This window comes from Rahnella sp. PCH160 (genome assembly GCF_047784855.1).
Classification (GTDB): Bacteria; Pseudomonadota; Gammaproteobacteria; order Enterobacterales; family Enterobacteriaceae; genus Rahnella.
On the sequence record NZ_JBLOGT010000002.1, the window covers coordinates 339620 to 396150 of the forward strand.

55 protein-coding genes and 2 pseudogenes (2 of these 57 running past the window's edge) are annotated in these 56531 nt (G+C 52.2%); 24 read left to right on the forward strand and 33 right to left on the reverse strand.

Going from position 1 to position 56531, the window contains the following annotated elements; translation table 11 throughout:
* The 5 genes from ACM5QY_RS24445 to ACM5QY_RS24465 all read right to left on the reverse strand — a co-directional run.
* Positions 1-330: the start of an ABC transporter ATP-binding protein gene (locus ACM5QY_RS24445; protein ID WP_416123242.1), read on the reverse strand. The gene continues 1260 nt to the left of window position 1, outside the view; 330 of the gene's 1590 nt are visible here — the first part of the coding sequence; it begins with the start codon at positions 328-330; its stop codon lies beyond the left edge, outside the window.
* Entirely contained in the window at positions 327-1142 is an 816-nt protein-coding gene (locus tag ACM5QY_RS24450; RefSeq protein ID WP_416123243.1) for an ABC transporter permease, read from the reverse strand. Before ACM5QY_RS24450 ends, ACM5QY_RS24445 begins: the two co-directional genes overlap by 4 nt.
* Positions 1143-1161: 19 nt before the next feature.
* The gene (locus ACM5QY_RS24455; protein WP_416123422.1) at positions 1162-2100 is read right to left on the reverse strand and encodes an ABC transporter permease; all 939 of its coding nucleotides are present in this window, start codon (positions 2098-2100) and stop codon (positions 1162-1164) included.
* A 105-nt stretch (positions 2101-2205) separates the two neighbouring features.
* Positions 2206-3747 carry an ABC transporter substrate-binding protein gene (locus ACM5QY_RS24460; RefSeq protein WP_416123423.1) on the reverse strand — a complete coding sequence of 514 codons (1542 nt, stop codon included), beginning with the start codon at positions 3745-3747 and terminating at the stop codon, positions 2206-2208.
* Between the two features lie 72 nt (positions 3748-3819).
* Entirely contained in the window at positions 3820-4722 is a 903-nt protein-coding gene (locus ACM5QY_RS24465; protein WP_416123244.1) for a homocysteine S-methyltransferase family protein, read from the reverse strand.
* A gap of 329 nt (positions 4723-5051) precedes the next feature.
* Here ACM5QY_RS24465 and ACM5QY_RS24470 point away from each other — a divergent pair.
* The 3 genes and pseudogenes from ACM5QY_RS24470 to ACM5QY_RS24480 all read left to right on the forward strand — a co-directional run.
* Positions 5052-5609, forward strand: a pseudogene (locus tag ACM5QY_RS24470) (TonB-dependent receptor plug domain-containing protein); the annotation flags it as partial.
* A gap of 23 nt (positions 5610-5632) precedes the next feature.
* A pseudogene (locus ACM5QY_RS24475) lies at positions 5633-5881 on the forward strand (transposase); the annotation flags it as partial.
* A gap of 233 nt (positions 5882-6114) precedes the next feature.
* Complete coding sequence (locus ACM5QY_RS24480; RefSeq protein WP_416123424.1) at positions 6115-6855, forward strand: SDR family oxidoreductase; 741 nt, start codon at positions 6115-6117, stop codon at positions 6853-6855.
* 97 nt (positions 6856-6952) lie between these two features.
* On the opposite strand, the gene ACM5QY_RS24485 is transcribed toward ACM5QY_RS24480, so the two are convergent.
* From ACM5QY_RS24485 to ACM5QY_RS24500, 4 genes are all read right to left on the reverse strand, one after another.
* Positions 6953-8191 carry an IS110 family RNA-guided transposase gene (locus ACM5QY_RS24485; protein WP_416121892.1) on the reverse strand — a complete coding sequence of 413 codons (1239 nt, stop codon included), beginning with the start codon at positions 8189-8191 and terminating at the stop codon, positions 6953-6955.
* A 387-nt stretch (positions 8192-8578) separates the two neighbouring features.
* A complete protein-coding gene (locus ACM5QY_RS24490) occupies positions 8579-9367 on the reverse strand; it encodes an enhanced serine sensitivity protein SseB C-terminal domain-containing protein (protein WP_416123245.1) in 789 nt (262 codons plus the stop codon).
* A 522-nt stretch (positions 9368-9889) separates the two neighbouring features.
* Entirely contained in the window at positions 9890-10369 is a 480-nt protein-coding gene (locus tag ACM5QY_RS24495) for a POTRA domain-containing protein (protein ID WP_416123246.1), read from the reverse strand.
* Between the two features lie 290 nt (positions 10370-10659).
* Positions 10660-11499 carry a MetQ/NlpA family ABC transporter substrate-binding protein gene (locus ACM5QY_RS24500; RefSeq protein ID WP_416123247.1) on the reverse strand — a complete coding sequence of 280 codons (840 nt, stop codon included), beginning with the start codon at positions 11497-11499 and terminating at the stop codon, positions 10660-10662.
* A gap of 374 nt (positions 11500-11873) precedes the next feature.
* Here ACM5QY_RS24500 and vgrG point away from each other — a divergent pair, with 374 nt between their 5' ends.
* Positions 11874-12503 (forward strand): type VI secretion system tip protein VgrG, encoded by a 630-nt coding sequence (gene vgrG, locus ACM5QY_RS24505; protein ID WP_416123248.1) that lies wholly within the window; start codon positions 11874-11876, stop codon positions 12501-12503.
* A 454-nt stretch (positions 12504-12957) separates the two neighbouring features.
* Here vgrG and lldD read toward each other — a convergent pair whose 3' ends face one another.
* Positions 12958-14106, reverse strand: a complete 1149-nt coding sequence (lldD, locus tag ACM5QY_RS24510; protein ID WP_416123249.1) for an FMN-dependent L-lactate dehydrogenase LldD — start codon at positions 14104-14106, stop codon at positions 12958-12960.
* 191 nt (positions 14107-14297) lie between these two features.
* On the opposite strand from lldD, the gene ACM5QY_RS24515 reads away from it, so the two are divergent.
* The 4 genes from ACM5QY_RS24515 (at position 14298) to ACM5QY_RS24530 (ending at position 17583) form a co-directional block, all read left to right on the forward strand.
* Complete coding sequence (locus ACM5QY_RS24515) at positions 14298-15002, forward strand: SDR family oxidoreductase (protein WP_416123250.1); 705 nt, start codon at positions 14298-14300, stop codon at positions 15000-15002.
* Positions 15003-15138: 136 nt separating this feature from the next.
* On the forward strand, positions 15139-16464 hold the full coding sequence (gene hutW / locus ACM5QY_RS24520) for a heme anaerobic degradation radical SAM methyltransferase ChuW/HutW (protein WP_416123251.1): 1326 nt from the start codon (positions 15139-15141) through the stop codon (positions 16462-16464).
* Entirely contained in the window at positions 16442-16963 is a 522-nt protein-coding gene (gene hutX / locus ACM5QY_RS24525) for a heme utilization cystosolic carrier protein HutX (protein WP_416123252.1), read from the forward strand. Before hutW ends, hutX begins: the two co-directional genes overlap by 23 nt.
* Entirely contained in the window at positions 16960-17583 is a 624-nt protein-coding gene (locus ACM5QY_RS24530) for an NAD(P)-binding oxidoreductase (RefSeq protein ID WP_416123253.1), read from the forward strand. The genes hutX and ACM5QY_RS24530 overlap by 4 nt, the downstream gene beginning before the upstream one ends.
* Before the next feature lie 34 nt (positions 17584-17617).
* On the opposite strand, the gene ACM5QY_RS24535 is transcribed toward ACM5QY_RS24530, so the two are convergent.
* Both ACM5QY_RS24535 and ACM5QY_RS24540 read right to left on the reverse strand, forming a co-directional pair.
* Positions 17618-17800, reverse strand: coding sequence for a hypothetical protein (locus ACM5QY_RS24535; RefSeq protein ID WP_416123254.1), 183 nt, complete (start codon positions 17798-17800; stop codon positions 17618-17620).
* 12 nt (positions 17801-17812) lie between these two features.
* Positions 17813-18958 (reverse strand): HEAT repeat domain-containing protein, encoded by a 1146-nt coding sequence (locus ACM5QY_RS24540; protein ID WP_416123255.1) that lies wholly within the window; start codon positions 18956-18958, stop codon positions 17813-17815.
* 280 nt (positions 18959-19238) lie between these two features.
* On the opposite strand from ACM5QY_RS24540, the gene ACM5QY_RS24545 reads away from it, so the two are divergent.
* A complete protein-coding gene (locus ACM5QY_RS24545; protein WP_416123256.1) occupies positions 19239-19460 on the forward strand; it encodes a YdgH/BhsA/McbA-like domain containing protein in 222 nt (73 codons plus the stop codon).
* Between the two features lie 78 nt (positions 19461-19538).
* Here ACM5QY_RS24545 and ACM5QY_RS24550 read toward each other — a convergent pair whose 3' ends face one another.
* The 7 genes from ACM5QY_RS24550 to ACM5QY_RS24580 form a co-directional block, all read right to left on the reverse strand.
* Positions 19539-19859, reverse strand: coding sequence for a DMT family transporter (locus ACM5QY_RS24550; RefSeq protein WP_416123257.1), 321 nt, complete (start codon positions 19857-19859; stop codon positions 19539-19541).
* Between the two features lie 117 nt (positions 19860-19976).
* A complete protein-coding gene (locus ACM5QY_RS24555) occupies positions 19977-20831 on the reverse strand; it encodes a LysR family transcriptional regulator (protein WP_416123258.1) in 855 nt (284 codons plus the stop codon).
* Between the two features lie 83 nt (positions 20832-20914).
* Complete coding sequence (locus ACM5QY_RS24560) at positions 20915-21628, reverse strand: DUF554 domain-containing protein (protein WP_416123259.1); 714 nt, start codon at positions 21626-21628, stop codon at positions 20915-20917.
* Positions 21629-21685: 57 nt separating this feature from the next.
* Entirely contained in the window at positions 21686-22252 is a 567-nt protein-coding gene (locus tag ACM5QY_RS24565) for a UbiX family flavin prenyltransferase (protein ID WP_416123260.1), read from the reverse strand.
* A 32-nt stretch (positions 22253-22284) separates the two neighbouring features.
* Positions 22285-23781, reverse strand: coding sequence for a UbiD family decarboxylase (locus ACM5QY_RS24570; protein WP_416123261.1), 1497 nt, complete (start codon positions 23779-23781; stop codon positions 22285-22287).
* 232 nt (positions 23782-24013) lie between these two features.
* The gene (locus tag ACM5QY_RS24575) at positions 24014-25480 is read right to left on the reverse strand and encodes a sensor histidine kinase (RefSeq protein ID WP_416123262.1); all 1467 of its coding nucleotides are present in this window, start codon (positions 25478-25480) and stop codon (positions 24014-24016) included.
* 3 nt (positions 25481-25483) lie between these two features.
* On the reverse strand, positions 25484-26206 hold the full coding sequence (locus tag ACM5QY_RS24580; protein ID WP_416123263.1) for a response regulator transcription factor: 723 nt from the start codon (positions 26204-26206) through the stop codon (positions 25484-25486).
* A 154-nt stretch (positions 26207-26360) separates the two neighbouring features.
* Here ACM5QY_RS24580 and ACM5QY_RS24585 point away from each other — a divergent pair, with 154 nt between their 5' ends.
* From ACM5QY_RS24585 to ACM5QY_RS24595, 3 genes are read left to right on the forward strand one after another with little or no spacing between them, the layout of a single operon-like run.
* The gene (locus ACM5QY_RS24585; RefSeq protein ID WP_416123264.1) at positions 26361-26987 is read left to right on the forward strand and encodes a cytochrome b/b6 domain-containing protein; all 627 of its coding nucleotides are present in this window, start codon (positions 26361-26363) and stop codon (positions 26985-26987) included.
* Positions 26988-26996: 9 nt separating this feature from the next.
* The gene (locus ACM5QY_RS24590; RefSeq protein ID WP_416123265.1) at positions 26997-27800 is read left to right on the forward strand and encodes a molybdopterin-dependent oxidoreductase; all 804 of its coding nucleotides are present in this window, start codon (positions 26997-26999) and stop codon (positions 27798-27800) included.
* Between the two features lie 50 nt (positions 27801-27850).
* Positions 27851-28102 carry a pentapeptide MXKDX repeat protein gene (locus ACM5QY_RS24595; RefSeq protein ID WP_416123266.1) on the forward strand — a complete coding sequence of 84 codons (252 nt, stop codon included), beginning with the start codon at positions 27851-27853 and terminating at the stop codon, positions 28100-28102.
* A 79-nt stretch (positions 28103-28181) separates the two neighbouring features.
* Here the strand turns inward: ACM5QY_RS24595 and ACM5QY_RS24600 are convergent, their stop codons facing one another.
* Positions 28182-28739 (reverse strand): YagU family protein, encoded by a 558-nt coding sequence (locus tag ACM5QY_RS24600; protein ID WP_416123267.1) that lies wholly within the window; start codon positions 28737-28739, stop codon positions 28182-28184.
* A 227-nt stretch (positions 28740-28966) separates the two neighbouring features.
* Between ACM5QY_RS24600 and ACM5QY_RS24605 the strand changes: the two genes are divergently transcribed.
* A complete protein-coding gene (locus ACM5QY_RS24605; RefSeq protein WP_416123268.1) occupies positions 28967-29557 on the forward strand; it encodes a LuxR family transcriptional regulator in 591 nt (196 codons plus the stop codon).
* Positions 29558-29597: 40 nt separating this feature from the next.
* Here ACM5QY_RS24605 and ACM5QY_RS24610 read toward each other — a convergent pair whose 3' ends face one another.
* From ACM5QY_RS24610 to ACM5QY_RS24625, 4 genes are all read right to left on the reverse strand, one after another.
* Positions 29598-30761, reverse strand: a complete 1164-nt coding sequence (locus tag ACM5QY_RS24610; protein ID WP_416123269.1) for a CfaE/CblD family pilus tip adhesin — start codon at positions 30759-30761, stop codon at positions 29598-29600.
* A gap of 9 nt (positions 30762-30770) precedes the next feature.
* Entirely contained in the window at positions 30771-33515 is a 2745-nt protein-coding gene (locus ACM5QY_RS24615; RefSeq protein WP_416123270.1) for a TcfC E-set like domain-containing protein, read from the reverse strand.
* 74 nt (positions 33516-33589) lie between these two features.
* The gene (locus ACM5QY_RS24620; protein WP_416123271.1) at positions 33590-34090 is read right to left on the reverse strand and encodes a CS1 type fimbrial major subunit; all 501 of its coding nucleotides are present in this window, start codon (positions 34088-34090) and stop codon (positions 33590-33592) included.
* Positions 34091-34178: 88 nt separating this feature from the next.
* Complete coding sequence (locus tag ACM5QY_RS24625) at positions 34179-34991, reverse strand: fimbrial protein (RefSeq protein WP_416123272.1); 813 nt, start codon at positions 34989-34991, stop codon at positions 34179-34181.
* 499 nt (positions 34992-35490) lie between these two features.
* Between ACM5QY_RS24625 and ACM5QY_RS24630 the strand changes: the two genes are divergently transcribed.
* From ACM5QY_RS24630 to ACM5QY_RS24640, 3 genes are all read left to right on the forward strand, one after another.
* Complete coding sequence (locus ACM5QY_RS24630; RefSeq protein ID WP_416123273.1) at positions 35491-36357, forward strand: hypothetical protein; 867 nt, start codon at positions 35491-35493, stop codon at positions 36355-36357.
* A 215-nt stretch (positions 36358-36572) separates the two neighbouring features.
* The gene (locus ACM5QY_RS24635) at positions 36573-37823 is read left to right on the forward strand and encodes an MFS transporter (protein WP_416123274.1); all 1251 of its coding nucleotides are present in this window, start codon (positions 36573-36575) and stop codon (positions 37821-37823) included.
* A complete protein-coding gene (locus ACM5QY_RS24640; protein WP_416123275.1) occupies positions 37820-39259 on the forward strand; it encodes a glycoside hydrolase family 32 protein in 1440 nt (479 codons plus the stop codon). The genes ACM5QY_RS24635 and ACM5QY_RS24640 overlap by 4 nt, the downstream gene beginning before the upstream one ends.
* A 28-nt stretch (positions 39260-39287) precedes the next feature.
* Here the strand turns inward: ACM5QY_RS24640 and ACM5QY_RS24645 are convergent, their stop codons facing one another.
* Positions 39288-40283 carry a LacI family DNA-binding transcriptional regulator gene (locus ACM5QY_RS24645; protein ID WP_416123425.1) on the reverse strand — a complete coding sequence of 332 codons (996 nt, stop codon included), beginning with the start codon at positions 40281-40283 and terminating at the stop codon, positions 39288-39290.
* 211 nt (positions 40284-40494) lie between these two features.
* Between ACM5QY_RS24645 and ACM5QY_RS24650 the strand changes: the two genes are divergently transcribed.
* A complete protein-coding gene (locus ACM5QY_RS24650; protein WP_416123276.1) occupies positions 40495-41148 on the forward strand; it encodes a DUF421 domain-containing protein in 654 nt (217 codons plus the stop codon).
* Between the two features lie 163 nt (positions 41149-41311).
* Here the strand turns inward: ACM5QY_RS24650 and ACM5QY_RS24655 are convergent, their stop codons facing one another.
* Positions 41312-41701, reverse strand: a complete 390-nt coding sequence (locus ACM5QY_RS24655) for a hypothetical protein (RefSeq protein ID WP_416123277.1) — start codon at positions 41699-41701, stop codon at positions 41312-41314.
* A 158-nt stretch (positions 41702-41859) separates the two neighbouring features.
* Between ACM5QY_RS24655 and ACM5QY_RS24660 the strand changes: the two genes are divergently transcribed.
* From ACM5QY_RS24660 to ACM5QY_RS24670, 3 genes are all read left to right on the forward strand, one after another.
* Positions 41860-42114, forward strand: coding sequence for a ParD-like family protein (locus tag ACM5QY_RS24660; protein WP_104925134.1), 255 nt, complete (start codon positions 41860-41862; stop codon positions 42112-42114).
* Positions 42107-42907: a type I methionyl aminopeptidase gene (map, locus tag ACM5QY_RS24665; protein WP_416123278.1), complete on the forward strand. Its 801-nt coding sequence runs from the start codon at positions 42107-42109 to the stop codon at positions 42905-42907. The genes ACM5QY_RS24660 and map overlap by 8 nt, the downstream gene beginning before the upstream one ends.
* 104 nt (positions 42908-43011) lie before the next feature.
* Positions 43012-44364 carry a glycoside hydrolase family 10-like protein gene (locus ACM5QY_RS24670; RefSeq protein WP_416123279.1) on the forward strand — a complete coding sequence of 451 codons (1353 nt, stop codon included), beginning with the start codon at positions 43012-43014 and terminating at the stop codon, positions 44362-44364.
* Positions 44365-44441: 77 nt separating this feature from the next.
* On the opposite strand, the gene ACM5QY_RS24675 is transcribed toward ACM5QY_RS24670, so the two are convergent.
* The 4 genes from ACM5QY_RS24675 to ACM5QY_RS24690 form a co-directional block, all read right to left on the reverse strand.
* The gene (locus ACM5QY_RS24675) at positions 44442-44987 is read right to left on the reverse strand and encodes a PadR family transcriptional regulator (RefSeq protein ID WP_416123280.1); all 546 of its coding nucleotides are present in this window, start codon (positions 44985-44987) and stop codon (positions 44442-44444) included.
* Between the two features lie 107 nt (positions 44988-45094).
* Positions 45095-46825, reverse strand: a complete 1731-nt coding sequence (locus tag ACM5QY_RS24680) for a tannase/feruloyl esterase family alpha/beta hydrolase (RefSeq protein WP_416123281.1) — start codon at positions 46823-46825, stop codon at positions 45095-45097.
* Positions 46826-47063: 238 nt separating this feature from the next.
* A complete protein-coding gene (locus tag ACM5QY_RS24685; RefSeq protein WP_416123282.1) occupies positions 47064-47876 on the reverse strand; it encodes a siderophore-interacting protein in 813 nt (270 codons plus the stop codon).
* Positions 47877-48050: 174 nt separating this feature from the next.
* Positions 48051-48662: a TetR/AcrR family transcriptional regulator gene (locus ACM5QY_RS24690; RefSeq protein WP_416123283.1), complete on the reverse strand. Its 612-nt coding sequence runs from the start codon at positions 48660-48662 to the stop codon at positions 48051-48053.
* 372 nt (positions 48663-49034) lie between these two features.
* Between ACM5QY_RS24690 and ACM5QY_RS24695 the strand changes: the two genes are divergently transcribed.
* A complete protein-coding gene (locus ACM5QY_RS24695) occupies positions 49035-51455 on the forward strand; it encodes a TonB-dependent receptor domain-containing protein (RefSeq protein WP_416123284.1) in 2421 nt (806 codons plus the stop codon).
* Between the two features lie 197 nt (positions 51456-51652).
* Positions 51653-52030 carry a hypothetical protein gene (locus ACM5QY_RS24700; protein ID WP_416123285.1) on the forward strand — a complete coding sequence of 126 codons (378 nt, stop codon included), beginning with the start codon at positions 51653-51655 and terminating at the stop codon, positions 52028-52030.
* Between the two features lie 67 nt (positions 52031-52097).
* Here ACM5QY_RS24700 and ACM5QY_RS24705 read toward each other — a convergent pair whose 3' ends face one another.
* The 3 genes from ACM5QY_RS24705 to ACM5QY_RS24715 form a co-directional block, all read right to left on the reverse strand.
* Positions 52098-52880 carry an ABC transporter ATP-binding protein gene (locus ACM5QY_RS24705; RefSeq protein WP_416123286.1) on the reverse strand — a complete coding sequence of 261 codons (783 nt, stop codon included), beginning with the start codon at positions 52878-52880 and terminating at the stop codon, positions 52098-52100.
* Complete coding sequence (locus tag ACM5QY_RS24710) at positions 52877-53929, reverse strand: FecCD family ABC transporter permease (RefSeq protein ID WP_416123287.1); 1053 nt, start codon at positions 53927-53929, stop codon at positions 52877-52879. The genes ACM5QY_RS24705 and ACM5QY_RS24710 overlap by 4 nt, the downstream gene beginning before the upstream one ends.
* Before the next feature lie 72 nt (positions 53930-54001).
* Positions 54002-55120, reverse strand: coding sequence for an ABC transporter substrate-binding protein (locus tag ACM5QY_RS24715; RefSeq protein WP_416123288.1), 1119 nt, complete (start codon positions 55118-55120; stop codon positions 54002-54004).
* Positions 55121-55379: 259 nt separating this feature from the next.
* Between ACM5QY_RS24715 and ACM5QY_RS24720 the strand changes: the two genes are divergently transcribed.
* Positions 55380-56042 (forward strand): DUF3313 domain-containing protein, encoded by a 663-nt coding sequence (locus ACM5QY_RS24720; protein WP_416123289.1) that lies wholly within the window; start codon positions 55380-55382, stop codon positions 56040-56042.
* A 25-nt stretch (positions 56043-56067) separates the two neighbouring features.
* A protein-coding gene (locus ACM5QY_RS24725) for a paraquat-inducible protein A (RefSeq protein ID WP_416123290.1) crosses the window boundary here: on the forward strand, positions 56068-56531 show its 5' portion. Its footprint extends 154 nt past the window's final position; only the first 464 of its 618 coding nucleotides appear in the window; it begins with the start codon at positions 56068-56070; its stop codon lies beyond the right edge, outside the window.

Below are 56531 nucleotides of genomic sequence, written 5' to 3' on the forward strand. Positions count from 1 at the left end.
GCCCAGCGTCATCGCCGGGTTAAATGCCGCACCGGCTGACTGCGCCACGTAGGCAATATGGCGCCCTCGGATCTGGCGTAAACGCCGGTCAGAGAGCGACGTGAGGTCCTGCCCGTTAAAGACAATACTGCCGGAATGAATGCGCATTCCCTGACGGCAATGGCCGAGAATTGCCAGCCCGATGGTGGATTTCCCCGCGCCGGACTCGCCAATCAGCCCCAGCACTTCGCCGCGTTTGACGGTAAAAGAAATGTCATCGACCAGCGTTCGCGGGTTTTTACCGGCGGACACCACGCGCAAATTTTCTGTTTTGAGTAATACATCGCTCATGATTTTTTCCCCCAGACGCGGGTCGAACCGCTCATCAGCCAGTCGGCGACGGCGTTCACCGCCAGCGCCAGCACGGCAATCGCGCCACCGGGGATCAGTGCCGCCCAGACGCCAAACAGAATGCCGTCTTTATTGTCCCGCGCCAGTCCGCCCCAGTCGGCGGTCGGTGGCTGAACACCCAGGCCGAGGAACGACAGCGCCGACAAGAAGAGCAAGATGAAAATGAAACGCAGGCCAAATTCGGCAATCAGCGTCTGTAAGGCATTAGGCAAAATCACCCGCCAGAGGATCCAGCCAAGGCTTTCGCCGCGCAGACGCGCCACATCGACAAATTCCATCACGCCGATATCCGTCGCCAGCGATCTCGCCACGCGCAGCACGCGGGTGGATTCAAGCAGCCCGAGAACCAGCGTCAGGGTCAGCAAGGTTTTCGGCAGAACGGCCAGCACGATCAGCGCCAGAATCAGCGTCGGGATCGCCATCACGATATCGTTGCAGCGGGAAATCACCTGATCCAGCCAGCCGCCGCGTAATCCGGCGATAAAGCCCAGCGTGCAGCCGACCGAAAAGGCCACCAGCGCCGCCAGCGCGGTGACGCCCAGCGAAACACGGGTGCCCCAGATGAGACGCGAAAGCAGATCACGTCCGAGATTATCCGTCCCCAGCAGCGCATTCGGCCCCGGCAGATCCCACGACATCCCCAGCGTTTTATCCGGTGCGTGCGGCGCGAGCCACGGCGCAAAAATCGCGATAAGTATAAAGAGACTCAGCACCAGCAGGCCGAGTATCGAGGCAGGTTTTAAGCCAGGCATTGCAGCAGTTCCTAAAAATTTAGCGGTTATGGCGTAAACGCGGATTGGCGACCAGCGCCATCACGTCTGCCAGCAAATTCAGCAGGATATAAATCCCGGCCAGCAACAGCGCGCAATCCTGCATGACCGGAATATCGCGTTTGCTGATGCTGTCGACCATGTACTGCCCCAGCCCCGGATAGACAAATACGTTCTCGACAATCACCACGCCGACCATCAGATACGCCAGATTGATCGCCACGACGTTGATAATCGGGCCGATGGCGTTCGGCAAAACGTGACGCCACAAAATGCGCGAAGGCGACAGCCCTTTCAGCAGCGCGGTATCGACATACGCGGAGCTTTGCGCAGCAATTAACGCGGCGCGGGTCATGCTGCTCATGTGCCCGAGGATCGCCAGCACCAGCGTCGCGCACGGCAGGGAAATCGCAGAAAGTTTGGCGGCCAGCGGCATGTCCGGTGAAATACTGCTGTTACTTGGTGCCCAGGCCAGCGTAATGGCGAAAATCAGGATCAGCAGATAACCGGAGAAAAATTCCGGCAGCGCAACAGTGGCGCGGGTGATGGCATTCAGGAAAGTATCGATAACACTGCCGTGATAACGCACGGAAATAAACCCGATGATTAGCGCCAGCGGAACCGCGATGGCGGCAGTGCATCCCGCCAGAAACAGCGTATTGCCAAGCCGCGTAAAAAGCGGGCCGCTGATGGCTTCGCGGGTGGAAAAACTGGTGCCGAAATCGCCGTGCAGCACGCCCAACAGCCAGCTCAGATAACGGCTGACCGCCGGTTTATCCAGCCCGAGTTGTAAGTTCAGCTCGCGGATGGCGTCCGGCGTCGCGCTCTGGCCAAGGATCGCCGTCGCGGCGTTGCCCGGCAGTAACTGCACACCGGCAAAAATCAGCACGGAAACCGCCAGCACCACCAGCACGCCATAAAACAGGCGCACCAGCACCATGCGCAAAAGCGAGCCGTCCGGTGAAACACGGTTCAGCGAAAAACGGCCCGCAGGCCGTTGTGTTGTTTTTACAGAAGGAAGTTCTGACATTATTCTCTTACCGGCTCAGCTTTCGATCCAGATTTTCTCTGCCGCACGGTTACCGCTCAGCGGCATACCCGGCACGGAGGTGAACCCTTTAATTTTGGAAGAGCAGCCGTCGAGCGCGTCGGCGTACAGCGGAATGACTTCGCTGCCCTGATCAACCAGCATCACCTGAATATCGTGATAAATCTGCTTACGGCGCGCTTCATCCGGCTCGCCCCGCGCGGCTTTTACCATCGCGTCGAAGGCCGGAACGTGCCACGCCGATTCATTCCACGAAGACTGGCTGGTAAACACCAGAGAGAGCAGCGCATCGGCAGTCGGACGGTTCGCCCAGTTAGACGATACAAACGCTTTTTTCTGCCAGATATCATTCCAGAAGGCGTCGTCCGGCACGCGAACCACGTTGAGGTTGATCCCGGCTTTCGCCGCGGATTGCTGATAAAGCTGACCGGCATCGACCGCGCCAGGGAAACCGGCGTCCGCGACATTAAGCGTCAGCGGGCCGCTGAACCCGGATTTTTTCCAGTGGAACTGCGCTTTTTCCGGGTCATACGGACGCTGCGGAATGTCTTTAGCAAAGTAACGGTTCGACGGGAAGATCGGATTATCGTTGGCGACGGTGCCGTATCCGCCCAGCACGGTGTCGATAATTTGCTGACGGTCGATGGCATATTTCAGCGCCAGACGGCCATCAACGTTATCGAACGGTGCCAGATTCGACAGCCCCGGGAAGGTGTAAATCATGCTGTCTTTCGCACGCACCAGTTTCAGGTTCGGCATACGTTCGATACGGCTGACAATGCGCGGATTCACGCGGTTAATCAGGTGCGCGGATCCACTGACCAGCGCCGCCACGCGCGCTGTAGAGTCGTTCATCGCCAGCGTTTCGACGGAATCCACGTGCCCGCGTTCGCTGTTCCAGTAGTTCGGATTGCGTTTGGTCAGCGTGGTCACGCCAGGCTGGAATTTCTCCAGAATGAACGCGCCTGTGCCGATGCCTTTGTCGAAGTTTTCGTTTTCGGCGGTGATCGCAAAATGCACCGCGCTCAGCAGCCAGACGAATTCCACGTCCGGTGCCGTCAGTTTGACGGTCACTTCGTGTTCGCCGGTCGCTTCAAGTGAACTGACGGTGTCCAGATATCCTTTGACCGGCGACGTGGATTTTTCGCCACGGTGGTGATTCAGGGAATACACCACGTCTTTCGCGCCCAGCGAGCGGCCATCGTGGAACTGCACCCCCTGACGGATTTTCAGCACCCAGGTTTTGCTGCCATCGGCAGATGACCAGGATTCCGCCAGCGATGGCGCAAGCCCGGCGCTTTCGTCGATTTCCACCAGGTTATTGAAGACCTGAGAGCCGACGAAATACATGTAGGTTTCAAACCAGAATGCCGGATCCAGACGGTCGGTGCTGGAGGCGTTATCGACGCCCACCACTAAATGTCCGCCTTTTTTCGGCTTTTCCGCTTCAGCGGCAAATGCGTTACCCAGCCACAAAGAATGCGTGGCAGCAGCGATGGAAAGTGCCCCCGCACTTTTAATAAACGAACGACGATCAATCATGTTTTTCCCCTGTCACTGAGGCGATGACGCCCCTAAATTCAGTCCGTCCAGCGGCTGATGTTTTTGATTTTATTGGCTGAATGCTTTTTTCAATGCCGCGATGTGTTCCGGCCCGATACCGCAGCAGCCGCCAACCATCGTTGCGCCCTGCGCCACCCAGTCTTCGGCGAATTGCCGATATCCGGCAGGATCGGTGTCCTGACGCATTTTGCTTAACCCCTCATTAGCACCGCGTTTGTTATCCGCAGGCTCAAAAGCGTTGGCATAAACGCCGATATCGAGAGAAGTGTTTGCGGCGCGGGCTGCATTAACGGCAGCCGCCATCACTTCCGGGCGGCTACAGTTGAACAAAATCGCACTGGCGGATAAGCGTTGCACAGCGTCAACCGCCTGTTCAATGGATTCGCCGGAGCGCAGTAGCGCCTGACCATGATCGTTAAGCTGATCTTGTAATGTAAAAGAGAACCACAGCGGACGCGGGTCATCGCCCAGGACATCCGTCAGGACTTCACGCACTGCTTCCACCTCGGCAACGGAACTTTGCGTTTCAGCCAGCCAGTAATCCACGGTGTCTTTGAGATTTTCCACCAGCACTGTCAGCAGCTTTTTCGCCGCAACCGGTTCGAATAAATCCGGGCGATATGAGCCCAAAACCGGCGGCAGAGAGCCTGCCACTTTCACCGGCCTTTTTGCCGCATCCGCCGCTTCCCGCGCCAGTTTTCCGGAAAGCGCAATCAGCGCTGCGCCCTGCTCCGCAAATAGGGTTTCACCCACATGGAAAGGCACGACGGCGTAGCTGTTGGTGGTGATCACGTCGGAACCGGCCGTGATGAAAGCATCGTGCGCCCTGCGGACAAATTCCGGTGCCTGGATCAGCGCCAGCGCCGACCATTCGGGCTGACGAAACGGTGCGCCCATCCGGGCCAGTTCACGGCCCATTCCGCCATCGAGGATTTTAATGTTACTGATCATTGTGTCGCCGCCTCGCTTTTTTCTTATCTGAATCAAACAGTAATTCAGCAGGTGAATGACACTCTACAAAACGAACGTTTAGATGTCTAGATTTCTTAATGGCTAAAAAAGAGAAAAGCAAACTCGCTATGACAGAATGGTAATAATTATTTACACAGTTAAACTCAATACGTATTATTCTCATTCGCTTTATTAACCAAGCCTACTCTTCATCATTCCGGCCTTCTTTACGGGGGACCCCGGAGGGCCTTGCTGAGTGTTTTATCGCGTCATGAATAACAAAAAGCCGTGGCTAAAAAATATAAAATAATCTTTCGGAGATTAATAAAATGTTATCCGTTTCAGGGAAAAAGTCAGTTAAATCAGACATCAGGAATCATAATTTAGGACAGAAACTTTCACTTTCTGTTATTGCCGTTTTTATTTCATCTTCTTTGCATTCTGCTTATGCCGCCGAAAACACGGCGAATAAGCCCGATGATACCGTCGTGGTTACCGGCCAAAATAACGCCGCGAATACTGACACTGCCGCCACCGATTACAGCGTGCCGGTCACCACTGCGGGCACCAAAATGGCGCTTACCACGCGCGACATTCCGCAGTCTGTCAGTATCATCAGCAAGCAGCGTATGCAGGATCAGCAGTTGCAATCACTCGGTGATGTGCTGAAAAACACCACCGGGATTCAGGAAAGCGTCTCGGATCTTGACCGTCGTACCTATTACGCCCGTGGCTTTTTAATCGATAACTACATGGTCGATGGCATTCCAACCACCTTCGACCCGCGATGGGATCTGGGTGATTCCCAGTCCGACACCGCGCTTTTCGAACGCATCGAAGTCGTCCGCGGCGCAACCGGCCTGATGACCGGCCCCGCTGACCCTACGACTATTCGCTGAGACTCAGGCCCAGCAGAGACTCAGGAAAAATGCGAGGTAAACGAACCACGTTTGGTGGTAGGGCCGGTGTCCGGGCAACGCTTTACATGGCGGCTCTTGTGGCCACCCAGTTTAATCCCGCCATTAAAATATTCTATCAACGTCTGCTTGCGGCTGGAAAACCTAAAAAACTGGCACTCGTAGCCTGCATGCGCAAACTCGTCACTATTATAAATACTATGATCCGTAAGGGGGAAAAATGGGATGCCTGGTTCCAATAAAAAATAACCTATTGAATTTCATTATTTTACATAAGGTACAATATCAGTATGACTGTAAGTGTGCCTGACGAGTCACTATTGAATAATGAAGGAGTGAAGTTAATAAAGTCTCATATGTGCCAGATTCGGACGTTAAAGCAGTAAGATCATAGTTTCCTGTTGAAACAGATGACGGCTGATGTTTATTTTACGTAAGGTATTGGATGATTTTAAAGCCAAATGAGGGGATAAAGGTGAGCAGATTTGAGGGAAAACGCATACTGATTACTGGCGGTACCAGCGGTATGGGGTTGGCCGGTGCTCAACGGATTGTCAGAGAAGGCGGTCATGTAGCCATTACAGGGCTCAATGAAGAAAGGCTGGAACGCGCCCGCAGCCTATTGCCTGAAACATCGCTTATTCTGAAAAGCGATGCTGCAAGCGAAGCAGACATAACTGCACTGCAGACAGCAATAAGCGGCTGGGGCTCGCTTGATGGGTTATGGCTTAATGCTGGCTTCGCAGAGGTAGGCTCTCTGGAGTCTGTAACGGCAGATGCGTTTAACCACATGATGAATGCTAATGTCCGTGGCCCGATGCTGCAGCTGGCAGTACTGTCCGATTTACTAAACCAATACGCATCTGTTCTTGTCACCTCGTCTTCTTCTGTTTATGAAGGTGCGGCAATGACCAGCCTTTATGCAGCAACGAAAGGCGCCGTTGTCGCTATGGTTAAAAGCTGGGCGTCTGCCTTGGCTGAACGCGGCATTCGCGCCAATACACTGGTACCGGGTCCGATTGAAACGAACTTCAGACATTTTATGCCTGAAGAGTCTCGTCAGCAGTTCGAGGATTTTGTGGTAAGCCAGGTTCCTTTGGGCCGAGTCGGAACAGCTGAAGAAGCCGCTGCAGTTGCACTTTTCCTCCTTTCCGATGATGCATCCTACGTGACCGGCAGTCAGTATGCTGTTGATGGCGGACTGGTTCATAACTGATTATTAATCAGTATCCAGAAAAGTTATCAGTCTTAGATAATCCGCAGTTTTCTTAATTAAATGTCCGCTTCACGCCCTGAGACATTCGACAAGCTTTTTATGGCTTCAGTAAGGGCGAGTGTCGCGCTTCGAGAGCCAGCAAATATTTTGCTTCGTCGTACTGGGTTCTGGTCTTCCAGCAGCGGTAAATGATCCTTATCCATTTGAAGGCAAGAGCCCGGATTGCAGACTGGTGAGATTTTCCTTTTTCTCGCAGTCCCTGATAATAAAGTCTGGCCCAGTATGATGAGTTAATCGTCTTCGCAGCCCATTCGACAAAGGTCTGCCTGACGAACTTGGCACATTGCCATCGCCAGTGAACCCATGATTTCTGGCCACTTCGTTCGGTCACCGGTGAAATACCTGCATAGTTTTGAATTTCTTCAGCGCTGTTAAACCGGTCACGGTTATCACCAAGTGCAGCAAGCATCCGTGGGCCCATACACGGCCCCATGCCCGGAAGTGATTTGAACAGCCCCGCATCTGGCAATGTGTCAAACAGCGTTTCGATTCGTTCGTCATAGGTTTTGATGATTTCACTCACGACTTTAATTTGTGTCGCCAGTGCTGTTGCCATCAAAGCATTAGCCTCTATAACACTCGGGTCTGTCGTCAATGGGATCGCATTATCAATACTCGCAACACGTTGCTCGGTAAGGGCCATTGCGCGGCCACCTCTGGCATTCAGAAAATTTCGGGTCGTGTCGCGCCTGGCTCGTTTCAGTTGTTGCAGACTGGGCCACCGGATAATCAACTCACACAAAAGTAAGCTACCCCGATGTGAGAACCACTCCAGTGGCTGAGGATAATACTGTTTAAGCGTGTTGATGAGGCGATTCACAAAGCGGCGTTTGTCTTCAACCAACTGACGACGTTGCTCAACCAGTTGCTGAAGTAAGCGAATATCCGCATTGTCGGGTTCAATAGCTTTTATCTTTTGGGGATAACGCAGCATTAACTCTAATGCCAGCTCTGCATCCTGCGGGTCATCTTTAGCGCCGCTGGGCGAGAAGGCTTGACGGTAACGAGCCAGGGACAAAGCGTGGACGGGGAAAACGGTGATAAAGGGATATTTTTGAAGAGCATATACCACGGGGCCCTTCTTCAGCTCGAGAGCTATGGCGATTCTGCCTTTTACTTTCTGGTGTAACTCAGTAAGCCAGGCATCAAGCGCTTCTGCTGTATGTTCAATCACATCGAATACGCGTTCACCGTTTTTAAACTGAACACAGACATCGTGTTTTTTATCCGCCCAGTCCAGACCAACGTGCGCAGCAAATTGATTAGTCACAGTCATCACCAACTCCTTTTTATCGGGGATTGGTATGCATTCCACGCTCTTCGAAAGAAATATAGCCAGCAGTTTATCTGCATGCCCTGAGTATTCGTTAGCGAACGTGGAGCACCTACTGGCTCGAAAGAAAAGCGGCGATCATCACGTGATTCTCGCTCAATACTCGTAACCAGCAAGCGCATACCCTGAATCACTTAATAGTGTAATTCTCAGGGTGCGAATGACTATATCTCGCTCAACGCGCACCATTCACGCGTGCATGTCTGCTTCGTGCCAGAAGCGGAAGTTGCTAAATCAGTCTATGTTAATAAACGGGGAACTAGTCAGAACGGCGAAATGATAACCCAAATCACCATTGCGACAGGAAGGACCATTCTGGCGCGCCTGGCGTTAACGCTCAAACATGGCCAGCAGCCTTTGCTTAATACTGCGGACATAAAACGGTTTAAACTGCGTGGTGATATGCGATTCCAGCCCGCCACTGTTCTGACCCAGGCGGAGCAAATCCACCGGTTGCCCGTCCGGCGACGCATCCCCTGCCACTAGGCCTGCACCTCGCATCACCTTTTCCACTTCCCCGGTCAGGTCCACGGCCACCAGGTAGTGAGGCCTTTCATCGACCGCGGGGTCGTGCATCAGCGCCAAGTAAGCGCGCCTGACACCCGGGTATTTTGCAAAAAAGGCAGAGAGCTCTATCAGCATCCTGTCCGGCATCACCGCCGGCTCACCGAGGAATACCTTTGTTTTTTCCTCCACCACCCGGGACTGTGGCAATCGGCTGGTGCCTTCCGCCAGCAGCGATTCGATTTCCTCCGGCACAAACTCCTTGCCGTAGTCGGACCGGGGATTCAGGAGCACCCCTTGCCCTTGCGTCATTTCGAAAAAATCTCCCGCCGGCAGTTTAAGGTATTTGCTTTCGACCTCGATGGCACGCTGCAGGGCAACAAGAGAGCTGAACACCGGGATAACTGTTGTGCCGTCCGGCTTTTCCCAGTGATGTATTGATATATGATCTCCCGCTTTCAGATCGACATGGTCATCAACGGCTTCCCCACCGGAAGTTCCGAGGACATACAGCGATGAGGCCATCAGTGTCCGGTAAAACTCCGGCCGTTCTGCCGGATGGTCGGCCGCCCGTTGCAGGGCGGTTTCTAGTCTTGTTTCCTGTTCATCAGACATTCAGCTGTTACCTTCCGGAAGTGACGCGTAAACGGCAAAAATCTTCTGCAGGTGGACTGTGTTAACAAAAACGTATTTCTGATGCATTTCTACTTCCCGGGCAGATAACCACTTGTAAGATTGAACAATAGACCAAAATAACTGAGATCTAAATAGTGTATCGCTACGACTTAGCTAGTCATTTAGCCGCGATCAACTTCAGCTTCTCGCTCATAGCTGACTGTCAAAGTTTGAACTCACCAATAATCTTGGTCTCATAGCCACGCACAAGACAGTTGCTTGTTAACGCACATTGGATAGCTAAAGGATCGTTATCGCATATAGTTTTAGCCTCATTCATTGAACCATCAAGATTCAACACAGCCCTAAAATTCCCTCTTTTATCAAAAGCTTCAATATGATCCTTATGTTGTCCATCTAAGTATAACTGATCGCCTTTTTTGATATAATCACCGATATTGTCCGTCGACTGATAAACACTTTGACCCTGATATTGCTGGCCCGTTTTCTGAGCACGGCTTTTTATGTCACTTCCAAAACCCGGCTGGTTGTGCCGGAGGACAAATCCTGTTCGGTCAGAAACGCACGACTGGTGATAAAACCCTGCCCGATGTACCAGTCTGAAACCTGCTTCACGAGCGCATTAATCTGACCGTTACCGAGACATTTTTGCAGATAAGGTTGAATCAGTTTTTGCTGCTCGCCGGTCGGCAGATAGTCTGCGCCAAGAAGCGTGATGGAATGCATATCAAAACAGGGGCCGCCGGGCTGTGGTGATATCTGCGGCGCGGACGTGAGTGGCGTGCTGCGCTCCAGCTCCTGACGCTGTTGCTGGTTCTGCTGAAGAATCTGCCGCTGTTGTTGTTCGATACTGTCGCGGTCGGCGGGACTGAGCGAGGCGGCGTATGTCGCAACGGAAACCAATAAGGGCAGCGCCGCTAAAAGGGCGACATTCCGGCATCTGAAGCGCTGAAAATGTGTAACGAGTCTTATGATTTCCATATCCGTGCGTTTGTCCTGATCAGCCCAGTTTCCTTGCCCGCCTCAAAAACCCGGCGTCAGAAAAGACTGTGGCTTTGAATTATGATTGAACATTCAACTCGTACCGGCACAGGGGGTGTTCTCCTTTAGCGGTTTTTGGCATACAAGTGTTTCAAAATGTATATTCAGGAATAACGGTGAAATATTAATAAATATGGTGAGTAAGGATATCAGAAGGGATTAACAAAAAGGCTAAACCAGAAATCAGCCTCAGGATTTGCGCTGAGGCTGTCTTTCTGTTGATGGACTGATTAACTCTTCGCAGCCGCCACCGGTAACACCGATCCCTTAAACTTCTCTTTGATGAACTCCGCAACTTGCGGCGATTCCAGATCCTTCGCCAGTTGCTTAATCCGCGGGTCGTTTTTGAGTTTTTCGGTCGTCACCAGAATATTCGCGTAAGGATTCCCCTGCGCTTTCTCAAGCCCCAGTGCGTCTTTCGCCGGGCTCAGCCCAGCTTCCAGCGCGAAGTTACCGTTAATTACCGCCAGATCGACATCCGGTAAAGAACGCGGAATTTGCGGAGATTCCACTTCCAGAATCTTCAGGTTTTTCGGGTTGGTGGCGATATCACGCGGCGTGGCCTGATTTTTCGCCGGGTCGGTGAAGCCTGCTTTGAGCGTAATCAGCCCCTGACTTTGCAGTAAATACAGCGCGCGGCTGAGATTGGTTTCATTATTTGGCACAGCAACGGTGCCGTTTTGCGGCACTTCCGCGTAGCTTTTGTGGCGGCTGGAATACACGCCCAGCGGCTCGATATGCACCGTCGCGGCAACTTCGAATTTTTCATGCAGCGCTTTTTCCTGTGACAGTAAATACGGCACATGCTGGAAATAGTTGGCGTCTACGTCACCGTGCGCCAGTAATTCATTCGGATTCACCCCGCTCGGAATTTCGATCACTTTGAGATTCAGGCTCGGGTCGATTTTCTGCACATACGCCAGAATCTCCGCGTGAGGCACCGGATCGGCCTGCACGCGTAACGGCTCTGCCGCCCAGGCGGACAAAGAGGAAAGCAATGCTGCAACAGCCGTCAGACGACCGGCAATAGAAAGCGATTTAGAAACCGGCAAAGCAATATTTTTCAGCATAGACATTCCCTAAAATTAACTTTTTTAATTGGAGTGATGGCGCCCCGCGGATTAACCCGGACAAATCTATGCTGACATATTTACAGGCCGTGGCTTATACGCATTTCTCCCATGGATATCTGGAAAATTGAGATGTGAGTTAATTAATAAATAGGAAAAAAAGTCCACTAAGCGCTTTCGTTAATTGCCATGAGAATTATTTAACTATTTTCACTTTTGTGACCGGGTTAACAGAGCGCATTCATTTTTCAGTATAATTTCCTGCCCCTTGAAATGTATCCAATTGATTATTAACGTATTTATTTGAATGATGTTTCATTGAAATAACGACATTCTGATAAAAAATTCCACCGGCACGTTAAGGGACTTACAGTATGGCGATTAATGGAACCCGTTTTACCTTCGCCTCAGGTGAACTGCCAGAAGACACCTTTGTCGTGGTTGATTTTGATCTCACTCAGTCGCTATCAACCCTGTTTTGTCTGAAAGTCACATTAGCGAGCAGTGAACCTGCTATTGGATTCGAAAACCTGCTCGATGAAACGGCAACATTGACCATCTGGCAAGGCGAAGAAGTACAACGACGTGTTCGTGGCATAGTGACACTTTGCGAACAAGGGGATACCGGTAAACATCAGACGCTCTATCATCTCAACGTGTTTCCTGAGTTTTGGCGCAGTGGTCAACGACAAAACTGTCGTAGCTTCCAGAATCAGGATATCGCGTCCATTTTCGATACCCTCCTCAGGGAAATGGGTATTACGACTTACGAAATGCGCTGCCGTTCCCCGCATCCGATTAGGGAATTCTGTGTTCAGTTTATGGAAACTGATTTTGCGTTTATTTCACGGCTTGCGGCCGAAGAAGGAATTTGCTTCTTCGAAGATGAATATATTGACAGCAATACGCAGAATTTAGTCTTTGCAGACCACTGTTTGTCCATGAGCTCAATCGGCGCGACCCCCTATAACCCCAATAGAATTTTCGCCAATATTTATGGGTGAAGATTCCGCAGCAAGATAAACCTGTTTTGATGCGCTTCAAAGGCCCGAGAATTATATGGCTACTGTTAGCCGTATTTACGCCAAGACGATGCAGTGTTTTTATCAGTCCGATGAGCAAAATCATCACAAATTATGATGGAACTCGTCAGGAGGAAAGTGACTACTAAGTCTTGAAAGTGGCTCATCAACTTGGTTTTCTGGTAAAGATATTGATGATAGTGTCAGAGCTATTTTTCCTAACTCTGCAAGTTGCAAGATTGATTTAATTCGTTGAAATAATAATAAACAAACCTATTCTTCATAAAATTAAAAAATCTGACAGGATGATTTTTATTTCGAATAAATAATCAGGAACGAATGAAATAACGGGGATTAACAATATTCACATATGCTTAGCACTAAATAAAAAACAGCGACACCTCACCGAAATTATCGCTGTCTTTCCAGCATCAAATCACCGCACACTTCGCCCATAGACCAGCGATTCGGCGCTGATTTCTGAAATGGATTTTGCACCGGTCAGCGTCATGGCGACGCGCATTTCTTTTTCGATCAGAGTCAGCAGATTGATGACACCCGCCTCGCCTGCCGCGGCCAGTGCGTAGACGAAGGCGCGGCCGAGCAACACGCTGTCGGCGCCGAGCGCGATCATGCGGACCACGTCCAGGCCGGTGCGGATGCCGGAATCGGCAAGAATGGTGATGTCGCCTTTCACGGCATCGGCAATCGCGGGCAGCGCGTGCGCGGTGGAAAGTACGCCGTCGAGCTGGCGGCCGCCGTGGTTCGATACCACGATGCCGTCTGCGCCAAACCGCACGGCGTCTTTGGCGTCTTCCCGGTCCAGAATGCCTTTGATGATCATCGGGCCTTTCCAGAATTCACGGATCCACTCCAGATCTTTCCACGAGATCGACGGGTCAAAGTTGGTACCCAGCCAGCCGATGTAATCTTCCAGCCCGGTCGGTTTACCGAGATAGGCAGATACGTTGCCGAGGTCATGCGGTTTGCCGTTGATGCCGACGTCCCACGCCCATTGCGGATGCAAAACGGCCTGCAACATGCGGCGCGCAGCAGCATTGGGGCCGCTCATGCCGGAATGGGCGTCCCGATAACGTGCGCCGGGCACCGGCATATCGACGGTAAAGACCAGCGTTTTCACGCCTGCCGCCTGCGCGCGTTCCAGCGCGTTACGCATGAATCCGCGATCTTTTAAGACGTAAAGCTGAAACCACATCGGGCGGTCGATGGCCGGTGCGACTTCTTCTATCGGGCAAACAGAAACAGTGGAAAGCGTGAACGGGATACCTTTTTTGGCTGCCGCGCGCGCCGCCTGAACTTCGCCGCGACGGGCATACATACCGGTCAGGCCGACGGGTGCCAGCACCACCGGCATCGCCAGTTTTTCGCCAAACAGTTGTGTCTCTAGGCTGAGATCGGACATGTTTTTGAGAATGCGCTGACGCAGTGCGATATCGGCCAGGTCAGAAGTGTTACGGCGCAGGGTGTGTTCGTTGTACGCGCCGCCGTCGATGTAGTGAAACAGGAATGGCGGCAGTTTACTTTTTGCCGCCGCGCGGTAGTCCGTTGATGCAGAAATGATCATCTGGTTATTCTCGTTATCGTTGTCTTGCGCTCTCTGGCGCTGTAGGGGTGAAAAAATTGTAGTTCAAAACAGACTGGTCAATAGAAAACAATGACGGTCTTTCTCGTTTTCGATAAAAGCTAAGCCAATTAAGTGCCTCGATCACACATCTGCAGGATGCTAGTCTGAATAAAAACCATAAGGAAAACATCATGAGTTCACTCCCTGTCGCCATTGTCACCGGCGGAACCAGCGGTATCGGGCTGGCCATTGTTCACAATCTGGCACGCGACCATCTGGTTTATGCGCTTGGCCGCAATAAAGACAGTCTGATTGCACTGCGGCTGATTGAAAATGTGGAAGCAGTTGAAATCGATTTGCTGGATTTCAGCGCCGTTGAGCAGTTTGTTCGTGAGTTGCCGGTGATTGATGTGCTGGTGCATTCTGCGGCGGTTTCCAAACCGCTGCGCCTTGAGCAGGCAACGCCCGAGGACTGGCAAAAACAGTTTTCTATTAACGTGTTTGCACCGGCCGAATTCACCCGTCAGGCATTACCGGCGCTGAGAAAACAGGAAGGTCAGATCGTATTTATCGGCTCGGGGTCGGGCACTAAAGCGGAAGGCGGAAATACGGTGTATTGCGCCTCAAAGTTCGCACTGAGCGCCCTCGCCCATGCGTTACGCCAGGAAGAAACAGAGCAAGGTGTGCGCGTTTCCACGGTTGCGCCGGGGCCAACGGACACGCCGATGAACCGCAAAACGCGTGAAAGTCAGGGCAATTTTGATGCGATAGATCCGCGTGAATACAGTACGCCAGAATCTGTGGCCACCGCTGTGCGTCTGGTGGTCAGCGCCAGCGACGATACGCAGATTACGGATATCGCGGTAAGACCGCGCCGGGATAAAGCCAGGCGGTAATCTGATTTTCTTGGCAAAACCCTCACAAATCTTAACTTGATACAGATCATCGAATGCGCGGGTAGTGTTTGATCGAATGATAATCATTATCGTTTAATGAGCGATAATGATTGTTTCTTCAGGAGAAGAAGACCCCATGAGCTTAGACCTCACGCGCTTTTATGCTGCCGACCAGGGCCTGCCGTTTCCGGACCGCTGGGCAGTGATGCCCTGGCGGCCTCAGCAACCCGTCCCTCCGCAAGAGATTCCTGCACAATGGCAGGCGCTTTGCCAGAAAACGCTGCCTGCGAACAAACGTCTGGTCTATTTGCATATTCCTTTTTGCGCGACGCACTGCAAATTTTGCGGGTTCTACCAGAACAAGCTGGAAGCGGAAGCCACCGAACAATATTGCGATTACCTGATCCGCGAAATCGAACAGGAAGCCAGCTCGACGCTGCACCAGTCCGCACCGATCCACGCTGTGTATTTCGGTGGCGGCACGCCAACGGCGCTCAGCGCACGCCAGCTACACCGGATTATTGTGACGCTGCGCCGCAGTTTGCCGCTGGCACCAGATTGCGAAATCACGGTAGAAGGCCGCATTCTGAATTTCGATGACGAGCGAATTGATGCCTGTCTGGACGCCGGTGCTAACCGGTTTTCCGTCGGTATTCAGACGTTCGACACGCGTATCCGTCAGCGCATGGGCCGCCGCGCCGATCGCGATGAAGCCATTAATTTCCTGCGTAAACTGGGCGAACGCGACCGAGCCGCCGTCGTTTGTGACCTGATGTTTGGTTTGCCGGAACAGACCCGCGCGTCGTGGCAGGAAGATTTACAGATTGTCCGGGATTTGCCGCTCGACGGCGTCGATCTGTACGCGCTGAATTTGCTGCCGTCCACGCCGCTGGGCAAAGCCGTCGAGAACAATCGCGTGACCCTGCCCGATGTCAGCATGCGCCGCGATTTCTATCTGGAAGGCGAAGCGTTCCTGGCGCGCGACGGCTGGCATCAAATCAGCAACAGCCACTGGGCGCGCACTACCCGCGAACGTAACCTCTATAATCTGCTGATCAAAAAGGGCGCGGACTGTCTGGCGTTCGGCAGCGGCGCAGGCGGCAATCTTGGTGGCCAGTCTTACATGACGATGCGCAGCCTGGACGCTTATTATCAGCAGCTCGATGCCGGGCAAAAACCGATCATGATGATGACCGCCGCCACTGCCGGTGAACACCGCTGGCGGCTGGATTTACAAGGCGGCATCGAAGCCGGACGCTATGATCTGAGCCGCATCGTCGAGGACCCGCTCCCGATTGAACCGTTGCTGCAACAGTGGCAAGCGTGCGGCCTGATGCACAGCAACGGCCCGCGTTTTAACCTCACTCCCGCCGGACGTTTCTGGGCCAGCAATATGCTGCAGGCCCTGCAAATTCTGGTTCCTCAACTGACCTTACGGAATGACAACCATGCACACGGATAACCTGCAAAAACTGACCGACTTTCTCTCCACCCGGCCTGACGGCACCGTCGAGGATATCGCCCGCGAATATGACGTAACGCCGCTGACGGTGATCCGGCATTTACCCGAAAGCCACCTGTTTTCCGGCAGTCAGTTCGACGCGGTATGGACCAACATCACGGAATGGGGCGAGGTCACAACACTGGTGAATAATGAGGATCTGATCCTCGAATTCCACGGCACGTTGCCCACCGGCACGCATCGTCATGGCTATTTCAACCTGCGTGGAAAACAGGGAATGAGCGGGCATATCCGCGCGACGAACTGCCAGCATATCGCGCTGGTCGAACGGCCATTTATGGGAATGAGCACAGCAAGTGTCTGGTTTTTAAACGCATCCGGTTATGCGATGCTCAAGGTTTTCGTCGGGCGTGACAGCCATCGCCAGCTTCTGACTGAGCAGTTGCACGCATTTCGCGCCCTTCCCACCCTTCTGGCTGAGAGAGAGAACTATCCTTGAATACTTTGCTGATTTTTGGCGCTGGCAGCGGCGTCGGCGCTGAACTTGTCGCCCTTAGCGCGCAGGAGCGCCCGGTTGTGGCACTTATCCGTAATCCTGAGCAGGCGGAAGATCTCCGTGCGGCAGGCGTCACCGTGATTTCGGGCGACGCGCTGAATCCGGAAGATGTGTTGCAGGCCTGCCAGATGGCCGGCGCGGACGCACAAATTGTGTCGACGCTGGGCGGAAAATTCTCCGACTACACGGCTAACCGTCTGATTGTTGATACCGCTGAAAAAACCGGCATACGCCAGATGTTGCTGGTGACGTCCATCGGCTGCGGCAACAGCTGGCCGACCTTATCCGACCGCGCAAAACAGGCGTTCGGACAGGCGGTACGTGAGAAATCCCTGGCCGAAAGCTGGCTGCAAACCAGCACGCTGGCGTGGTGTATTCTGCGACCGGGCGGTCTGGTAAACGGTGAAGCCACCGGTAAGGCGCATCTTATCCAAACCGAAGCACACGGCCGAGTCCGCCGCGCCGACGTTGCCCTGCACATCCGCCAGTTGCTGACCTCCGGCGCAGGCTGGGGCGAAGTGTACGCGTTGTGCGATGCCTCGCTGGAAGGCGAAAGGTTTTAACAAAATGCCCCGAAAAAGGGGCATCTGTTATTTATTACGCCAGTATTTGCAGGACGTAAGGCCGGTCTCGCAGCGCGATATCAGGATATTGTCTGAGTAACGCCAGCAACTCATTTTTCTGCTCGCGGGAAGGCTCGTGATACGCGTGAGTCAAATCCCGCGACCAGTCGCTCAGCGCCTGACGCAGTAACGCCGCATCCGCGCTATTCGCATTCATCAGCAAAAATTGCTACCTGTCCCACCGGTTAAGCCGGGCAGCCAGCGAGAAATACAGTTGCTGATGTTTTACTGAAGGCGCAACCGCCTGATTCTGCTGAATCTCGCTCAACCGGATATACAGTTTCATCTTCACAAAGTGGCGGCAGGCAAATATCGCCACCGGATATGCCGGATGCGCCATCGCCTCAAGCAACACCTCGCGGGCATTTTCCTGCAAACCGTGAACCGTAATTTGCAGCGCCGTTTTGCATAACGACGTATTGGGGCTTTTCAGGCAATCCGCCGCCAGCGCCAGGACATTTTCGTATTTCTGCTCGTCCAGCCCTAAGAGCGCGATGCGCCGCCGGGATAATTTCTGGTTTTCATCGCTGAATATTGAAAGATAGTGCGCAATAACCGGCTGCCCGCGCGCAATCAGTAATTTCGCCGCACGTTTTCGTACCACTTCATTTCTGTCGCACAGTAACTCAAGCAACAACGAAACCGGTACGTCTCTGCCCTCATCAGTAACGTGACTCAGCGCCGCCTGTCTGACCGGCGCGTAGCGATCCTTTAACAGCGTAAGCAGCCATTCCTGCGTGACCGATTCAGGCTGTGCCAGTAATGCACGCGCAGCGACCAGCCTGACGGTCGCATTCTTATGCCTGCGCGTACTTTCAAAAATAAAATCCACCGCCAGCAGCTGATGTTCCAGTAAAAGCGCCAGCGCGTGCCGTGCCACGTCTCTTTTCGGCGAAACTAATCCGCTCATCAACGCCGCGCAGTGTTCCGTACGGGCGAGAAAGCTGACAATCTCATCGACCAGTAAAGCGTGGTTATCGCGCCAGGTGTTGAGCAAGGCATAGAAATCCGGCAAACAGGCCACAAGCCATCCGGCGCTTTCGGGAGTCATAAACTGCCGGATGCTTTGACGGGCGGCATCGCGCACCTGACTGGCCCAGTCATTCACCCGCTTAATGATTGAAGGCAGCGCTTCGCCCTCTTTCATCAGCCCCAGACACAAAACCGCACGCTGGCGGATATGGCCGTTGTAATGACGCGTCAGGCACTCCAGCCTTTTTCGCGGATCCGTTTCGTTTGAATAGCTGTAATCCCGGTTCTGAGGATCAGCCATCATCACTTCGAGCTGCCTGCGCAGATAATATTCCGTCGCCATGAATGACCTCCCTTGGGGAACTGCGGTTCCCTGCTCATTTATATACGTCCGTCGCTTTTAAAAAAGTATGCCAGAACACGGCATGTGATAGCGGTAAATGGCGGGCCGGTTGAAAGCGAATCCTCCGAAAAGGGAAAATCCGATGGCGCAGAAAATCATTCAAATATTTTGACCTTTATCAGCAAATCCCTCCGTTATTCATCCGAACCCAGCGGCGCTATTCTTCTTCTCATCGAAGGCAGCCGCCTTCACCCAACAGACACTGAGAAGGAATGACATCATGAAAACCATCAAAACTTTCGTTATCGCAGCAGCACTCGCCACTGTATCTTTTGGTAGCTTCGCCGCGCAAATCGGTACTGTATCAGCGTCCGACAACACACTGGACGGTCTGGAATCCACCTTCGCCGCTAAAGCCGCTGCCGCCGGTGCAACCTCTTATAAAATCATCGAAGCCGGTGGTCAGAACCGCATTCACGGTACTGCTGTATTGTACAAATGATTTGCTGAATTTTTAGATTTAAGAACAAAAGCCGCTCCTGTTACAGAGCGGCTTTGTTGTATCTGGAGTTTTACCCCGTCACTCTTTCGTTGCCACTTTCAGCAGAATGAGGCCCGCGAAAATCAGCAAAACAGCGATCACCCGCAGCGGATTAATGCTTTCGCCGAACATCGTGACGCCCAGAATGAATGCGCCGATAGCGCCGATGCCGACCCAGACGGTGTACGACGTGCCAAGCGGCAGGGTTTTCATGGCGATCGCCAGTAATACGACGCTGAGCAGCATGAAAAATACCGTGATCAGGCTGGGAATGAGGCGGGTGAATCCGTGGGATTCTTTCATTGCGGTCGACCAGACAACTTCGAAAATTCCGGCTAAAAAAAGATAAAGCCAGGCCATAACACATCCTCAGGAATAACAGTCAGGGTCGTCCCTGAATAATCAGGCTGAGTCTCTGGTCGTCCAGTCAGCGTGTGAAGGCTGATTATAGTGCACCTCACCTTCCCATGACAAAAATCACTCCCCCGGCAAAAAGGAGTCTTTTTCGGTATGCAGCGTAATGATCGCCGGGCGGAAAAGCCGCTCTTTTTGCTCGATTTTAAATGCCCGGAAATGTTTGCTTTCGCCGACTTCCGATTCCGGCATCAGCGCCGCGCCCGCCAGGCCGTCACGGAACATTTCGATCACCAGCCTCGGCTCGGACACTTTCATAATTACGTTCACATCTTTCACCTCTTCATACAAACGGTTGAGCAGCACTTCATACGTGCCCTCGCCGCCCATACGGTGGAGCATGATCAGTGGCAAGCCGGATAAATCAGAGAAAGTCAGCGTGCGCTCCGGCAGGTTTTCGGCCAGCCCGGTGGAAACGACGGCAACCAGTTTGATCGGCTCAAACTCACGGACATAGAAAGAGCGGATATCAGCGGGCGTCTGAATCATCGCCATATCCAGCGCTTTGTTCATCACCAGTTCTTCCAGATACGTGGATTCAGACACCAGAAGGTTCGGATCCCAGTCAGGATTTTTGCGGTAAAGATCGAGAAATACCGTATTGAAATAGCGCAGATAAAGATAGGAAACGCCGATGTGAACCGTACGCTTTTTTTGCGAGGCGATATCCACCGCCTGCCGCGTGATACTGTTGACCTGGCTGAGAATTTCACTGGATTTGCGGTAAAGAAAACGTCCGGCCTCGGTGAGAATCATCTGTTTAGTGGTGCGGATGAACAGGGGCGAACCGATTTCTTCTTCGAGTTCGTGCAGGCGTTTACCGAGCGGAGGCTGTGCGATATTCAGCACCTTCGCGGCTTTGCTGATGGAACCTTGTTCAGCGATGGTGCAGAAGTAACGCATTCTTTTCAGATCCATCTTTCCCTTCTTTTTAGTCCGGCGGTGTCACGCTCAGTATACAAAAAGCCACTTCGCAATGAAGTGGCTTTGTCTGTTATTGATCAGTGAATGAAGAGGCTCCAGTAGTGCGAAATGGGCATCACCAGAATTAACGCCGGTAATAAATTTCCTACCGCAATAGATTTGATTCCACTGATACGGAAACCGGCGGCGAGCATAATAAAGCCCCCTGCTGCCGTGAAATCCCCCATCATTTCTGCATTCGTCAGCGGGAGAATGAACACCGCCGCCGAGGCGATAAGAAACTGCACAATCCACTGTGGAATAAAAATCAGCGCCACCGCATAACCCAGCACTGTGGCAAAAATAGCCGCCGTGAACAGATCCATAATCGCTTTAACAAACAGGATATTCGGATCATGCGTCATGCCTTCGGTCATCGCGCCGATAATACCGGTGCCGCTGGCACAGAACAGGACAATAATCGCGACAAACTTTTCCGTAAAGACGCTCTGATCCATGCCGGTATCAGGGGCAAAACGCGAGGCAATCCCGCGCGCCATATTGCCCAGACGCGCAATATAACGCTCCAGATAAAACAGTTCACCAATGGCCGCGCCGAGGATCACCGAGAGAATCACCACCGGCATGCTGTGCATTTTCACCAGCAGCACGACACCCAGCGCCATCGAGCATAAACCAAAAGTCTGGGGCAGCGAGGTTCTCAGTCGCTCTGGCATTTTGACGCCAAGATAGCCCCCTAACAGGCCGCCAAGGATAATGGCGCCGCTGTTAACAATAGGTCCAATTAACATTTCTACTCCGAAAATTTGAGAGGCTGTTTTGGGTATTTATCACAAAGAATTTATCACTCAGCTTTCGCCCCAGCGTTTAATATTCGCGACGTCCAGATCAAATAAATCCAGAGCGCGTGCCACGCTGTGGTGAATAATGTCATCCACGCTTTCAGGTTTGTGATAGAGAGCCGGAACCGGCGGGAAAATAATTCCGCCCATTTCTGTCACCGATTGCATATTCTTCAGATGTGAAAGATTAAGCGGGGTTTCCCTGACCATCAGCACCAATCTGCGCCGCTCTTTTAACACAACATCCGCCGCACGGGTGAGTAAATTACTGGTTAAACCGTGAGCGATAGATCCCAGCGTATTCATTGAGCACGGCGCAATAATCATTCCGATGGTTTTATATGAACCACTGGAAACAGAAGCCCCCAGATTGTTAATGGAGTGAACTTCGTCAGCCAGACAGGTGACCTCTTCTCTTTCAATATCCGTTTCCATGCTCCGCGTCATTTCGGCACCCTTACTGATAATAAGATGCACATCGATATCCATATCACGCAATATTTCCAGAGCTTTCATTCCGTATTGAAATCCTGAAGCACCGCTGATCCCCACAATTATGCGCCGTTGTTTCATGTCAAATCCTTAATTACTGCGTAACGTGCCTGTTATTTAAAGTCAGGTAAGAATTTCTTCACATCAACTTCTTTAAATCTAGAACGTTCGAAATGCGCTTTCAGATGGAAAGGTACGGTGCAGTCGAAGATCGTTTTGCATGACATCCCTTCCTGCAGAATACTCGGGCTGTACGCCGGATTCTGGGACGGATCAAGCGGATGGCAGCGCACGCCGGGGATGGTCGCAATATCCACGTCGCCCTGGAAGCGGGTTTGCATCGCCCACAGGATGTCGTCGGTGTCGAAAATATCCACATCTTCATCGACCAGAATGACATGTTTCAGCTCAGAGAAAGCGGCAAATGCCAGCAGCGCAGCTTGTCTCTGACGACCTTCGTCAACCGGAGAGGCTTTCTTAAATTGCAGTACCGCCAGCAGCTTACCGCCGCCGGACGTGTGCGCATGCACGTTCAGCACGCGGCCCGGCATCGCTCGGTCGATCATATCCAGAATACTGGCTTCGGTCGGAATACCGGCCATGCTGACGTGTTCGCCGCTTGGGCCCAATGTGGTTTGCAGGATGGGGTTTTTACGGTGCGTGACCGCTTTCACCTTAATCACCGGCAGCGCGGCTTTCGCTTCGCCGGTATAACCGGGAAATTCAGGCATCGCTTTGCCGGTATTAGTGTTCTGATCTTCGCGCACGCGCACATTGGGCAGCAGTTCGCCTTCGATCACAATTTCAGCGTGCGCTATGGCTTTTTCGTCGATAGAAACACAGTGCGTCAGTTCAACTGCTTTACCGCGCAAAGCCCCGGCAATGCTCAGTTCGTTGAAGCCGAGCGGGGTTGTCGGTGGCTCGAAGCAGGCCGCAATTTCAATCGCCGGATCCACGCCAATGCTGATAGAAATCGGCAGCGGTTTCCCCGCACGTTCGGCTTTTTCGCGGAAGGCGTCGATATGACGGCCCGGTGTCAGCCACATGGACAGTTCGTCGCGGCTCTGAATACACAGGCGGTGAATGGTGACATCGGATTCTTTAGTTTCAGGGTCAGACGCGTAACACATGCCCATGGTGAAATACGGACCGGCATCTTCTTCAGTGTTGGTCGGCGCGGGCAGTAAGGTGCGCAGGTCAAAGTTCGGGTCATCGGCCAGATAGGTAACTTCCTGGCATTGTGCTGTGCCGCGGTCGATAACGACAGGCGCGATGGCGTTTTTCACGGAGTCTTTCAGCAGAAAACCGAGTTTTTCAGGCGCGCAGCCGAGCAGATGGCCGACACGTTCGCGGGTCGACATCAGGCCGGTGACGACACGCACGCCCGGAAAACCTTTGATGTTGTTAAACATCATTGCCGGGCCTTTGCGGGTCGGACGTTCGCAGGTCCCGCCGGCACCGACATAACGGTAAACGCCGGACAGTTCCGCATGCGGATCAACTTCCACATCAGTACTGACCATTTCGCCTGGCAGGCTTTCAAGGAATTCAATAGCGGAGCGCAGATCGTGCACTTTATGATTTTGAGAGTGGGTTTCTTTCTTAGACATAATATATTCCACGCAATAATGAGAAAGTTTTTATTCGTCGTGGTCAATATATCGGCCTGAATATAAATCAAAAAGTACCGTTTAAATATACAGGCCAAACCTTTTTGGTTTACGTTATAAAGTTAATTTATTATTTAACACTCAGGAATACATAATAATAACTTTATGACAATAAAGCAGGGTATTTTCGTTACGCCGGTCACAGCGTAACGAAAATTAAAAAGAAGAGAATTTATAATGGAACAGAAAACTGGAAACACGCGCCCTGTTTTTGTTGCTCAATAAGCCGGATATCCCCGCCGTGCAGTTGCAAAATGCGGCGCACAATCATCAGCCCCAGCCCGCCCGCGCGGTGTTTGTTGGTGCTGAGGATCGAAGGCCGTACAAACAAGCTGTCTTTCAGTTCCGGCGCGATGCCCGGCCCGGTGTCTTTCAGCTGAACCATCACCTGTTCGCCATTTTTCCACAGTTTGATCTCAATGACGCCGCCCTCCGGCGTGTGGCGGATGGCGTTATCCAACAAGTTCGTCAGTACGCGTTCAATCATGCCCAAATCGGCATTCACCAGCGGAATGCCCGGCGTGATGTCCGCCAGTAATTTTTGCCCGCGTGTTTCGGTCGCCAGCTCAAATTTCTGGAAAACGTCCTGCACCAGTTCGCTCAGGGAAAACGGCTCCTTCTGCGGTTTCACCACGCCATATTCCAGCCGCGCCAGTTCAAATAATTCCTGCGCCAGACGCCCGACTTTTTTACTTTGCGTCAGCGCGATATTCAGATACCGCTGCCGGTCTTCGTTACTCAGGTGATCGGATTTCACCGACAGCGTTTCCAGATAGCCGTGCAGTGAGGTCAGCGGTGTCCGCAAATCATGGGAAATATTAGCGATAAATTCTCGGCGCTGCTGATCCTGTACCATCAGGCTTTGCCACTGCTGGTCGATGCGTTTGGCCAGTGCGACAAACGCCTGTTGCAACTGCGACACTTCATCGCGCGGCGCACCGGCAGGCGCAGGGCTTTTCGCAAGCTGCTGAATGGCCTCCATTCCGCCGCTGTCGAGCTGCGCAATTTGTTGCGTCAGTTTACGCACCGGACGCGTCACCCAGCGAAACGCCAGCGCCCCGGCCAGTAAACCGAACAGCGCCACCAGCCCCATAGACCGCAGCGCCAGCGCAATCGACGACTGATATTGCGCGTCGCTGGTCAGCGCGGTGTATTCATCGCCGAGCAGCACAATGTAGACATAACCTTTGGTCACGCCGTTCTCTTTCAGCGGAGCTGCCGAGAACACCTGACGGGTATGCGGATCGCGCGGATTGTCGCCGTAAACCGGCATTTTCGCGCCCTGTAACAGCGCATTTACCGGCGATAAATCGATTTTTTGCTGTTGAAGTCTGCCCGCTGGTGCCGCGTTGCCGACAATATTGCCGTCTTTATCCAGCAGATACACTTCCACACTCGGGTTCACCGCCATCAGCTGATTAAACAGCCCGTGCACGGCTTTCGGATCCCAGTCACCCTGGCTGAGCAGCGGATTATTCGCCGCAATCTGCGTCGCCAGATTCGCTGACAGCCGCTGGATCACCGACTGGCTGTACTGATTGCTCGAGCGCACCTGCATATAGCCGGAAAGCGCACAGCAGGCGATCAGCAGCACCGTAAATACCAGAGTCAGTCTTTGTGCCAGCGTGAGATTTTTCATGATTTACCCTTGTGACTCTTCCGCAGAAGACACGAATTTGTAGCCTTTCCCCCACACGGTCAGAATGCGTTCCGGCTCGGCCGGATTGGCTTCTATCTTGATGCGCAGCCGGTTGATATGGGTGTTCACCGTATGTTCATACCCTTCGTGTTCATAGCCCCAGACCTGATTTAACAGACTGAGACGAGAGAACACTTTGCCGGGGTTTTTGGCAAAGAAATACAGCAGGTCAAACTCACGCGGCGTCAGTTCCACCGGCTGATGATTGAGCACCACGTCGCGCGCAATCGGGTCGATGACCAGCCCGGCAAAACTCAGCGTCCCGGCATCCATTTTCAGGTTGCGGCTCATCGCTTCCTGACGGCGGAACAGCGCTTTCACCCGCGCCACCAGTTCCAGCATCGAGAACGGTTTCGCCAGATAGTCATCGGCGCCCAGTTCCAGCCCGAGCACACGATGCACTTCGCTGGAACGGGCGCTGATAATGATGACAGGCATGTAACGCGTCATGTTGCGGGCGCGGCGGCAGATTTCCAGCCCGTCCACGCCGGGCAACATCAGATCCAGAATTAAGGCATCCCAGCCGCCTTTTTCCAGATGGGCAACGCCCAGATTGCCGTCAGCCGCATGTGTAATTTCGTAACCTTCGTCGCGCAGATGCAGGCTGAGTAATTCAGCAATATCCCCGTCGTCTTCAACGATCAGGATTTTTTTCGTTTTATCCATATTGTCATCCCCGCGCGTAGCTTCCTCGTATCGTTTGAGTCTACACAAGCAATGCCCCTTGAGTTATCACATTTTATTTAACTTTGCGTGAGGTCTCGGGGAACAAATCCGCTCAATACTCGCCACATCACAGGGCAGATGGCGGAAACGCATCATGACAATTCATACCGAGTTACCCCAGGTCGCAGGGCAAAAACCAGCCACGGTCCATCCTTTATGGCTGCGTCTTGCGCACTGGCTGAATGCGCTGGCGGTATTGATTATGGTGACCAGTGGCTGGCAGATTTATAACGCCTCCCCACTGTTTGATTTTGATTTTCCGTCCACCCTCACCCTTGGCGGCTGGCTGGGTGGCGCGATCCAGTGGCATTTCGCCGGCATGTGGTTGTTTGGTTTCAACGGTCTGTTTTATCTGCTGATGAACATTTTTACCGGCCGGATGAAACAAAAATTCTGGCCGCTGACGCCGCGCGGCATCTTCAACGATTTACGTGCTGCCCTGCGCGGCAAGCTGCAACACAACGATTTACGCCACTACAACATGGTGCAGCGCGCCGCCTATGTGTTCGTGATGTTCGACGGCATTGTGCTGGTGCTTTCCGGGCTGGTGGTGTGGAAATCGGTGCAGTTTCCTTTACTGCGTGAACTGATGGGGGGTTTTGACACGGCGCGATACGTGCACTTTTTAGCGATGGCGTCGCTGGTCGGGTTTGTCGTGCTGCATTTAGTGATGGTGGCGCTGGTGCCGAAAACGCTGATCGCCATGATCCGCGGACGTTAAGGGCTGAATATGAAGAACATAATCAAAAAAAGTATCGTTCAGATTTTCAGCACATCAGACAGCGAAGCGATTGTGCAGGAAGCCAAAAAACAGATTATCCGCGAACTGGACGCGCCCTCACGCCGCTTGTTTTTACAACGCGGGCTGACGCTCGGCGGCGTCGCCATGCTGACCGGCTGCGACATCAGCGATAACGCCAGCGTGGAAACGGCACTGGGGAAAATCTCCGGCTTCAACGACCGCGTGCAGGGCTGGCTGTTTGGCTCAACGCGCCTCGCGCCGGTGTATGCCGAATCCATGATCACCCGCCCGTTTCCGTTTAACGCATTTTACGCCGAAGACGACGCTCCGGAAGTCGACGGGCTGGCCTATCGCCTGAAAATCGCCGGTCTGGCGCTGGATAAACGCGAATGGTCACTGCCCACCCTCTACAAAATGGCGCAGGTCAGCCAGGTGACGCGGCATATCTGCGTGGAAGGCTGGAGTGCGATTGGCAAATGGGGCGGCGTACCGTTTGGTGATTTTTTACGGCTGATTGGCGCAGACCTCACGGCGGAATACGTCAGTTTCAAATGCGCCGACGAGTATTACACCAGCATTGATATGGCGACAGCGCTGCATCCGCAAACGCTGCTGGCGCTGACGTATGACGGACAGATTTTACCGCGCAAGTACGGTTTCCCGATGAAACTCAGGATGCCAACCAAGCTCGGATACAAGAACCCCAAACACATAGAAGTCATTGAAATTACCAATAAATTCACCGGTGGCTACTGGGAAGATCAGGGCTACAACTGGTTTGGTGGAAGTTAGAACACACGACGACGAATGCAATAAAACCCCTCAGAGAAAAGGAATACCCGATGAAAAAGTTAACCGTAATGATGATGTCTGCCTGTCTGATGATGGGCGCAGTGAGCACCACCTATGCCGCTGACGCAATGATGAAGAAAGACACCATGGGCCATATGTCCAAAGACTGCATGAAAAAGGACAGTATGAGCAAAAATACCATGGCAAAAGACAGCATGGGCAAAGACTGCATGTCGAAAGACAAGATGTCTAAAGACTCAATGAAGAAAGATGCCATGAAAAAAGACGCAATGAGCCAGTAAGGTGTCGGTCATTTAATTTTAATTGGCTGTGTCAGTGAGAGAAAAGCCGCCTGATCGCGGCTTTTTTATATATGCGCGTTTAACGGAAGGGCGAATTCAGAGGCACTTCAGCATCAGGTTCATGCGTTATGCGATTTCGCAAATCACGTCGGATCATTTCAATCGCCCAGAACCAGAAGATATGCCCGATTAATTCAGACAAATACTCATCAAAAGGTATATTCGTCAACGACGGCGAAAGACCCATCAGAGGGAAGCTTATCCAATGCACTGCGACCGTTGCAATAATACCGGCCAGCGCACCTTGCCATAATTTTACTTTAGGGAATACTTCGGCAACGAGGCAATAACCCACAGCGAAAACCAAAGAAAATATAATATGGGTAATATGTACCGGATTAATGATATGTTCTGAGAATTGGTAAACAGTATGAGTCGGGTCAATACCTAAATAATCTCTTAAGAAAAGAAAGGGAGGATTGAACTCATCACGACCACCCGAAAAAGTTCGGGGAGGTAGCGGGACTTCAGCACCCCACTTTACGAATGCAGACATGATGCCGGCAATAATACCCACAAACAGGGCAACACCATATCTGCGGCGTTTAGGCTCCGTTATTGCAAAAAAACCCTTCATTCTTTAGTCCTTTATTGATAAGTGATTCCCTTAAAGAATAATGACTTATGACACAAAAAGGATGATCTGGATCAGGTTTTCATGGGATATGTAAACAACGGTAAATAATTTACCGTTATAGCTTCCGAATGACACGAAACACTTACAATATTAACACCAAAAATGGACATTCAAATTAATCATCCTCAACGATATCATGACCAATGAAATCATAAGGGAATAATAAAATGAATGTTATATACATAGACCAATCTACGTATCATCAGCAGGGATTATCGTCACTTTTGGGTGATTACATTATTGATTGTTATAAAGACGCAGGTGAGGCAGAGAGTCTCTTTAATAACCCGACCGGGGAATTACAACCTGTGCCGTTTGTTATTTTCGACTTACCCACACACTTCCTTTCGGCAATCACGCAAATTGAATACCTGGCCTATATGAAGAGGAAGCATGGCGTAACGTTAATTTTCTTTTCGGATTTCAAGAAAAATCGGGTGAGTTACAATCCTGACCGCATCACAGCAGACTTCTTTATCGATAAAAACCTGCCGTCTCAAACCATCCTTAACGTAATGAACGGAATTATTAACACGAATAAGAACGTCGAACCATTTTCAAATCCTGTAAACAAAGCGCTCACTGAAAATGAAATTATCTTCTTATGTTGTTTATTCGCGAACGGTTCCATTGAAGGTGTGGCGAGAGTAACCCGTAAAAATCCCAAAACACTCTACAGTTATCAGGCAAATTTGGTTAAAAAACTCAACCTCAGGAACAGTCTTCACCTGTATAAAGCCTTTATCCATAACGATTGAGCCACCCGTTTTAATGAGTGACTGCATGATTTTAATGGGGTTATTGCGTTGTCGGGGTATAAATAATTCTCAGTGTTCCACGATAACGCCCTGCTGTTTTCGACGACAAGGTGAAAGATGGCGTAATTAACGCCATGGGGGCGGGAACACATAACACGGAATTGCTCTGCCCCGGCAAAACAACCCGGCGTAATACGCCTCTGTTGGTGCCGCTCCAGATGATCTCACTGCCGTTTTCGACCACCTGCCGTGCTTTGGTTAATGGATTAATCACTTCAATCGAATAATCCAGACGGTCTTGTGCCAGATTTTTATTCCCGCCATTGCGATATAACGAAAACAGCCCGGTGGCCCGTGAGGGTGCAGCGGCGCCTTCGTCCTGAAAAATTAAACTGACCTGGTTGCTGTCCGAATTATTGCCATCGTATAAACACATATCCAGTGAACGGCTGCCTGTTACAGCCGTTGTGCCGCGTCCGCCGGGGAAAATTTTCAGCCCAAGATCAACCTGAGCGGCCGCATTCCCAAATTCTGGTAAATAGATCTGCTGATTGCCGTAATCCGTGACCTTAAACGCCAGGGTGGCAATCCAGTCACCTAGCTTTGTCACGTTGGTACACCCGACGGTGATATTCTGCGAGTTACCGGTACAGGTTACAGGCCACTGCATCAGGGACATCTTCAGCGTCGCACTCCATGAACCTGCAGAAGGAAACTTACTCAGCTCGGATGATGGCATATAGGCAGAATAATCCGTCCCATCACTACGCGGCGTAACTGCACCACCAAACGCATTCAGCGGAACAAGGTTTGATTCCACCACCACGTTATTCAACGATCTTCGTTTGGTGAGATAGACATTCAGTACCAGCGTCTGCCTGGTGGTGCTTTCTGTAAAAGTGACAGGCACCGGATATGGCGAGGGGGTCGCCTCCAGCCAGACGGGAAAATTCGGGCAGGCTCCGTACTGATTGCTGGTGCGGGACTGACATACCAGCGTGTTTCGCCCCCATTTAGGCGCGTCATTGCTATCATAACCGCCGTTTTCATTTATCCAGATGGGCAACCGGGCCGGAACTGACATCCGGTCAAAGGTCACGGCGACGCTGGTATTGCGTCCTGACGGCACGAGCGATGCCGCATTCGCCTGCAGGCCGGTCATCAACCACGCCAGCGCCAGAGCGGTGAGCAATTTTATTTTCATACAAAATCCTTATTGTGATTCCTGCCCGGAAAATTGCTCGCGGGCAAGTGGCACGTCGTCAGAACGGCGTGTGGCGATCAGCATTTTCGCCTGCTGCTGAACGTTCTGTGGCACCGAGGCGAGATCGATGGTCTGGCAGTCACTGTTCCCGACATAGCGCACGACATCATGCGTACTTTGTACTTTCATTTCGCAGCGATACATTTGCATCCCGCGCGCCATATACAGATCCTTCATGCGGTGATCGGTTTCGGCGGTAAATCCCCCCTGCCCTAAACCTGACCAGCTGACAACATTGAGCGGAATTGCGCCTTCAAGCGGGGTTTGCTGATTAAGCATCAGCCTGCCGAGATAGGTGTAACGTGAAACGATATTCACCTTGCCCACCAGCATCCGGCCGGGCGAGATAAACAGCGTGCGTCGTCCGGCACCCTGCGTGATTTCACTGCGCATACCGGCAGTAGATTCAACCGAATCATTGATGCTGATAGTGCTTTGCGTATAAGCCGGAAGGCTGAACAGCGTGCGGCCGGTGCCGTGCAGGCTGGCGCTGCCGGCACCGTCTACCGAGACATCCACGCGGGTATCACGGCTGTCATCGGTACTGTCGACGTCCAGCCCGACCGCGGCACCGGGCAAACCGTTGCCCCATTTTCCCCAGTACAGGCCTGAACTTCCCACCGCCAATGAGGCGTTGTAGCTGCCGCTGCTACTGTAGCGCTGGCCGGACGAACCCGAAGACGCCGAACTCACCGCCAGACTGCCGCTGCCGTATTCGCCGCCGGTTTTACCGTAGACGGACGCATTCAGGGTGTTCATCTGACTTCCGTTGAGATTAATCCCTATTTCCTGCTGATTCTGCGCATCGAAATACCAGTTTTGTGCCACGTTATAGCCGACCTGATTTTTATTGCTGCGGTCAGTCTGGTACGTCATGCCCAGTGAGCTGTAGTGCGATCGCGCATCAGTCGTCGGCGTGCTGACACGGGAGAGCGAGACGGAGAAGAACCCGCCGTTATCGCGTTTCATTCCGCTGCTGTTGGTGCGCGTAAAAAGATTGCCGCTGGTGTTAATGTTGATCCCGCTGAGACTGAATCCTCGCCCGAGTCCCGCCTGCCATGTGGTGGTCTGCGTTTTGCTGTAAATATTGCGACGTGTCCACACCGGCACGACGTCGTTATCATCAAGCTGCGCAGGGATAACATTGCGGCCTTCGTTTTCGCTGGAACTGTAACCGGCGTTCACGTACCAGCTTTTCACCGGCACGCTGAACATCAGGCTGCTGCTCTGGTAGCAGCCGCTGAAACCATATTGCCCGCCATTGCTGCTGTAGCAATCCTGCGCATACAGCGCACTGCGGTAGAAACTGAGAGAGAAACCGTCGTTATACGAAACCTGCTGAATATTGCCGCGCGAGCCTTCGCTGCCCTTCAGGTAGCTGAAGCGGGTGGCGAGAATGCCGTCGAGCAGTGCGTTGTCGAATCCATGGCTCCAGTCGAGCGCGCTTTCGACAAAATGGTGACGGTTAGTCATCGCGACACCGCCGGTCAGCGCGGTCTCAAGGTTCAGCGGGACTTTGATCCCGCCCTGAATCACCCGGCGATCGGCGCCATTTTGGGAATCTGCACCGTGACTCTGCGTCTCCCGCCCGGGGATAGCGCCCCCCTGAACAAACCATTCAACGTTTTGACTGGCAGAACTGTCGGTACGGCTGAAAGGCACCTGTTCCGTTCGCGACAACTGATTGTCTTCATACACGCGGAGCGTCACGGTGTAGCTGCCATTCGGGAACGCGTTGGTATCGAGGTTTTGTGTGCCCGCATTCAGGTAAAAAGTGCCTAGCAGTTGCTGACCACGATAAGCATCGATGCGCGACGGACGGGTAATGAATACGGTTACCGGCGTCCCCTGTACGGCTTTCGAACTGTTAATCCAGGCCAGCGTAGAGCCCACGCGCGCGCCTTCGATAGTGCCGAGCGGCAACTGGCTTAATGTGATGTTTCCACCGGCATTGCTGAAAATATCCCGCGAGTCCATGCGACCGGCCTGAACGTAATACCGTTTGCCCAGATCGCGGCGCAGGAAGACGTTGACGTTATTGAAACGGACTTCCTGATGGTTTTGCTGACGGTATTTCTGTGCAAGGTAATCCCAGTCGATACCGGCATAGCTGTTTTGAGTCAATCCCAATGCGCCCGCGCCTTGCAGGGATAAAGACTGGTCACCGCTGTTGGTCACGAAATTGATATTTTGCTGATGAATAAATGCCGCTTCCGTTTCTGCGGTCTGTTCGTAATACGGCGAGGCATTGTCTGCAGAAAGCGGGATGAATTCCGGGCCGAGGAACAGCGAAACTTTGGCATTATTTTCATCGTAGATAAGCGCGACGGTATCGGTATCCAGATAGTCACACCCGGCCACCCCGCCATTACTGCTGCACGCCAGATTACCGTTGCGCACCAGCGGTTGACGGATCAGGCTGTCTAAACGCTTTTCCTGCTGCGTATTCTTTTGATAATGCTGCATAACCGCGTGCGCGACGTCTGCCGGTTTCAGGAAGGTGACGGTGTCGAGTGAAACCGTGGCTTCGAAAAGTCCGAGCGACTGTCCGTAGACAGAAAGGTTGACCCACAAAGTCTGGCCGGTTACCAGCGATTCAAAACCCGGCGGAACCTGTGTGGCAGCACGGGCAGAAAGAAACGGGATCAGGGTAATGAAAGAGGCGATGCAAACAACGTGGAAATTAACCTTCATTACAGCGTCCTGCTGAAAAGAATAATAAGGGGGCATACTGCCCCCGAAATAATCGATCAGTCAATTCCGGCAAATCAGCTCGATGTTGCCTGTGTAATCAGCAGGCTGACTACGCCGGAATAGGTGCCGGTCGCCAGCTGACCGACGGTTGACTGAGAGATTTTCAACGGCAGTACTGAAGAACCGTTCGTCGTCCCTGCTGGAAACAAGGAGGCGTAAGTCAGCGTCGTCGGGGAGGTGGTGATCGGTTTGAGATCCGCACCCAGCGTCACTTTCAACGGTACCGCGGTGCCGCTTACGGCTTCGTTTAACTGCGCAGCACTGACCAGCGCAACATTAATGCCGGCGGTAGACGAGTTAGACCAGATTTTGGTGTCCAGTGAATAGGTAGACAAACCCCGGCCCGGAATATATTGCATAGTAATAGTGCCCGGTAAGGCAGTGCCGTCCGCTTGAGTCATATCCACTGTGGCATCGACGTTGGCATTAACAGTAATATCTTTCTGCACAGCCTGTGCATTAAATGCAGCCGTTAATACTGTCGCGATGAAAAGGGGTTTAATTAATTTTTGCATTTCTAGCTCCATGAAAATCCATGTAATGGTCTTAAATGACCGTCTCGTCGTTAATGAACCGTCTCATAACAAACAGGTTGTTATTCCCTTAGAACATGCTGACTGTGTTTTCGATAGCGTACTCATTCAGGCTTTTCGAACTTTGATCAACATATTTAATCCTGACTTCATGTGCGGAATTTAATTGTGCAGCCGTCCATGATTTAAATTTCAGCGTTTCATCCGGGTATACTGTGGCATGTTCTTTTTTCCACTGACAACTGCCGCTCATATTCCCCTGCGTGCAGATACCCACCTCACGAATAACAATGCGCACTGTGCCAGTATTTTTCACTTCACTCGTGGTTAACTGACGCAGGGATAACACCGATTTTTTTGGCAAAATATGTACCAGCACACCCCAGACTAAATTGATGCCAACCTGATTGGTTAATTTATTATCCTGCCCCGCTTTATCTTTGAGTTCGTCGGGCGCGCCAACAGCCTCGAAATAAACGCGCCAGGCAGTTTCCTTCTCAGGCGACTGTAACGAGATAAGACGAATAATACGTTGCGACCCCGAGGCCAGCGCGAACTTATCCGGCGTGGCAATCAGCGAGGTTGAGACGGCATCCTCAACCAATATTTCCTTTTCAAAGGGTGTTGCGGGGCGTTCAATTTTCTTAATACTGACTTTAATAAATTGCGCCTCACCGCTTTGGGATAAGGTCTGAATCTGCGCCGCGCCCTGATTATTTAGCGCCACTTCCATAGGATAGACGCTCATATTTGCGCAGGCAGAGTTGATGCATAAAAAAGTCAATAGTATCAGTGAGAAATGCGGTATCCCGGCAATCTTTTTTTTACAAAGTTGCCCAAGATAAAGGTTGTGGCGCAGGGACTGATGACGTGACTCATCCATGATAAATCCTTATAAATTCCATTAAGAAACGTGCCGGTAATTCCCCCTCCAGAGGGTCCTACCTGTTTACCCGGACTTCTGAATCAACGGGAATAACCTGGCGATAAGAAAATTCTCACACGGGGTTTGTTAAGTCACTGTCCATTTTTGTGGTTAATTTTTTTTGGGGAAACAACCGATAAAAATCGCTCGGAAGAAAACCGTGATAACTCAATGAAACCATTAGTTAAAATTAGAAAAATAATAACCCCTTCATTCCTTTAAAAAAAATTCGACCGTGTAAAATAAAGTCAACCCTCAAGCATATTCGTTAACGTGGTGTTAAGATTAAACTGAGAAGGGCATATCAGACCCTTCTGTACTTTACAGAAATCACATAACACTCAATATCGCGATATAGCATCCTAAACTGTTTATAAACATGCTTTAGATTAATACTAAAAAATAATTGCGATATTTTTTAATTTATAATATGACACCAGGCGAAGTAAGCATCGAAATGAAAACCGAACAAAAACTCAGAGATTTAATTTCTCATCGTGCGCAAGAGATTAAATCACATAAGGATATCGAGTCAGTGATGCAGAAACATTACAAACTTCTGTTCCGACTTTACCTGACTAAACCGCTCTATTTTAAGGTTATTTTTAAAGCAAATCGTTTTATTATCGGCTCAGCAATCATGGCCTATTTTTTCACGACAGAATATCCGACGCTTCGCCATGTGAAAGACTTCTGTAAGAAAACGGGCTTAATCAGCGACAATACGGTTGACTCATTCCTGCTTTTTATTCGCGTGGGTGGGAGAATGGATGTAAAAAAAGACCCGCTGGATAAACGAAAGTTAAACTATACGGTGACTTCCAAAGCGCTGGATGAGACCCGCGCGTTAATTAACACCATGGTGATCCCGTATGGCATGTTGTACAAAGATTTCGATGTTTCACGTTGTCTGAAAATGGAAAATTTCAACGCTGAATATTTCCGCAAATACTCGGAAATCACCCTCAATCAGATCTATTTATTCGATATGGTACCAGATTGTAAGGAGTTCATTTTCAGGGATGCAGGGCACATGATTCTGATGGATTTGTACGTCGAAAGCATCCGACAGAAGAGCCCGATGATCGAGTATAACTACCTGAGGGCTTCGCTAAAATGTGGTGTTTCCCGCTCACACATCAAGCGATGTCTGAAAGCGGCCGAGGCCGGTGGCCTGCTGATACTTGATACCACCAATAACACTATCGTTCTGCATCTGTCCTTCATGCAAATGGTGCTGAATTACTTTGCCGTTTACATGGCGATGGTCGAATATGGCCTGCACGGGATGTCAGATGTTTCACAACAAGAATTTGTTCGCTGACTCCGTTGCTCTGCGTACCCTGCCCGGCCTTCTGTGATGCGTAAACCCTGATAGGTTGAAAGTCAGCACAAAAAATGTGGTTCAGATCACACCTCAATTATGTTAACGTTAACACTTGTGATTAACATCATAAATTTACTGCATTACGTCTGTGAAAAGCGAGAAGTTAACGTTAACAATGTGGCCTGCACATTCGAAAACGAACGGACACACACATGAAGAATAGCAACCGAAGTCCCTACACATTGCTGAGCGGATTACTTTTCTGTTTCTTTTACACCTGGTCATCTGCCTTTTCGCTCATTTCACTTTGGTTGAGCCAGAAAATTGGGCTGAAGGGGGCTGACACCGGATTATTATTTTCCGCCATCGCCCTGACGGCGCTTTGCGCACAACCGCTGTACGGTTTTATTCAGGATAAGCTGGGCTTACGTAAAAACCTGCTCTGGGCGATTGGCTTTCTGTTATTGCTCAGTGGCCCCTTTTTCATCTTTGTCTTTGCGCCGCTGTTGCAGGTCAATATTTTGGCGGGTGCATTGGCGGGCGGACTTTATGTCGGCGCAACATTTTTCGCCGGGATTGGTGCGCTGGAGTCCTACACCGAGCGCGTCAGCCGCATTTTAGGCTTTGAATTTGGTAAAGCCAGAATGTGGGGATCGCTGGGCTGGGCGGCGGCAACGTTCTTCTCGGGAATGCTGTTTAACATCAATCCCAATCTTAATTTCTGGATGGCGTCCTGCTCCGCGTTGGTTTTCCTGTTTCTGGTGTGGCGATTGCGCGAAGTCAAAACCGATGCGCTTAACCAGCTTGAGTACGGAAAACCCGGCAATCTCCGGTTTTCCGATGCCATCGACTTGTTCCGTCTCCCCCGCTTTTGGGCGCTGATCGTATTTGTCACCGGCGTCAGCGTTTACAACGTCTATGACCAGCAGTTCCCTGTGTACTTCTCATCACTTTTCCCGGACGTCAGAAACGGCAACGAGATGTATGGATTCCTGAATTCATTCCAGGTATTTCTGGAGGCGGGCGGGATGTTCCTCGCGCCGTTTGTGGTTAACAAACTGGGGGCAAAAAACGGTCTGTTACTCAGTGGCCTGATTATGGCTCTGCGCGTCTTTGGATCGGGGCTGGCGGCCGATGCCGTCACGATTTCCTGCATGAAACTGCTGCACGCCGTGGAATTGCCGATTCTGCTGATCGCCATGTTTAAGTACATCACCACACGTTTCGACCCGCGCCTTTCGGCCACATTGTATCTGGTGGGTTTCCAGTTCATTACGCAGGTCTGCGCCAGTGTGTTTTCGCCACTGGCGGGCAAAAGCTATGACATGATCGGCTTCGCCGACACTTACATGATCATGAGCGCACTGGTTCTGTGCCTCACGCTGATTTCCGCTTTCCTTCTTACCGGTGACAAGTGCCGGACTCCCTCTTCAATGGAATTTAAAAAGGGCGAAAACCTATGAAACAGCGACTTGAACGTGCTGAAAACGATTTGCAGGATGCAGTAACAAAACGCGGCGAGGCGTTCTATCCCCTCTTTCACCTTGCACCACCGGCTGGCTGGATGAACGATCCGAACGGTCTGATTTATCATCAGGGTGTTTACCACGCTTTTTATCAGCACCATCCGTTCAGTGAAAACTGGGGGCCAATGCACTGGGGGCACGCCACCAGCAAAGACATGGTGAACTGGCAACATCAGCCGGTTGCGCTGGCGCCGGGCGAAGAGTTCGACCGTGATGGGTGCTTCTCCGGCAGCGCGGTGGATGACAACGGCGTACTGAGCCTGATCTACACCGGCCATGTCTGGCTAAGTGGCGAAGGTAATGACAGTGCGATCCGCGAAGTGCAATGTCTGGCCACCAGTGAGGATGGCATTCATTTCACCAAGCAGGGTGTGATACTCACTCCACCGGACAAAATCATGCATTTTCGTGACCCGAAAGTGTGGCGCGAGAACGGTTGCTGGTGGATGGTGATCGGCGCGCGCGATGACTGCGACTGCGGGCAGGTACTGCTTTATAAAGGAACGAGTCTGCAAAGCTGGGTGCTGGATCGCGTACTGGCCAAAGCGGACAGCAACACCGGGTATATGTGGGAATGCCCGGATTTCTTCCCGCTGGGCGATGAACATATTCTGATGTGTTCTCCGCAAGGCATCAAAGCGCAAGGCTATGATTATCAGAACTTATTCCAGAGCGGCTGCCTGCGCGGGACGTGGCAACCGGGCCAGGACTTCGCGATGACGCAAGGCTTCACCGAACTGGATCACGGTCATGATTTCTACGCACCGCAGTCATTTACAGCGGCGGATGGGCGGCGGATTGTTATGGCGTGGATGGACATGTGGGAATCAGTGATGCCGTCAAAAGCAGAAGGCTGGGCGGGCTGCATGACATTGCCGCGTGAACTGACACTGCGCGATGGCAAAGTGCGCATGATGCCAGTGAATGAAATGGAGACGCTGCGCCGTCAACATTACCCGATCGCGCCGTGTGTACTCGATAATGATCTCCGGCATCTGATGGAAAACGCGCAGGCCGTGGAGATCATCACGCAATGGGATCTTAACGCCTCAGATGCTGAACGCTTCGGCATAACACTGGGTGAAGGTGTATGCCTGTTTGCAGATGCTCAGACGAAAAGACTTTGTCTGGAAAGAAACTTCCCGGCGCACGGGATCAAAGATGTCCGCAGCGTCGCGCTGGCGCAGAACCACCTGCTTGATTTACGTATTTTCATCGACCGCTCATCTGTGGAAGTTTTCGTTAATCAGGGAGAAGCCACGTTCAGCAGCAGAATTTACCCGCAACCCGACCAGCGCGCCCTTTCCCTCTTTGCCAGCAACGGCAAAGCGATCTTGATTCAGGGTGACTTGTGGTCGCTAAGCGCAGGCTGATTTGGCAGGAAGTAATAAAGAAAACACGTTATAAAGACGCGCGCTCCAGTACAGGGGAAACGATTTTTATCAGCCCCTGGTTGGAGCGCCGTTCGATAAGATGCAACACCGCCTCACGGCCAATCTCACGGTGAGGCAGTTGAACGGTGGTCAGCGGCGGGATAAATAAATCGCCGATACCGACCATGTTGTCGTACCCCAGCACGGCAACCTGCTGCGGGATCTTAATCCCTTTCGCCAGTAACACCTGATAAGCCAGAAAAGCAATGCGGTCATTGCCACAAATCAGCACATCAAAGTCGGGTTTAGCCTCGGGGGTAAATCTTTCCAGTATCTGCACAACGTCACGATAATGCTCATCGCCGGGTTCCATATGAAACTGGCGAAGTTGTCCCGCAGGCATTCCGGCTTCGCGCCAGGCCTGTTCGGCGCCAGCGCGGCGGCGGATCCCGGCGGGAATCGATCCGGGCAAATAAAAGCACAACGGGTGCCGGTATCCCTTACGCAAAAGCAATTTCATGGCCTGATACTGCCCGCCGAAATCGTCAGGAATGTAACCCGGAAGTGCATGTTCAGGGCAGATACAATTGGCCAGCACAAGATTTTTATCGATGAGGCGCGACGGGATTTTCACCTCGCGCAGCCCCATAGTAGTGAAAATGATGCCGTCCGGGCGTTGAGAAAGAAGCTGGCTGACAGCGCGTTCGCAGTCAGCTTCTGAAGTAATGCTGACGAGAAAACTGCTCCAGCCAAATTCGCGGGCGGTGAGTTCAATGGACAAAAGCAGTTCGACGGAGAATGGCGTGGTTGCGGTGTCCAGCGCCAGCACGCCAAGAGTGGAGACTTTGCTGCTTTTCCCGCGCATTTTTCGTGCTGAAAAATCGGGCACATAGTTAAGTGCATCGATCGCTTCCCGCACCCGTGCCAGCGTTTCCGGTTTGAGTCTCTGTGGCTCGTTAATGGCGCGCGACACCGTCATCAGCGAAACTGAGGCCAATTGGGCCACTTCTTTCAGCGAAGCCATAATTCTCCAGCTCATGATATTTTTATGTGCTGATCCTACACAAAAACAGACCGTTTGCGCACGCAAAAATACGTCCTAATGAGAGGTAACAACATATTTGACTGAAAGCGCGGCAAGATATTGTTGGGATATCAATCAAAACCTGTGAGCCACTGAATACCTGAATTGAATATGCTACATTATTGAATTATAAATGGGGGAACGGAACCGGATGGAATATTATCTTTTAGTCTTGGCAAAATTCGTACTGGGTTTTTTGATCGTCATTTCACACCTGAATTTCTCGGGGAAAACACAACTCTCTCAGATGACGCCCGTCGATTTTATCGGCAACTTTGTCCTGGGTGGAATTATCGGTGGCGTCATCTACAACGACGTGATCCCGCTGTACCAGTATATTATTGTGCTCATTATCGGCGTTATGCTGATCTCACTGCTAAACGCAGTCAGCAAAAGATTTTTTATCTTTCGGTCATTCGCCATTGGTAACCCCATCCCTATTATTAAGGATGGGAAATTTATTATGGAAAACATACTAAAAAGAAAAAACAAGATTGATATCCTGAACGTCGCCTCCCAGTTACATGCCCAGGGGATCCATTCTTTCCAGAACCTGAAATATGCACAAATCGAACCGGGCGGTCAGATTACCGCGGTCTGCGACGGCGCGGATATGCCGTCGGTAATACTGATTAAAGATGGCAGAATCAGGTACTCGGAACTGGACGCCATTCAGAAAGATGAAGATTGGTTGAATGAAAAAGTGGCTTCACTGGGCGTAACTCAGATCAGTGAAATCTTCCTCGCCGAATTCTGGCACGGAGAAATGACGCTGGTGATGTCCGACGGTAAAGTGTGCCGGTAGTGCTGATTTAATAGTCACTTCGCGATAGCGTATTCACCCCCGGTGATCAAAATCAGTAACAATCCGGCAAGTACCGTTCTGAAATAAAAAACCTCCGCTTTTTAACGGAGGTTTTTTTATGAGCGCCCGTCAGTCATGAATAATAACTTAATCCAAATACACCTTATTTCGTGGTGCTGGATGCCAGGCGAACCTGGATATCGTTATCGAGGTTATTCACCCAATGGTTGTAGCTGCGGTGGATTTCGCCTTTCTCTGCCAGCAGGTTGGAGCTGCCGACATAATTAATGGTGTAACCGGTCGTGCTGTAGATAATACGAATATCGGCTTTGTGCTCACGGTTGTTCAGATGACCGTTAATTACACCCGGCGCGCCATCGGTCATTATCCAGCCGCGTTTTTGCCCGGCGTCGATAATAGCGGCTCTGACCTGAGTTTCTGAATTATGCGTGGTCAGTGTGGTATGCGGCGTTAATACCGGCTCGGTACGCGCGCAGCCAGAAAGCGCCATGACACAGACAAGGCCAATAAGTAACTTGCTTGTAGATTTCATGTGAACCTTTTTGATGTGATTTATACGATAAAGAATTGAAAGCGTTCACAATATACGTCAACGGTGAAAAGGTGTCATGGGCAGCATGGCTTGAATCGCGGCTTTTTTCCGGATAGTATATAAAACATATACGTTTCGTATACTACCGAGGCAAGCTTATGGGCATCATCAAGATTTCAGAACTGATGCATGAAAACTTACGCATCGCCAGTCTGGCTTATACGCGTTCGATCAATGCGCAGGCCGAACACTGGATGAAAATTGGCATGTTAATGGAAACCCATCCGGACATGACCCACAGCGAAATTTCCCGGCTGCTGGTGCGTTGCAGCATGGAATCCGATGAGAACACCGACAGTTTTCGTACGCTGTTAAACGTGGGCGGCACACACAGGAAGGCAAGTAATGAATAATGGTTTAGACAGCGCGTATTTTGTTAACAACAACCGGATGATCAAAACGCCGGAAGGTATCAGCAAAGCCCGCATCGCAGGCAAACTGGCCGCCCGGGTTTTGCATATGATCACGCCTTACGTTGTGCCCGGCGTTACCACCAATGAACTCGACCGCATCTGCCACGATTTTATCGTCAATGAATTGCAGGCGATCCCGGCCAATATCGGTTATCACGGCTACGAAAAAACCACCTGTACCTCCGTTAATCATGTGATTTGTCACGGTATTCCGTCCGACAAAGCGCTGAAAAAAGGCGATATCGTCAACATCGACGTCGCGCTGATCAAAGACGGCTGGTACGGCGACACCAGTCGTATGTATTACGCCGGTGAACCTGGCATTCTCGCCCGCCGCCTGACGGACACGACCTATGAAGCGATGATGGCCGGGATTGCAGTCGTCCGCCCCGGCGCAACGCTGGGTGACGTGGGTTACGCCATTGCCGCCGTCGCGAAACGCGAAGGGTTTTCCATCGTGGAAGAATACTGCGGTCACGGCATCGGTATGGGATATCACGAAGACCCACAGGTGCTGCATTATGGCGAGCAGAATCGCGGTCTGGTTTTGCAGGAAGGCATGTTATTCACCATCGAGCCGATGCTGAATGCCGGTAAAAAGCAGAACAAAGTGCTGCCCGACGGCTGGACGGTGGTCACTAAAGATCACTCGTTATCCGCGCAGTGGGAACACATGGTGGCGGTGACCAAAGACGGCTATGAAATTTTGACGCCGTGGCCTGAGCACGATTAGACGGTATTTTTACCGCATCGGGATCATGCCAGATGCGATGATAAACGCCTGACAGGTTGACTTTAATTCGAATACTACGAGAATGTTTTTATTCGAAAAACGACATGAAAGTCCCGGAGTTTATCATCGCTTCTTCCCGTATTTTGACCTCGGCAACGCCGGCTAAAAAGTCAGGCGTTCTTATTGCCATGGCGTTGCTACTGGCGAGCTGTTCATCCACACCGCCAAAATCGCTGGTCACGCCACTAACTCCGGTCGCGAAACAACCTCTGGTGCCAAAAGGCGAACAAAATAAAGCGCCGGTGCGGGGTGTCTGGCTGGCGACCGTTTCCCGTCTCGACTGGCCGCCGGTGTCTTCGGTGAATGTCAGCAGCCCCGCCCTGCGGATCAGTCAGCAGAAAAAATCCCTGACCGACAAACTGGATAACTTGAAATCGCTGGGCATCAATACCGTATTCTTCCAGGTTAAGCCGGACGGCACCGCGCTATGGCAATCCAAAATCTTACCGTGGTCCGATATGCTGACCGGCACGATTGGCGAGAATCCGGGTTACGATCCGCTGGCATTTATGCTCGATGAAGCGCACAAGCGCGGCATGAAAGTTCACGCGTGGTTCAACCCGTACCGCGTGTCGGTGAATACCAAACCTTCAACCATTGCCGAACTTAATCGCACATTGTCACTCAGCCCGGCAAGCGTTTATGTTTTACACCGCGACTGGATCCGTACCGCAGGCGACCGTCTGGTGCTTGACCCCGGTATTCCCGAAGCCCGCGACTGGATCACCAGCATCGTGGCCGAAGTCGTTGCGCATTATCCGGTCGATGGCGTGCAGTTTGACGACTATTTCTATGCAGAAACGCCGGGCTCCGCGCTCGACGACAACATGACTTTCAGAAAATACGGTCAGGGGTTCAGCTCCAAAGCAGACTGGCGTCGTCACAATACCCAGCAGCTGATCGAACAGGTTTCCCGCACCGTGCGCCAGTTGAAACCGGGCGTTGAATTTGGCGTGAGCCCGGCAGGTGTCTGGCGGAATCTGTCGTTTGATCCCGCCGGTTCAGATACCCGCGGCGCGGCGGCGTACGACGAAGCCTATGCCGATACCCGCCTCTGGGTGAAACAAGGTCTGCTCGATTACATTGCGCCGCAGCTTTACTGGCCGTTTTCCCGCAAGGCGGCACGTTATGACGTGCTGGCGAAATGGTGGGCGGACGTTGTGAAGCCGAATAACACGCGTCTGTATATCGGCATTGCGCTGTATAAAGTGGGCGAACCGTCGAAGAATGAGCCGGAATGGACCACCAACGGCGGCGTGCCGGAGCTGAAAAAACAGCTCGACATGAACGAATCGTTACCGGGCATCAGCGGCACCATTCTGTTCAGGGAAAACTACCTCAACCAGTCGCAAACGCAGGACGCCGTGCGTTACCTGAGAAGTCGCTGGGGTCATTAAGACCAAGCGGCTATCACCAAAAAGCCCCCTGCATGACGCCGGGGGCTGTTTATTTTCAACTCTGACGGCACTCAATTCTAGCTGCGTTCAATTTCTTTGGTTGCGCGATCTAACGCATCGGTAATTTTATATAGCGTTTCCTGTTCGATGGGCCCCTTCGCCAGCCGCAAATTCAGCGCCGAGCGGATGTTATTAATCGCCCTTTGCATCTCAGGAATACTGCGGTTATTGGACAGGATCGCCAGCGAATGCAGCCGCTCAATTACCGTCGTGAGTAATTCGTCTTGCTTATTGAGCAGCTCAACACCTTCAGCGGTGATCGTATATTGCTTCTTCCCGCCTTCTTCCTGATTCGCCACAACAAATCCCTGATCTTCCAGAAAAGTCAGATTCGGATAAATAATACTCGCGCTCGGGGTGTATTCCCCTTTGGATAACTCTTCGATGGCTTTGATCAGTTCATAACCGTGGGCGGAACGTTGTTGCAGAAAATGCAGCATCAATAAACGGATATCACCGGTTTCGAACATTCTTTCGCGACGGTGTTTTTTCGCAGCGATACAGTTTGCTTTGTTGCCGGACCCGGCGGGAGGACGGTCGTTGCCCAGAGGATTATTTTTCATCAGAACCAGGTTTAATATTGCGTAAAGATATCCCCTAAAGATAACGGGTTAAGCCCCCGATCACAATCTCCCCTTCACGTTCGAAGGGGAGCGCTTTTGCGATGGTATTAATTCATGAAAGTAAAAGGCTTATAGAAATCTTCGCCCAGCCAGTGATAGGCCGCAGGCTGCGTCGCCAGCGCTTTTCGCACATAGCTGGCAGCAGAATTAACATCGCCTTTACCGCTGTATACCGCGTAATCCGGATACGGGAAAACCGGGCGTGAAGCGGCATCTGCCGGAATTTTCTCCAGACGGATTTCAGTCTCTGGTTTTTTACCGCGTTCCGGCAGAGGTTGCCCGAACGACGTTTTCTGCTCTTTCGCCGCCTGATATGTGGTGATGTTGTCCGGCGCAGCGCCTTTTTCCACCCAGTTCATCATTGGCGTCAGGAAATCCACCAGACTCGGGCCTTCACCGCCGGAACAGTGATGCACGCCGGGCAGCAGATACAGACGCTCAAACTGATCGCGGCTGGCTGCACCCATGACGTTACCGACGGCCTGATGATAAGCCACGGAATTGAGTGGTGAAATATGTTGATCCGCCCACCCGTGCCAGATAATCAGCTTACCGCCGGCGGCTTTAAACGCCGTCAGATCAGGATTGGTAGCGTCATAAAGCGGATGCATTTTGCGCAGTTCGTCAAATGCCGCTTCGGTGAATTTCACGTCTTTTAACGTAAAGTTCTCTGGCGGGTTTTTTTCGTAATTCATGTATTTAAGCGATGACAGTGCAATCATCTGACTGAAAATCGGATCGCTGGTTTTTTCCGGCACAAAGACGCCTTCCCACGCCAGTTCTGACCCCGGCATCGGCCCGCCGACAATCAGTTTTTTACCGGTTTTCGGATCCACCGGCCCGGCATACAACCGGTTCAGCGCCGTCAGCTCTGCGGTGGATAAACACGTTTCCTGCGGTGTGGTCGGGTTGGTTTTACACGCCAGAACCGAGGTGTCGAAATGACAACTTTGCGGGTCGGCAATCAGGCCATCGGCCTGACCATCCGGCGCGTCGCATTGTTTGAGCACGGCGTTGTGGATCAGCGGCAAACGCGCGGCCAGCAGCACCGGTTTGCCGTCAGGGCCGGTATTGGAAAGCGCCTGCCAGGCGTGATAAACCGCATTTTGCGACTGGAAATTCATCGCGGCAGCACCGGCAATAATCCCGTCGAAGTCATGCGGGAAACGCTGCGCTTCCATCAGGGCTTCACGCCCGCCGTCCGAGCAGCCGTTGAAATAGGAATACGCAGGCGCGCGGCCATAAAACGCCGTGATCAGCTTTTTCGACACTTCCGCCGTCAGATGCTGGCTGCGGTAGGCGAAATCCACGCGTTTCTGAGGATCTTTGCCAAAATCGCCTTCCTTCATGGAATGGCCCATGTCGGTGGCGGCCAGTACAAAACCGTTGGTATTTAAGGGCGTACAACCGGCTGCCGCGCCGATTTGCAGCTGAATATTTCCGCAAAGGCCGCCGCAGCCGATTTGCATATAACGTTGCTGCCACGAAGAAACCGGCAGGATCACCTGAAAACCTATCGCCGGATGCAGATGACCATCGACTTCACAGGCCGGTGCGCCGTTCACGGTGATTTCTTTGGCGGTAGTGATCCGGCTGCCTTCGCCGCCGATGTCCGTCAGCGAAACGTCGGCAAGTTTTGCGCAGGACATCACCGGTTTGACAACCTCCCTTGCAGGCGCTGCGGGATCAGCGGCGGCGCTGAAGGACGAATATCCGGCTAACAGCAGAGGTAACAGACAAAGCGCCCGCCAGCGCCCTTTCAGGCTTTTTAATTTCATAACCATTCCTTTGAATAAAGATTCAGAATTTGTCATAAGAATTATAATGATGGCAGAAATAATAAATAATGGCGTTCAGGGCGGCTGCCGTAATGATTTGCGCGGCAGTTGCAACAAAGTATTAATTAGTGGCGACAGAGATAAAAAACCGCAGATAACAGAGAAAATTGCGTTCTGTTTTCTGCGGGATGATTATTCCGTCACGCTTTATAGGGTATATCAGTACCGGCGCAGAAAATTATTTCGCGTGCCAGTACGCCACGCAGCGGACAAAGTTTGCGTCCAGCCCACAGGTTTGCGTGAAATAATCATTCAGGCCTTTCACGAATTTTCCTTCACCGGTGGCCCAGACGTAATAATCATTTTCCGGCAGCATCAGACTTTTCAGTTTCTGCACAACCGCATCGTCTTCGCGATAGCCGTTATGCTCATCGCTGACGATCCACTCGACGTTGAAATCTTTTTCTTCATCCAGATAACTGATGCAGCTCACGTCTTTCACTTTCACCAGCACAGTGATTTTGGATTCTGACGTGGCCTGTTTCAGTTCTGTCAGACGACGCTTCACCGCCGGAAGGCCGGTCTCATCGCAAAGATACAGCTGCCACCGGTATGTTGTCGGGATAATCAGGGAACCGCGCGGCCCGCCAATAATAAGTTTATCGCCCGGTTTGGCATTGTCGGCCCATTCGCTGGCTACGCCGCCGTCGTGGATATAAAAATCCAGTGTCAGTTCGTTGGTTTGCGCGTCGAAATGCAGCGGCGTGTATTCACGGTTCACCGGACGCGGGCCATCACCCCAGACAATGCCCTCTTCCGTGGCCACAGGGGGCGCAATCACGTCGCCCGGACTGGCCGGGAAGAACAGTTTGATGTGGTCATCAAAGCCACCTGATTTAAAACCTTTCAGTTCATCGCCGTTCAATACAATGCGTTTAAAACAGCCGGAAACCGTTTCAACGCTTTTTACCGTGATTTGGCGGAAAACCAGTTCGTTCTTAACGCGCACCGGCAGGTTGGCGGCGGAAGATTCAGTGCGTTTGTGTTCCATATTCTTCTCTCAGTGTTCCGAAATTAACCGTCACGGATCCCGGAAAGGACGTGAATGATTCTCAATTCAGTGAAAGATATATCTTAGTAATATTTTATGCAACGACTTCAAAAAAAACCGGCCCTCGTGAAAAAGGCAGGTTGTCGGTTTTCGCAGCAGAACATTCTGTGTGGATTAACGCACTGCGCCGCGCAAAAACATGTCGACGGCGCTGCTTACCATCTGACGGATTTCCGCGATTTCCAGCGGCGCGGGGTTTCGCTGGTAAAGACGCGTGTTGGTTTGCGCGGTCACCAGTGCCAGAAATTGTACGGCGCGCAGATGAGCATCGGCCTGCACCAGTTGCCCTTTTTCCATCGCACTGGCCAGGAATTTTGCCAGGATATCGACGCTTTCCCGTGGCCCTGCATCATAAAACAACGTGCCGATTTCGGAATGACCAGACTCGGCGAGCACCATGCGGTACACCGCCAGCGCCGAGGCGTCATTGGTGAGCACCAGTAACATTCTCTCACCAAAACGGGTGAGGATTGTCTCGAGACCGGCATCCGCCCACGTTTGGGTCAGGTCGCTGACGGCGTCGGAAAGATGGCCCGTGGCATACGCTTTCACCACCGCCACCAGCAAAGCTTCTTTCGACGGGAAATAGCTGTAGAGCGTGGCTTTGGAGCCGCCCAGACGCCGGGCGAGTTCATTCATTGACGCGCGTTCGTAGCCGGTTTCCTGAAACAATTGCGCAGCGGCATCGATAATCGCCTCCCTGCGGGCTTCGGTGCGAACTTTCATCTTCTCTCCTGACGTTGCTTTGCAGCCCTGGTCAAAACCACGGCGACGAAACTGTACGGTACAGTTCCCTGATGACCCACTCTAACGACGGGTTTGCGGGTTGTAAAGCGCCCCCCGTAGCCCATTTTCCAGAGCAAATTGCAAAGATTTCGTTAAGAAGCACATTTTTATTTACCATTTTATTGATAACAATTATCAATATCATTATCATTCGCACAAAGCTGAAATGGGTAGGATGGTAAATAAACCCATATTTTATAAGGACAACGGCTTTTTCACGGAAGATCAAAGCAGATGACATGCGCGTCTGAATTTGTCGAAAGGCAGTAAATGCGAGCAGAACTTTAAAAATTAGTGCAGGACTAAAAACAAATGTTCAAATCCTTTACACAGCAGGGTTTGGTGAAAAACGTCATCTTCATGGGGACGATTCTCACTACCACTTTTAACGTAAACGCAGCGGAAGCCGTTAAAGACAATACCGATCTGACACAGAACACAGCGCAGTCTTCAGAAGCCATCAAAAAGAAACCGGTGGTGCGCAGTGCTAAAGATCTGGCACAGAACAATGAAGAAGTGATGACCGTCACCGGCGTCGCTCCGGATAAAACGCCGGGCTCAAAAACAACCATCACTGCGGCAGATATGCAAAAACGCGGCGGTAATGATTTCGGTACCATCATGCGTTATGAGCCACTGATCACCGCAACCGGTTCAAGTGGCGGCTCCGGCAACGGCAAAAGTGGTTTTGACCGTAACGGTTATACCGGCTACAACATCCGTGGTCTGGAAAGCAACCGCGTCGGGATCGACGTAGACGGCATTCCGCAGCCAAACGCCACCGGCCGCAGCTATGCAAGCCGTGCAGGTCTGGGCACATCCGGTATCGGCCGCGATTATATCGACCCGTACATGTACGGTCAGGTGGATATCGAATCCGGTGCCACCTCAGCCGACCGGGCGAATACCTCCATCGGCGGTGCCGTTTCCTTCCTGCCGAAAACGGCAGACGACTATCTGCGTCCGGGCAAAGAAACCTATTTCGGTTACCAGTCTGATTATGATTCTTCAGACCGTTCATGGCACAACGGCATCACTGCCGCGGCCGGTGACGAAACCCTGCGCGGCGTCGTGGCCTTCAGCCGTCGTGACGGGCAGGAAACCAGCAATAACAGCGGTACGCACGATGCTTACCCGGCGAACTGGCACTCCAACGCCATCATGACGTCCGGTATCTGGCAGCCGAACGATGAGCACAAATTTACCGGGACGCTCGATTACTACGAGAAAATCAACCACACCCATTACGATGCGTGGAACAGCGCAGGCAGCTCAATTCTGGGGACCGCACAGCAGCAAAGTAACACCCGCCGCTGGGGCGCAAGCCTGAAAGACGAATGGACGCCGTTCAACGATTACGTCGATGCCATCGTCACGAAAGTCTATTACCAGTACACCCAGGCGCACGACAATACCTACATGCCGAACGCCAGCAAGCAGATGATGAACGTCTATTCCAACTATGACGTGAACACCTACGGTGCGGAAACCAGCTGGCTGAAAACGCTGGGCCGTTATGAGCTGAGTGCCGGTATTAACGGTCGTATCTCTAACACCGAACGCCCGTTCCGCGAAAGCCCGGATCAAAGCGTTTACACCACCATCATGCAGCCTGAAGCCAACAGCCGTTCTTATGTTCTCGGCGGCTTCCTGCAAGACACCATAAAGTTTGACCTCGACGGCCATAACTTCTCCATCGTGCCTGCGGTGCGTGTGGCGTACCAGAATACGAAAGCAACAGACCTGTCAGCGCTGTCGAACAGCACCGTGTCTGAAAGCCAGGTTTCGACTCTGTACGGTAAAGCCAACGCCGATACACAGGTTCTGCCATCACTGGCGTTCACGTATGACATCACGCCTAAGCTGATGACTTACCTGCAATACCGTCGTGGCGCGCAGTTCCCGGATGCCAGCCAGCTTTACGGTTCCTGGAACCTCGGTTCTTCTTATGCCGGTTCGCAGCAGTATGCGCTGATTGGTAACACCAATCTGAAAACCGAAACCAGCAACAACTTCGAATGGGGCATGAAAGGCGAAGCCACTGAAGGCGTGACCTTCAAGACTTCCGTGTTTTACAACACGTATAAAAACTTCATCGCCAACACCCGTTACACCCGTGCAGGAAGCCCGGGAATGTTCACCAACGTCCCTTCCAATATTTATACGATTTATCAGGCAGAAAACCGCGATGAAGCGTTTATCTACGGTGGCGATCTGAGTACCAAAATTAACTACGGTACATGGTTTAGCAGTGTAAACGGTCTGAGCACCACCTTCGCACTGGGCTACGCCAAGGGTGAATCTAAATCCAGCTACGAGGGCGATAAATACGTCGACATCGACAGCGTGCCACCAATGAAATTTGTGGCCGGGGTGGCCTGGGATGACCCGTCAGGCATCTACGGAACGGCGCTGACCGCGACCTTCGTGAAAGGTAAAAAAGCCGAAGCGACCAACCGCCAGAGCTACACCAACGCCGGTACGGCGATCACGGATTCCACCACCGAATACATGAACGTTCCGGGCTACGGAATGGTTGATGCAACGGCCTACTGGAAAGTCGCGAAGAACGTGAAACTCAGCGGTGGCGTTTACAACATCACCGACCGTAAATACTGGGATTACCTGAGCAGCCGTACCCTGACTGAAACCACCAATCAGGATGCCTACAACAAAGCGCTGGCCGTCATGCCGGGCCGCAGCTTCCAGCTGGGCGTGAATGTCGATTTCTAAGCGATAATTCATCACCTGAAAGACCTGAGCGTCATGTGAAAACATGGCGCTTTTTTTATGCAGGTTCACCCGATAACACCGGTGGCCCATGAAATAAGGCGACGACGCCACGGCCATCTGGCAGATATTTTCGCCGAATTTCTGGTGTTAGTTTTTTATTTCCATCAACGCCATCCGTTAGCGAAAGGAAATAAAAAATGCCAATTACCCGTATACAAGGGGCTGCAATCCCACATATTTATCTTCCGAATAATGCTCAGAAACAATCTGCCTATAATGTCATTGCTCAGCTTCAGTATGCCGATCTCTGGCGGGCACCGGGGCAGCTCAGAACCAACGGTGTCATGCGTGTCGATATGCAGGGACATATTCCGGGTGCGGTTACGCAATATAATATTCAGGTTCAGGTAAACGGAATTAACGGACAAAGCACCGTCGCACACGTCATTGTTTCGGGTTCACTGCAAACCGGTAATGCGCAGAATCAGCAGGGTGCGCTGAACGCCGTCATCGCAGGTCTTAATCAAAGTATCGACACCGGCTGCACGTTTACGGTAGCGGGTTCGGTTCCGTAAACGCTTTTTAAAATGCTTCCGAGGCCTCTGCGGATTTTCGCAGAGGCTTTTTTATGCCGGAACGCCTTCAGATTCCGCTCACGGGTTGGATCACCGGATTCCCGGCACGGTCGGCGAGCACTTCCACTTTCACGCCGTAAGTCTTTTCAATCAGATTTTCCGTGACAACGTCACGCGGATGACCGGCTGCCTGAATTTTTCCGTGTGCCACCACCAGTAAATTATCTGCGTACTGACACGCCAGATTGAGATCGTGCAACACAATCACCGTCACCCAATTGCGCGCGCGCGTTTCCCGGCGCACCAGATCCAGCAACGAAATCTGGTGTTTCAGATCTAACGCGCTGACCGGTTCATCCAGCAGCATGGCTTTGGGCTCACGCATCATGACCTGCGCGAACAGCACCATTTGCCGCTGGCCGCCGCTCAACGATGCAATATCACGCCCCGCCAGATGTGCAATTCCCGCCTGTTCCAGCCGCGCCATCGCCGCGCCCAGCGTTTCATCATCAATGTGCAGCGAAAGCTTACCGAGCCGCCCGAGCACCACCACTTCCAGCACCGTCAGCGCGATATCGGCGGCGGTATCCTGCGGAAGATAAGCAAACGTATCGCGCCAGCCGTGCAGGAATTTCCCCCGCGCTTTCCCCGGCAATAAAGTCTGCCCGGCAAACTGGATCTGCCCCTGTGCCAGCGCCAGTTCGCCAAACATCGCATTCAGCAGCGTGGTCTTTCCGGTCCCGTTCGGGCCGATGATCACGTGAATTTTTCCGGCCTCAAGCAACGCACTGACCCCGGCAATAATGCTGCGCCCCTGCCGGTCAACGCCGACATTTTCCAGCAGGATCATAATGTTCTCCTGCGCGGTGCGAAAATCAGCCAGAGCAGGAACGGCACGCCAACAATCGCGGTCACAATCCCGACCGGGAACAAAGCGCCGGGTACGATGGATTTCGATAGCACCGACGCCGCCGACAACATCAGCGCGCCCGCCAGTACGGACATTGGCATCGCGAAACGCTGATCTTCGCCCACCACCATGCGGGCAATGTGCGGCGCAACCAGCCCGATGAACCCGATGACGCCGACAAAACTGGTGGCCGTCGCGGTCATCACCGCCACAATGATCAGGATTTTCATGCGCAACCTTCGCACGTTAACGCCGAGGCTCAGCGCGCGCATTTCGCCCATACGCAACGCCGCCAGTTTCCACGAATCCGCCATCAGCATCAGGCAACAGATCAACGTGGTCACCGCCGTCAGCGCCAGCGTCGGCCAGGTGGCTTTGGTCAGACTGCCAAACAGCCAGAATAAAATTTGCTGAGAAAGTTCAGGCGAGGACAAAAACTGGATCAGCGAAAGCAGCGACTGGAACAGAAACAGCAGCGCAATCCCGCCCAGAATAATGGTTTCCGTCCTGACCGTTCGCATCGAGGCCAGCATGAACAGAAACAACGCCGCAATCATCGAAAAGAGAAACGCGCCGATCGGCACAGAAATCATGGGATTGAGCCCGAAACCGCCAAATGCCAGGCTCAGCGCCGCGCCAAATCCGGCCGCTGCCGCCATCCCTAAGGTATACGGGCTTGCCATCGGGTTGTTGAGCAGCGTTTGCATCTGTGCGCCACCTGCGCCCAGCGCGGCACCGACGACCAGCGCCATCAGCGCCATCGGTAAACGGAATTCGCGCACGATAGCATCGGTCATGGCGGCGCGTTCGCCGATCCCGGTCAGCGAACGGATCACCTCGGACGGCGATAACATCGACGGGCCGGTCGCGATATCAAATACCAGGCTGACGGCGGTGATCAGCAGAAACAGAAACACGTAGCGCCAGCGCTTACGTTCCCGCGCACGATGCGCGGTAATCGCCTCGCGGCGGTCAGCAGAAATGGTCATAAAAATTCCCTGTCAGAAAACGAAAGAAGCGCTGCTCATGGGCAGCGCTTCGGATTGAAGTCAGTCGTGAGATCAGTCTTTCAGGCCGACCACGAACGTGCCTTCCGGCGTCACTGGCAGGTATTTTTTGTAGAAGTTGAGATAATTCGCCTGCGGATCCAGATCTTTAAACTGCTCCGGGTACAGCTGTTTTGCCATGTACTGCACCATCGCGAAATCTGAAATCGTGCGCGACGCGCCCTGATACACACCAAATAACTGCCCGTTCTGAATCGCCGGTAATTCGCGCCAGCCGCGACGGTTTTCGAAGCCTTTCAGCTTCGTGCGCGCTTCAGTTTTACTGATACCAACGCCCATCGGTAAAGCCGCCGGGTTTTTGTTGTTTTCACGCCCGGAGATAAAAATAGCGTCCGGCTGTGAAGCCAGAACCTGCTCAGGATTGATCGGCCCCCACCACTCCACAAACGGCGCAGCAATATTGTCGCCACCGGCAGCGGTCGCCATCGCGCCCCACATGTTCTTGCCGTAGGTGAAGGAGTATTCTTCCGGCCCTTTGTTGCCAAATTCCACGTACACTTTCGGCTTAGGTTTGCCGGACGCGGCAATGCGGTCAGCCACATCTTTCAGCGACGACGAGTATAAATCCGCCATTTCTTTCGCGCGCGCTTCCTGTCCGGTCAGCGTGCCTAACACGCGGGTAGACGCGACGTGGCGCTCCACGGTCTGGGCGTTGTAATCAATCACCACCACCGGAATGCCTTGTTTTTCAATACGCTGCACATCCCCGCCCAGCGCCTTAAACTGCCAGTCGGCGAGCACCACCAGATCCGGATTCAGGCTCAGCACTTTCTCGACGGAGAAGCTTTGTGCCTCGACTTCCCCGACGTCCGGGATATTTTTCAGCGACGGGCGGTGCGCAACGTGCATATTCCAGTTAGCCGGCACCCAGCCTTCCCATGCCTCGCGTGAGATGCCCACAACATGGTCATAGGCTTTTTCGCCGCCAACCGACATGTAATCTTCAAAGTAAAAACCCACCACCACACGTTTCGCAGGCAGATCGACTTTCACTTCGCGACCAATCACGTCGGTCAGGGTTTTGATTTCAGCAACAGCTGAGGTGCTGGCAGCCAGCGTGGCAAAAGATAACGCGCCGACGAGCAGGCGCAGTTTACAAGAATGAGTCGTCATGAATTTCAGTTTCCCCGAGCAAGTAGAACAATTTAAATGAAAATGATTATCAATTATGTTTGACGCTTTTATTTACACAATTAAACATTTTCTTTCAAGTGTTTTTACACCTCCCGGCAAAACAACGGCTCATAACTGAACCCACCTGTACATTTTCTTGACATAGGAATTTTATTACTCCATAAATGTACCGTACTGTACGGTTTGATGAAAAAGCAAACCGACATCCCGCTGCATTTTTCAAAAGAAGGTAAGACGTATGTCTGCGTTAACAAACGGCTATTCGCTGGCAGCTTTGATTTCTTTAGGTTTATTAACGGGGTGCGCGAGTACCCAGCCTGTGCCCTACACCGGGGTCACCTCTTCTTCCCAGATGAAACCTGATACGCAGGATGAATCCGGGCATATCGCGTTCAGCTACAACACGCAGGTTGACTGGAATAAATATTCCCGCGCCATTGTGGATCCGGTGGTGATTTATCAGGGATCGGATGCCCAGTTCGATGACGTTTCTCCTGAACAAAAACAACAACTGGCGGCGCATATGCAGCAGGTCTTCGGCAAAAGCGTGGCGGAACGGTTCCCGCTGACCAACGCCATCACGCCGGGCACCTTGCGCATTCGTCTGACGTTGACCGGCGCGGAAACCAGCACGCCGTTTGTCGGAACGTTCACCCGTTTTGACCTGATGGGCGGCCCGTACAACATCGTGCAGTCCATCCGCGGCAAACAAGGATCGTTTACCGGTTCGGTGAGTTATGCGGTGGAAATCTACGATGCACCGACCAATCAGCTGCTCAAATCCTATATCTCCCGCCAGTACCCGAATTCACTGAATATCGGGGCGACTTTTGGCGCACTGAGTGCGGCAGAAACCGGGCTGGAGAAAGGCGCGGATCAGTTGCAGGAACAGCTGAAATAACCGGCTGAATCAGAAAGGGCTCGTGATGAAAATCTATCCGCAGCAAATCATCTGCAAACACTGCGACAGCCTGTATACCCGACAATCCGTGCGGCCCGGTGAGGCCGCGCACTGCCCGCGCTGCCGGGCGGTGTTGTATCGGGGAAGCTGGCTGAGTCTGGAACAATGGTTTGCGCTCACGCTCACGGCGGCGCTGTTTTTTATCATCGCCAATGTTTTTCCGGTGCTGGAAATCGGCTTCCACGGTCAGTCGCAGGCGGCTACGTTATGGCAAACCGCCATGGCGCTGGCGCACAGTTATGCGTCGCCGCTGGCTATTCCGGTGGCGCTGCTGATTATCGTCTGCCCGTGCCTGCAAATCCTGCTGCTCGGCTGGGTGTTATTTCACGCGTGCAGGAAAAAAGCTGCGCCCGGCTTTGCCGCCGCCATGCGCTTACTCGCCGGGCTGGCGCCGTGGAGCATGGCGGAGGTCGCGCTGCTGAGCATTCT

Coding starts and splice junctions, on each gene's coding strand:
- ACM5QY_RS24640 (WP_416123275.1), top strand. CDS start 37,820: ATGAAACAGCGACTTGAACGTGCTGAAAACGATTTGCAGGATGCAGTA.
- ACM5QY_RS24575 (WP_416123262.1), bottom strand. CDS start 25,480: ATGAAAAATCTCACGCTGGCACAAAGACTGACTCTGGTATTTACGGTG.
- ACM5QY_RS24630 (WP_416123273.1), top strand. CDS start 35,491: ATGAAAACCGAACAAAAACTCAGAGATTTAATTTCTCATCGTGCGCAA.
- ACM5QY_RS24555 (WP_416123258.1), bottom strand. CDS start 20,831: ATGGATCTGAAAAGAATGCGTTACTTCTGCACCATCGCTGAACAAGGT.
- hutX (WP_416123252.1), top strand. CDS start 16,442: ATGACAACCATGCACACGGATAACCTGCAAAAACTGACCGACTTTCTC.
- map (WP_416123278.1), top strand. CDS start 42,107: ATGAATAATGGTTTAGACAGCGCGTATTTTGTTAACAACAACCGGATG.
- ACM5QY_RS24610 (WP_416123269.1), bottom strand. CDS start 30,761: ATGAAAATAAAATTGCTCACCGCTCTGGCGCTGGCGTGGTTGATGACC.
- ACM5QY_RS24655 (WP_416123277.1), bottom strand. CDS start 41,701: ATGAAATCTACAAGCAAGTTACTTATTGGCCTTGTCTGTGTCATGGCG.
- ACM5QY_RS24690 (WP_416123283.1), bottom strand. CDS start 48,662: ATGAAAGTTCGCACCGAAGCCCGCAGGGAGGCGATTATCGATGCCGCT.
- ACM5QY_RS24650 (WP_416123276.1), top strand. CDS start 40,495: ATGGAATATTATCTTTTAGTCTTGGCAAAATTCGTACTGGGTTTTTTG.
- ACM5QY_RS24660 (WP_104925134.1), top strand. CDS start 41,860: ATGGGCATCATCAAGATTTCAGAACTGATGCATGAAAACTTACGCATC.
- ACM5QY_RS24565 (WP_416123260.1), bottom strand. CDS start 22,252: ATGAAACAACGGCGCATAATTGTGGGGATCAGCGGTGCTTCAGGATTT.
- ACM5QY_RS24485 (WP_416121892.1), bottom strand. CDS start 8,191: ATGACTGTGACTAATCAATTTGCTGCGCACGTTGGTCTGGACTGGGCG.
- hutW (WP_416123251.1), top strand. CDS start 15,139: ATGAGCTTAGACCTCACGCGCTTTTATGCTGCCGACCAGGGCCTGCCG.
- ACM5QY_RS24710 (WP_416123287.1), bottom strand. CDS start 53,929: ATGACCATTTCTGCTGACCGCCGCGAGGCGATTACCGCGCATCGTGCG.
- ACM5QY_RS24615 (WP_416123270.1), bottom strand. CDS start 33,515: ATGAAGGTTAATTTCCACGTTGTTTGCATCGCCTCTTTCATTACCCTG.
- ACM5QY_RS24450 (WP_416123243.1), bottom strand. CDS start 1,142: ATGCCTGGCTTAAAACCTGCCTCGATACTCGGCCTGCTGGTGCTGAGT.
- ACM5QY_RS24465 (WP_416123244.1), bottom strand. CDS start 4,722: ATGATCAGTAACATTAAAATCCTCGATGGCGGAATGGGCCGTGAACTG.
- ACM5QY_RS24675 (WP_416123280.1), bottom strand. CDS start 44,987: ATGAAAAATAATCCTCTGGGCAACGACCGTCCTCCCGCCGGGTCCGGC.
- ACM5QY_RS24600 (WP_416123267.1), bottom strand. CDS start 28,739: ATGAAGGGTTTTTTTGCAATAACGGAGCCTAAACGCCGCAGATATGGT.
- ACM5QY_RS24580 (WP_416123263.1), bottom strand. CDS start 26,206: ATGGATAAAACGAAAAAAATCCTGATCGTTGAAGACGACGGGGATATT.
- ACM5QY_RS24515 (WP_416123250.1), top strand. CDS start 14,298: ATGAGTTCACTCCCTGTCGCCATTGTCACCGGCGGAACCAGCGGTATC.
- ACM5QY_RS24495 (WP_416123246.1), bottom strand. CDS start 10,369: ATGGAAATCATAAGACTCGTTACACATTTTCAGCGCTTCAGATGCCGG.
- vgrG (WP_416123248.1), top strand. CDS start 11,874: ATGGCGATTAATGGAACCCGTTTTACCTTCGCCTCAGGTGAACTGCCA.
- ACM5QY_RS24715 (WP_416123288.1), bottom strand. CDS start 55,120: ATGACGACTCATTCTTGTAAACTGCGCCTGCTCGTCGGCGCGTTATCT.
- ACM5QY_RS24700 (WP_416123285.1), top strand. CDS start 51,653: ATGCCAATTACCCGTATACAAGGGGCTGCAATCCCACATATTTATCTT.
- ACM5QY_RS24585 (WP_416123264.1), top strand. CDS start 26,361: ATGACAATTCATACCGAGTTACCCCAGGTCGCAGGGCAAAAACCAGCC.
- ACM5QY_RS24490 (WP_416123245.1), bottom strand. CDS start 9,367: ATGTCTGATGAACAGGAAACAAGACTAGAAACCGCCCTGCAACGGGCG.
- ACM5QY_RS24590 (WP_416123265.1), top strand. CDS start 26,997: ATGAAGAACATAATCAAAAAAAGTATCGTTCAGATTTTCAGCACATCA.
- ACM5QY_RS24535 (WP_416123254.1), bottom strand. CDS start 17,800: ATGAATGCGAATAGCGCGGATGCGGCGTTACTGCGTCAGGCGCTGAGC.
- ACM5QY_RS24670 (WP_416123279.1), top strand. CDS start 43,012: ATGAAAGTCCCGGAGTTTATCATCGCTTCTTCCCGTATTTTGACCTCG.
- ACM5QY_RS24595 (WP_416123266.1), top strand. CDS start 27,851: ATGAAAAAGTTAACCGTAATGATGATGTCTGCCTGTCTGATGATGGGC.
- ACM5QY_RS24705 (WP_416123286.1), bottom strand. CDS start 52,880: ATGATCCTGCTGGAAAATGTCGGCGTTGACCGGCAGGGGCGCAGCATT.
- ACM5QY_RS24545 (WP_416123256.1), top strand. CDS start 19,239: ATGAAAACCATCAAAACTTTCGTTATCGCAGCAGCACTCGCCACTGTA.
- ACM5QY_RS24645 (WP_416123425.1), bottom strand. CDS start 40,283: ATGGCTTCGCTGAAAGAAGTGGCCCAATTGGCCTCAGTTTCGCTGATG.
- ACM5QY_RS24540 (WP_416123255.1), bottom strand. CDS start 18,958: ATGGCGACGGAATATTATCTGCGCAGGCAGCTCGAAGTGATGATGGCT.
- ACM5QY_RS24620 (WP_416123271.1), bottom strand. CDS start 34,090: ATGCAAAAATTAATTAAACCCCTTTTCATCGCGACAGTATTAACGGCT.
- ACM5QY_RS24570 (WP_416123261.1), bottom strand. CDS start 23,781: ATGTCTAAGAAAGAAACCCACTCTCAAAATCATAAAGTGCACGATCTG.
- ACM5QY_RS24720 (WP_416123289.1), top strand. CDS start 55,380: ATGTCTGCGTTAACAAACGGCTATTCGCTGGCAGCTTTGATTTCTTTA.
- ACM5QY_RS24500 (WP_416123247.1), bottom strand. CDS start 11,499: ATGCTGAAAAATATTGCTTTGCCGGTTTCTAAATCGCTTTCTATTGCC.
- ACM5QY_RS24695 (WP_416123284.1), top strand. CDS start 49,035: ATGTTCAAATCCTTTACACAGCAGGGTTTGGTGAAAAACGTCATCTTC.
- ACM5QY_RS24680 (WP_416123281.1), bottom strand. CDS start 46,825: ATGAAATTAAAAAGCCTGAAAGGGCGCTGGCGGGCGCTTTGTCTGTTA.
- ACM5QY_RS24635 (WP_416123274.1), top strand. CDS start 36,573: ATGAAGAATAGCAACCGAAGTCCCTACACATTGCTGAGCGGATTACTT.
- ACM5QY_RS24685 (WP_416123282.1), bottom strand. CDS start 47,876: ATGGAACACAAACGCACTGAATCTTCCGCCGCCAACCTGCCGGTGCGC.
- ACM5QY_RS24605 (WP_416123268.1), top strand. CDS start 28,967: ATGAATGTTATATACATAGACCAATCTACGTATCATCAGCAGGGATTA.
- ACM5QY_RS24560 (WP_416123259.1), bottom strand. CDS start 21,628: ATGTTAATTGGACCTATTGTTAACAGCGGCGCCATTATCCTTGGCGGC.
- lldD (WP_416123249.1), bottom strand. CDS start 14,106: ATGATCATTTCTGCATCAACGGACTACCGCGCGGCGGCAAAAAGTAAA.
- ACM5QY_RS24625 (WP_416123272.1), bottom strand. CDS start 34,991: ATGGATGAGTCACGTCATCAGTCCCTGCGCCACAACCTTTATCTTGGG.
- ACM5QY_RS24455 (WP_416123422.1), bottom strand. CDS start 2,100: ATGGTGCTGGTGCGCCTGTTTTATGGCGTGCTGGTGGTGCTGGCGGTT.
- ACM5QY_RS24550 (WP_416123257.1), bottom strand. CDS start 19,859: ATGGCCTGGCTTTATCTTTTTTTAGCCGGAATTTTCGAAGTTGTCTGG.